The sequence below is a fragment of the Raoultella sp. T31 genome (assembly GCF_002806725.1).
Lineage (GTDB): Bacteria > Pseudomonadota > Gammaproteobacteria > Enterobacterales > Enterobacteriaceae > Klebsiella > Klebsiella electrica.
This window is the reverse complement of the sequence record NZ_PIBO01000036.1, coordinates 1-57,044: the sequence shown is the minus strand read 5'-3', so window position 1 is coordinate 57,044 and position 57,044 is coordinate 1. Positions and strand designations below refer to the sequence as shown.

Here is a 57,044-nt window from a genome sequence, read left to right as displayed (position 1 = left end):
CTGCGGATCGTCGCAGCGGCGGGCCATCTCAGCGGCGAGGGTGGCGTAACGTAAAATGTGGCGCTGTGAGGCCGCCAGTAAAATCACCACCGCCCGATAAAAATCGTTCTCCGGATGCTGCCGGGCCAGGTTTTCCATTTCCGCCGCCAGCGCCGCCAGTCCTTTATTCAGCAGACGCGGATAGTCAATAATGATGTGCCCCTGGCCTTTGTCGGTCTGGTTGACGCTGAAAATCTGCGTGCGCACCGCCGCTTTTACCTCATCGGTCATCTGAGCGTTAATGACATCTTTCATCGAGCGTTTTTCCCAGTACGGGAACAGGGCTTCGCGGTAGATGCGCTTGTCTTCGTCGCTGATGGCGAAGCGATCCTGTGGCCGAGTGGGGAACCGATCCAGCTCGTTAAGCAACCAGTAGGGGTCCATCTCGGGCGAGACGATGCCGGCACGCGGTTTGGTTGTCCGGTTGCCGGCGATCAGTTCGTCATCGCGAATCGAAATCTGTACATGGTCAAGGATCCAGGCGGTGGCCTTCGCCCGACGAATCATCGTCGGCTCACCCTCGGTGCGTTGGTGGCTTTCGGTATAGAGCAGGGCGCGTTCGAGCGATATTTCCCGAGGGTGAGCGAACAGGCTCGCGATTAAGCGTTGGGTACGATTGGTCATGACAAACTCCATATGAACGCCTTTCTCCACGTGCGGCTTGAGGCAATTCGCGACGCGCTTTGCACACGGACTGCCGGTCACCATGACGCTCGTGGAGCGAGGCGTTGAGTCGCGCGCCGCATCGCCGCGCGCGATGGTATTCAGGCTTTCTGCGAAAGATGACTGTCGATTTTGTTCATAATGGCGTCAGCCCGCTTCACGGCATCGCTGATATTGACGCGAACGATGGTTTTACCGGCAAAACGCTCTTCACACTTGATGCCGATATCTTTGGTCAGAATCACGATATCGGCGCTGGCGACATCGTCTGCCGACAGCTCATTCTCAATGCCGATGGAGCCCTGGGTCTCCACCTTGACCTGCCAGCCTTTGGCTCTGGCGGCACTCTCCAGCGACTCCGCTGCCATGTAAGTGTGTGCGACTCCGGACGGGCAGGCGGTAACGGCGATAATGCTGGTCATAAACGACTCCTTCTGACGTTTCAGTTAATTTCGAAATCAAGATCCAGTTCGTCATTGGCTTTGGCTTCTGGCGCTTTCTTCTTCGTGAGAGCTTTAAGCACGATGACGCAGGCGGCGCAGACAAATGCCCCGACCAGCAGGCCGATGATGAACCCGCCTTTACCCTGAACCACCGGCAGGACAATCAGTCCACCCCAGCCGGCGTAGCATTGAACGCCGAGCAGAGCGGTCGTCACGCAACCGCTGGCGGCGCCAATCATGATCGACGGGATAACGCGCAGCGGGTCGGCGGCCGCGAAGGGGATGGCGCCTTCCGATATGCCAACGCAACCCATGACCAGGGCGGCTTTGCCCGTTTCTCGCTCCTCCGGGGTGAAATATTTGCGACCGATCAGCGTCGCCAGACCCATGCCCAGCGGCGGCACCGCGATCCCGACGGCGGCGATAGCCACCACGGTATACACGCCCTGGGAGACGCAGATCAGCATGAAGGCGTAGGCCACTTTATTGACCGGGCCACCCATGTCGAAGGCCAGCATCAGTCCCATAATGATGGCGAGGAGCACGATGCTGCCCTCGCGCATGCTTTGCAGCCAGGTCGTCAGACTGGCGGTGAGCGCGCCGACAGGCTCTCCCAGCCCCCACATCATGATCCCGGCCGTAATAAAGGTGCCGATAATGGGGATCACAAAAATGGGCATCACGGAGCGCAGCACTTTGTGGACGGGGATTTTCTTCAGGTAGTAAACCACCAGACCGCCGATCATCCCGGCGATCAGGGCACCGAAAAAACCGGCGCCAAAACTGTTGCCGACCCACGCGCCAATGGCGCAGGGCGCCAGCGCCGCGCGGTCAGAAATGGAGTAGCCGATATAGGCCGCCAGAAAAGGCACCATCAGGGTCAGTCCGGCGACGCCAATATCAAACAGTTTTTTCAGGTTGGGATCCGTCGCGCCATCGGGCACGGCGCCCTTGCCGTACAGCATGACCGAGACGGCGAGCAGGATCCCCCCGGAGACCACAAAGGGGATCATATGTGAGACGCCGGTCATGAGATGCTGGCGTGTATTTTTTAGTATTTGCACCAGTTCGTTCATTGCTTGCTCCTGAGCGCGGTATCGCTCGTGACAGTATTGTTGCTTCAACAGTAGGAAAATGGCGGGGGAGAAAACAGTAGAGAAAAAGTGCATTTACTGGATATTTGTAAGATGCGCGCGAAATTGCGATCCATCTCAAATCTTAAGTGATATAGGGTCAGATCACGACAAAAAGAGAGATTTGTGATGCGGAGCAGAAAAAAGATCTCTGTGTACAATTTTCCAGTAATTCACTCTTTTCTCGCGTAGTCCCGGCCGCGTGCTTTCTTTACCGTTGAGGCCATGATGTCTTGCTCAGGAGAAAGCCAATGGCCCAGGTCATTAAATTTCGTTGCGATTTGCCAAATGGCGTCCACGCTCGTCCGGCCAGTGTGGTGGAAACGCTATGCAATACCTTTGTGTCTGCTATTGACTGGTGGAATACGCGCAGTGACCTGCGCGGCAATGCGAAAAGCGCGCTGGCCATTATTGCAACCAACACCATACAGGGCGATGAGTGCCAGTTAATGATCAGCGGTGAGGATGAGCAGCGGGCGTTTGCTGCGCTGTCGGCATTTATTGACGATCAATTTCCGCACTGCGATACGCCGTTGCCGACGGCGGAAAGCATGGAGGTTCAGCCGGTTCCGGAATCGCTGTCGCGGCTGAATCCCCTCCTGTTCCACGGACTGCCGGTGTGTGCCGGGAGCGCAGGGGGCATGCTTATCCATCTGAAATCCTTCGATCTGCGCGACCCGGGCCCGTTGCCTGCTGCCGGGAGTATTGAGCACGAGCAGGCGCAGCTGGATCAAGGATTGCTGCTGCTGGTCAAAAATATCGAGCTGCGGCTGCTGGATAACGACGGAACCGCCGGCGCCATTCTGGAGGCGCATCGTTCGCTGGCGACGGATGCTTCTTTACGCCAGCATCTGCTTGGCGGGCTGCTGACCGGCCAGAGCTGCGCGCAGGCGATTGTCGCCAGCGGCGAGCACTTCTGCGCTCAGTTCAGCGGCTCCGGCAACCGCTATTTACAGGAGCGAGTGCTGGACGTACGCGATGTCTGCTTCCAGCTCCTGCAGCATATCTACGGCGAATCCCGTTTCCCGGCCCCGGGTAAGCTGACCGTCCCCGCGATTTGTCTTGCCGATGAGTTAACGCCCAGCCAGTTTCTGGAACTGGATAAAACGCGGCTGAAAGGCCTGCTGCTGAGCAGCGGCGGGACCACCTCGCATACCGTGATTCTGGCGCGTTCTTTTAATATTCCGACTCTGGTTGGCGTGGAGATGGCGGCGCTGCAGCCGTGGGTGGGGCAACCGGTATACATCGACGGCAATGCCGGGCTGGTGGCGGTGAACCCGGATGAAGCGGTGACGCGTTACTACCAGCAGGAGGCCTGGGCTGCGGCGCAGTTACGTCATCAGCAGCAGGCGTGGCTTGATAAAGACGGAGTGACAAAAGATGGGCTGCGTCTGGAGGTGGCGGCCAATATTGCCCACTCCGTTGAAGCCGCCGCAGCGTTTGGCAACGGCGCGCAGGCGGTGGGCCTGTTTCGTACCGAAATGCTGTATATGGACCGGCCCGGCGCGCCGTCTGAAGATGAACTTTATAATATTTTTTGCCAGGCGCTGGAACCGGCGAACGGTCGCAGCATGATTATTCGCACGATGGATATCGGGGGCGATAAGCCGGTGGCCTATCTTAATATCCCGGAGGAAAACAACCCCTTCCTCGGCTATCGCGCGGTGCGAATTTACGAAGAGTACCAGACGCTGTTTCGCACGCAGCTCAGGGCCATTCTGCGTGCCTCGGCGCACGGCCAGCTGAAAATTATGATTCCGATGATCTCCTCGATGGAGGAGGTTTTGTGGGTGAAAGAAAGACTGGCCGAAGCCAGGCAATCCCTGCGCGATGAACATATTCCGTTCGATGAGAAAATCCCGTTGGGTATCATGCTGGAAGTGCCGTCGGTGATGTTTATCATCGACCAGTGTTGCGAAGAGATCGATTTTTTCAGTATCGGCAGCAACGACCTGACGCAGTATCTGCTGGCGGTGGATCGCGATAACAGCAAGGTCAAGCGCCACTACAACAGCCTCAATCCGGCTTTTTTGCGCGCGCTGGACTACGCCGTGCAGGCGGTACATCGACAGGGGAAATGGATCGGCCTGTGCGGTGAACTGGGGGCGAAAGGCTCGGTGCTGCCGCTGCTGGTGGGGCTTGGGCTGGATGAACTGAGCATGAGCGCGCCGGCGATCCCGGCGACGAAAGCGCGTCTGGCGCGGCTGGACAGTCGGGCCTGCCGTCAGCTTTTGAACCAGGCCATGCAGTGTCGCACCTCGCTGGAGGTGGAACACGTATTAGCCCAGTTCCGCATGACCCAGCAGGACGCGCCGCTGATTACCACGCAGTGCATTACTTTAAACAGCGACTGGCGCAGCAAAGAAGAGGTGCTGAAAGGCATGACCGACAATCTGCTGCTGGCGGGGCGTTGCCGCTACCCGCGTAAGCTGGAGGCCGACCTCTGGGCGCGTGAAGCGGTATTTTCGACCGGGCTGGGCTTCAGCTTTGCCATTCCGCACAGCAAGTCGGAGCATATTGAGCAGTCCACCATCAGCGTGGCTCGTCTGGCCCGGCCGGTGGCGTGGGGAGATGACGAAGCGCAATTTGTGATTATGCTGACCCTCAATAAGCATGCCGCCGGAGATCAGCATATGCGTATCTTCTCTCGTCTGGCGCGGCGCATTATGCATGAGACGTTTCGTCACGCGCTGGTCACCGCCGACAGCAGCGAGGCCATCGCCGGGTTATTGCAGCGCGAGCTGGAGCTGTAGTTCGCAGCGGAGAATCCCCCGGTTGCGCGGTGCTTACCGGGGCTACGGATCGGCGTCGCCTGCGGTTTTATTGGTTTTGTTGCCCGGGTGAGGCGCTGATGTATCTGGCGTGGCTGACCCGTTGCTTTCGCCGCAGTGCGATGCTTACAAAGCGGAGCAGGTCGGGGAGTCGTCCGTTCAGGCCGGGCAGGAAGAAAAGAATAAAAGCAGGCATAATGCCTGCTTTTATTCTTTTGTGATGCGTCGTGACACAATGTGGCGGCGCAACGTGGCGTATCGAGAGGGGCTATTTTTTCTTCTTATGGGTCGGGAGCTGGCTGGCGCGGCGTTCTTTGACGTATGACACCAGACTGTAAATCGCCACTCCCAGCAAAATGACCGCGACAACAATGAGAATAATACCAGACATAAGCGATCCTGGGCTTGAGTTGAAAACCATGAACTCTATTAAGTTACGTGTAAGATAGCATCAGGATGTGTCCGAAATATGACTCGCTTTTTTGTTAAAATCGAAAAAAATCAGAATGATAAAATCATACTGACCGGCGCAGCAGCACCGTTTTGTCGGGCGGGTAACACTCCGTTAAGTGATTTTACAGACGTAGGATCCGCAGGCTGATACCCTGCATTTGAGTAAGAATTGTCTGAGAGTAATGCATGCGTAATCAACATATCGTCGGCCTGGTTGGGCTGACTCTTATCCTGGCTTCATTTGCCGTCGCGGCGGAGCCCGATCGCCAACAAACCCGCGAACGCATCGTCGATCAGGTGCTAAAACCTTGTGAAGGTAAAAAAGCGGGAGACAAAGTGGTGATGGTCGATCGCCGCGGCGGTGAACATGAGGCCATCTGCACGCTGGCGGCGGTACCGCTACCGGAGTAACGCCCGCCGCCGTCGGGTCAGAGATTTCCCGTACCGCCATCCACCCGCAGTTCGTTGCCGAGTACGTAGCTGGACTCATCCGATGCCAGATACAGGGCGGCGTTGGCCAGCTCCTGCGGTGTGCCCATCCGTCCTGGCGGCACCAGGTTTTTGATCTCCTTCTGCAGGTCGCTCAGGGCCTGGGCGCTGAGGCCCAGCTTATCCAGCGCCAGAGTGTGCACGGGACGCGGACTCAGGCCATTCACCCGGATACCGCGCGGCAGCAGCGCCTGCAGCAGGAAGAACGGGCCTTTGAGGTTGATATTCATCAATCGATCCCACTCCGCTTCGCCCCAGTCGCCGAAGGGGGCGTGGATGACCCAGCACGGCCACCAGCCCAAACGTTAACTCCGGCGATAGCGCGGCGCCGGCTGGCCGTTGCGCGCGCTGCCAAACAGCGCGAGTCGCGCCTGGTCGAAATGACTCCAGAGCGCCAGATCGTGGACCGGCGGCAGGGTGATATTTTCGCCCTGATCAAGCCCGCTGAGCGCCGCGTCTACCAGATCTTCCGTGGTCATCACCGAGCCAGCGGGCAGCGCGTCAAGTGCGACGCCGGAGGTCGGCCACAGGTCCGTCGCGGTTGCCGCCGGGAGTACCGCCTGAATACGCAAACCGCTGTCGGCAAACTCCTCCTGAAGCGCACGGGTAAAGCTCAGCACCCACGCCTTGCTGGCGCTGTAGACGGCGCTGCCCGGTAGCGCATGCAGCGCAAGGATTGAGGCGATATTGATAAGCGTCCCCTGACCGCGAGGGCTGAAGGCGGCCAGCGCGGCATAGCTCAGGCGCAGCAGAGCGGTGGTATTCAGGGTATGAATCATTTGATGCTCGTGCACATCCGTGGTCAGCAATCCTCCCATTTTCGCCGTGCCGGCGTTGTTAATCACCAGCGCGATCGTCGGATCTGCCTGCAGACGCGCTTCAACGGCGCGGATACCGCTCTCTTCGCTCAGGTCTGCCTTTAGCACGTCGGACCGGATGCCATACTGGCTTTGCAACTCTTTGGCGAGGGCCTGCAAACGTTCTTCGCGGCGCGCGACCAGAATCAGGTGATAGCCGCGAGCGGCGAGACGTTCGGCATAGAGGGCGCCGATACCGGATGATGCGCCGGTAATTAAAGCGGTATGAGAAGGGGTCGTCATGGCGTTACCTCAAGTAATAAGGTTTCATTATTAAACCAACTTCAGCATGAGTTAAATAGTTTAATAATGCAACCAATTGACGGGGGATTATTTTATTATGAGAAATGATTAAAAGTTAATAATAATTAAAATCAATCTATTACTGGAAGTCGGGCGGTAATGTCGTCGGGCTGGAGCGTCCGGCCATCGGCGGCCTGCAGCACCAGTTTGCGCAGCGGCTGGCGCGTGAGATTATCAATTAACACGGTGGCGGGTTCGTCGGGCGTCAACAGATATTCGTCAGCCCATTGCGCCAGCGCCACCAGCACAGTTTGCAGGCCGCGTCCCTTTTCGGTAAGCACATACTCCTGCCACGCGCTGCCGTCCGAAGCGGGCTGCATCGTCAGAATACCTTCTTCCACCAGCATTTTTAGCCGTCCGGCGAGCATGTTTTTAGCAATGCCGAGGTGCTTTTGAAATTCGCTGAAGCGCCGGGTGCCCCCCAGGGCATCGCGGACAATGAGTAGCGACCACCAGTCGCCAATGACGTCAAGTGAGCGGGCAATAGGGCAGCTGCTGTTTTCCAGACGGGTACGTTTCACGAGAGCTCCTGTGGCTTCAGTCGTTTTATTATAAAACTATTTCCCTGGACGGAGAAAAGTTTCTCCCGTTGCGCGAGTTTGCGAGCCGTCGTGCGGAAAAATGTCATCAATTTGTCACAATGTAAGCGATGATAATCACTGACTGAGGATTAAGGGATGCAAAAGAGTCTACTCGCCAGCGTCGTGGCCGGCGCCATATTGTTATCGACGGCAGCCCAGGCAGAGGAACAGACGGCACCGCAGGGCTATCAGCTACAGCAGGTGTTGATCATGAGTCGCCACAACCTGCGCGCGCCGCTGGCCAACAACGGCAGCGTGCTGGAACAGTCGACGCCGAAATCATGGCCGGAGTGGGATGTGCCCGGCGGTCAACTGACGACCAAGGGCGGCGTGCTTGAGGTCTACATGGGGCACTATATGCGTGAATGGCTGGCGCAGCAGGGGCTGGTCACCCGCGGTGAGTGTCCGCCGGAAAATACGGTTTACGCCTATGCCAACAGTCTGCAACGTACGGTGGCGACCGCGCAGTTCTTTATTACTGGCGCCTTCCCCGGCTGCGGCGTCACGGTGCATCACCAGCCGCAAATGGGTACTATGGACCCGACGTTTAATCCGGTGATAACCGACGATTCCGCCGCTTTCAGCGAAAAAGCCGTACAGGCGATGGAAAAAGAGCGGCAGACCATGCAACTGACCGACAGCTACAAGCTGCTTGAAGCGATGACGGACTATCAGAATTCTCCCTCCTGCAAAGAGAAGCAGCCGTGTTCTCTGAGCGATGGCAAAGACACCTTCAGCGCAAAATATCAGCAGGAACCGGGCGTTTCCGGGCCGTTAAAGGTGGGCAATTCGCTGGTTGATGCCTTTACGTTGCAGTATTACGAAGGCTATCCGCTGGATCAGGTGGCGTGGGGCGAGATAAAAACCGACAAACAGTGGCAGGTGCTGTCGAAGCTGAAAAACGGCTATCAGGATAGCCTGTTCACCTCGGCGGAGGTGGCGCGCAACGTGGCTAAACCGCTGGTGCAATATATCGATAAAGCGCTGGTCAGCGATCCCGCTCAGGCGGCGAAAGTGACGCTGCTGGTCGGGCACGATTCGAATATAGCCTCGCTGTTGACCGCGTTGAACTTCAAGCCTTATCAGCTGCATGACCAGTATGAGCGTACCCCGATCGGCGGAAAAATCGTTTTCCAGCGCTGGCATGATAGCGGCGCCAACCGCGATCTGATGAAAATTGAGTATGTGTATCAAAGCACGGCGCAGCTGCGCAATGCCGAAACCTTAACCCTGCAATCCCCGCCGCAGCGGGTGACCCTGGCGCTGAACGGCTGCCCGGTGGATGCCAACGGCTTCTGCCCGATGGCAACGTTTAAACAGGTGATGAACGACGCGGCGAAATAGAAAAAACGGACCGGCCATGGCTGGCCGGTCCGGGGATGATTTTACTGGCCCGGCCATGCGCCGGGCACACCGGGTTACACGTTTTTGCGCTCGATGGTCTGTTCGCCCCAGAAAAGGGCGTCTTTATCCGTTTTCGCGAAGGCCAAAGACAGCACTTCATCGCTGCCTTCTTCCCAAATTTTTTCTGCTAACTTTTCATCGTAATTGGCTAATTCAAAAATCGCTTCGGCGATCTCTAAAGAGGTATTTCGTAAACTTGCCCATTCGCCCACATGGTGGGCTTTCGCTTCTTGAGTTAGCATGCAAATCCTCCTGTTGAAGGTTAGCCGTGTAGTTTAACTGCCAGTCCTGCGACATGTTCACCCTGATAGCGGGCGATCGCCAGCTCTTCCTGACTTGGCTGACGGGAACCGTCTCCGCCGGCGATAGTGGTTGCGCCATACGGCGTGCCGCCGCGCACCGTTGACACATCAAAAAGCTCCTGGGCGCCGTAGCCGATAGGCACAATCACCATCCCGTGATGGGCAAGCGTTGTCCAGGTAGAGGTAATGGTCTGCTCTTGTCCACCGCCGGTACCGGTAGAGCTAAAGACGCTGGCCAGTTTGCCGTACAGTGCGCCCGATGCCCACAGACCGCCGGTCTGATCGAGGAAGGTGCGCATTTGTCCGGACATATTGCCGAAACGGGTGGGGGTACCAAAGATGATAGCATCATACTCTGCCAGTTCCTGCGGCGTGGCGACGGGCGCATTCTGCGTTTTCCCGCCTGCTTTGGCAAATGCCTCAGCTTGCATAGTTTCCGGCACGCGCTTCACGACCACCTCAACGCCGTCTACTTTGTTCGCCCCTTCGGCGACGGCATGAGCCATGGTTTCGATGTGTCCATACATTGAATAATAAAGCACCAGAATTTTAGCCATTTGCATCACTCCTCGATTGCGTTAAAGACCAGTCAAGCGACTGGCTACTTTTAAAGATAAGGGTTCTGGCTAAGAGTGCAAATCTAACAATCATTTATTTGATTTATAACAAAATTGCAAAGAATGCGTTTGTCGCAAAAAGAAACATCTTTATCTGCCCGCTTTTCATCAGGCATAAGAGCCGCTTAGCGCGGCGCGGGCGACGCTAAATCTGTCGTTGGCGTCAAAATATTACAGAATGTTACTATTTACCTGGTAAATGAGTTTCATTCACTACGCTTAACAGTACGCAATACGAAAAATGGTCATGCCAGATGCCGCCGGGTTGCGGCCTCGTATTGTACGCAGCGCAAGATGATGTCTAACCAAGTGGAGGTCAGTGATGGCAAACCATCGTGGCGGTTCCGGCAACTTTGCTGAGGATCGTGAAAGAGCATCAGAAGCAGGTCGTAAGGGGGGCCAGCATAGCGGGGGCAACTTCAAAAACGATCCCGAGCGCGCCTCGGAAGCAGGTAAAAAAGGGGGAAAAAACAGTCACGGCAATCGTCATAGCTGATCCATGCGGCTGACTGTCTTCAATGTGGCTTTACGCTTCCTGGCGCCAGCCACATCCTCCTCGCCGCCGGCATCCGCCGGCGGTTTTTATTGCCCGCTGAGGTTTAAACGGGGGTGACGTCGGGCTGTTGCGCTTCACGCGCGCGGCGGTTAAGCAGCGCGTGAAGTAAAATGGCGCCGAAGGTGGCCGTACCGATCCCGCCAAGGGTAAAACCGCCCAGCGACAGAGCAAAATCTCCGGCCCCGAGTACCAGCGTGACCGCCACCATGATCAGATTGCTGTTCTGACTCAGGTCAACCCGATTCTGGACCCAGATACGGGCACCGGCGACCGCAATCAAGCCAAAGACCACGATCGACGCGCCGCCGATAACCGGCCCGGGAATGGTGTGGATCAACGCGCCAAACTTCGGCGAAAAACCGAGCAGAATCGCCATCGCCGCGGCGGCAACGAACACCAGGGTGGAGTAGACCTTGGTCACCGCCATCACGCCGATATTTTCCGCATAGGTCGTTACGCCGCTGCCGCCAACCGCGCCGGAGAGCATCGTCGCCAGCCCGTCGCCAACGAATGCCCGTCCCATATAAGGGTCCATATTGCGTCCGGTCATGCCGGCGACCGCCTTCAGATGACCGAGGTTTTCCGCCACCAGAATCACCGCCACCGGAGCTATCAACATCATCGCCTGACCGTCAAAGGTCGGGGCGGTAAAGTGCGGCAGCCCGAACCACGCCGCCTGGTGCAGTAAGCTAAAATCGAGCGCTTTCCCCAGTCCGAAAACATTCGCCAGCAGCGCATACAGCCCACAGGCGACGATCAGGCCGACGAGAATCAGCAGCCTCTGGATCATCCCGCGGGTAAAGACCGCCACCAGTCCGATACAGAGTACGGTCAGCACCGCCATCCAGCCATCGAAGGCGGAGGCGGAGACGCTGTGTACGGCGATGGGCGCGAGATTGAGGCCAATGGCCATCACCACCGCACCGGTCACCACCGGCGGCATCAGTCGTTCAATCCAGCGGGTGCCGATTTTCATCACCACCACGCCAATCAGGGTATACACCAGACCGCAGGCGATAATGCCGCCGAGAGCGACGCTAAGGTGCGGGTTGAGCCCCTGGCCATTAAAGCCGGTGACGGCAATCACTACGCCGATAAAGGCGGCGCTGGAACCCAGATAGCTGGGTACCCGGCCGCCGGTCACCACGAAAAACAGCAGCGTACCGATCCCGGACAGCAAAATCGCCAGGTTAGGATCCAGCCCCATCAGAATCGGCATCAGTACGGTGGCGCCAAACATGGCGACCGCGTGCTGAACGCCCATGACCATCGTTTGCCCTATGGAGAGCCGTTCATCAGGGGCCACCACGCCGGACGCGGCGGAAGGGGAGGTCAACTGCCAGCGAGGAAAATCGAAAAGTGCCATGATGATATCCCGGGTTTGAGGTTAACAGGCTGGACGCATAAGCGTGTGGTAACCGCGGTCGAACCACATCAGCCCGCGCGGCTCTGGATGTCTGACGATGGCGGCCACTTCGCAGAACAAAATGTCGTGGGTGCCGACGCTGACTATCTGGTTGATACGACAATCGAAACTCACCAGCGCATCCACCAGGCGCGGGCAGCCAGTAAGGCCGGTTTGCCATTCGGCGGCGGCGAAACGCTCCGCCATCGGCGTTTTACCGCCAAAAACGATGGAGAGCGACTCCTGGCCTGCCGCCAGAGTGTTGACGCACAGCGCCTGATGCTGGTTGAAAGTCGGCCATACCGAGGCGGAACGGTTGAGACAGACCAGCAGCGTGGGGGGCGTATCGGTTACGCTGCAGACCGCGCTGGCGGTAAATCCGGCGCGACCCGCCGGGCCATCGGTGGTAATAATATTGACCGCCGCGCCGACCTGGGCCATGGCGTCACGAAAACTCTGTTTATCCGCTACGGACATAGTGGCTCCTTACGCCAGCTGGCAGGCATCATCAAAGGGCAGGCGCGGCAGGCGGCCATACAGCCGGGTCTCGTCGCCGTAACCGATATTGATCAACAGGTTGCTCTTCCAGCCGCTGTCGGCAAAGAACGCCGCATCGACCTTGTCGCGATCAAATCCCGACATCGGGCCGGTATCCAGCCCAAGCGCGCGGCAGGCGAAAATCAGGTACGCCGCCTGCAAGGAACTGTTGCGAAACGCGGTCTCTTCCGCCAGCTGCGGACTGGAGGTGAACCAGCTGCGGGCATCGCCGTGGGGAAACAGCGTCGGCAGACGATCGTAGAAGGCGCGATCCCAGGCCACGATGGCGGTCACCGGCGCACGCAGGGTTTTTTCGCGGTTGCCGCTGGAGAGCGTCGGGCGCAGCTTCTCCTTGCCTTCCGGCGTGCGGACAAAAACGATTCGCGCCGGGGAGCAGTTGGCGGAGGTCGGGCCCATTTTCATCAGATCGTATATTTCGTGCAGCAGGCTATCGCTGACCGGTTTATCCAGCCAGCCGTTGTGGGTACGGGCGTGAGTAAACAGACTGTCGCGCGCGCTTTGGCTAATGCTTTCGCTCATAGATTCTCCTGATATCAGGCCAGCATGGCGGCCAGCCCGTTGCATAAAATAGGGTTGAAGGTGTCGGCATCGGTCACGTTGCAGGCGTGGCCGCCCCAGGCCATCTCGAAGCGCTGGCTACCCGGTATCGCCGCGTGTAGCGTGCGCGAGCAGGAGGCGGGAACCAGCAGATCGTCATGGGCGCTGACGACCAGGGCCGGGCACGCCACGGCGGACGCCCGGCGAGAAAAGTCGGCCTGCTTCAACGCCTGCAGCCGCTTGAGCAGATTCTCCTTGCCCTGGAAATGGCTGAGCGCAAGCGCATCTTCCGCTTCCAGCCGCGGCATCCGTGCGGCCATCCACTCCGCGGGGTAGAGGAACAAAGGCTGCGCCTCAACCCACGCCTGGGCGCCGCCCGCGTGCAGCAGACGCTCGCGTACCTGAAAACAGCGGCGGGTGTGGGGAGACAGGGTCAGCCAGCCGTTGACCAGCACCAGGCCGCTGACCGCGTCAGGAAAGTCCAGCGCCAGCTGCAGGGCAATCAGCGCCCCAAGGGCGTGCCCCACCAGGGCAAAGCGGGAGACTCCCGCCGCCTGCAGCGCCTGCTTCAGTTCCTGCGCCATGGTTGCCATGCTGTAGTCAGCCGGCAGCGGTCCGGCGTTTTCGCCGGTGCCGTTGTGATCATAGCTCACCAGTTGATACCGTTGCTCCAGCGCCGCGCGCTGCGGCAGCCAGTAGCTGCCCGCGCCGCCGAGGCCGGCGCTCAGCACGACCGTCGGTGCGCCCTCAAAGGGCGCCGGAGAGATATTCAGTTTCATAATGCTGCTTTTCCGATATGGGCGACGGTCGCAATCTCGACCAACGCCTCCGGCTTGACCAGTCCGCACTGGATGCAGAAGCGCGCCGGTTTATCGCCAGGAAAAAACTCGGCATAGACTTCGTTAATCGCGGCGTAGTTTTTCCAGTCGGTGATAAAGATGCTGTTGAACGTCACATCCTCCATGCGGCCACCCGCCGTTTCGATCACCGTTTTGATCGTGTCGAGAACGTGGCGGGTTTGCGCCTTTGGGTCGCCGATGTGCACCACGTTATTTTGCTTATCAAACGGCAGCGTGCCGGAAACATACACCACGCCATCGGCCAGCGTTCCGGGGACAAAAGGGGCGATCGGCGTTGTGGTGTCGGGCGGAATAATGACCTGTTTAGGCATAACGTTTCTCCTCCGGGAAAGTGAGCGGCGCGGCCGGGGACAGCGCATCGCAGAAGCTGGCGACATCGCTGACCCAGCCAAAGAAAGTCTCAATATTGAACAGCGCGGCCTGCTGGGCGAAGGCCGGGCCCGCCTGGTGGGTGGCGTCTTCCAGCACGACGCCGAAGTATTCGAGGAAGAAGCCGTCGCGCAGGGTCGATTCCACGCAAACGTTGGTGGCGATGCCGGTAAAGATCAGATGACGGATGCCGCGGCTGCGCAAAATGCTGTCCAGTTGCGTGTTGAAAAAGCCGCTGTAGCGCGGTTTCGGCAGCACCACATCGCCGGGCTGGGGCTGCAGCTCATCGACCAACTGATAATCCCAGCCGCCTTTAGCCAGCAGTTTGCCCTGTAGCTCAGGACGGCGGCGCATGGTCTTCAGGGCATTGGATTTGTGGTAGTTCGGCGAACCCGGGCCGCCGGCTTCCATATACTCCTCGTCCCAGCCGTTCTGGAACCAGACGATCAGCATGCCGGCGGCACGGGCCGCGGCGACGGCGGTGTTAATGTTGTCGATAACTGGTCGGGTGGCGGAGACGTCAAATCCGGCGAGGTCGAGATACCCTCCCTGGCTGGCATAGGCGTTTTGCATATCGACGACGATCAGCGCGCTGTTTTGCGCCGGAAAGGTCAGGGATTCCGGTCGGGCGGAAAGCGTAATCATCAGGCAACCTCGCGGGTAACGGTGGCAATATGGTCGCGGCAGCGCATCAGCGGCTGAATGCGTTCGCCAAAGGCGTCGATGCCGGAAAGAAAATCATCAAACGTGAGCAGGACGCCGTCGGTGCCGGGTACGGAGGCGACGTCGTCGAGCATACGGGCGACGCTGGCGTAGGAGCCCACCAGCGTGCCCATATTGATATTGACCGCCGAGGTCGGATCGGCCATCTGCCGCACGTTGGTATCGCTGCCGGAGCGGGTGTCTTTTTGGCTTTGTTCGGTGAGCCAGGCCAGCGCTTCGTCATCGGCGCCCGCCTTGTAGTGCTCCCATCTGGCGCGGGCCGCTTCGTCGGTTTCATCGGCGATGATCATAAACAGCACATAGGATCCAACGTCGCGGCCGGTCTTTTCCGCCGCCTGCATCATGCGCGCGGCGGTCGGGGCAAAGGCGGTCGGCGTATTGACCCCCTTGCCGAAGCAGAAGTTGTAGTCGGCATACTGCGCGGAGAAGGCCATCCCCGCATCGCTCTGTCCGGCGCAGATAACTTTCATCGGCTGCGACGGCTGCGGGCTGACGCGGCAGTCGTTCATGGTGAAGTAGTCGCCTTTAAAGTCGCTGCGCCCGGTCCCCGACAGATCGCGCAGCACCTGCACATATTCGGTGAGATAGTCATAGCGGCGGGCGAAGTAATCGTCGCCGGGCCAGATACCCATCTGCTCATATTCCGGTTTTTGCCAGCCGGTCACCAGATTGACGCCGAAGCGGCCGCCGGAGATAGAGTCGATGGTGGAGGCCATGCGGGCGACAATGGCCGGCGGCAGCGTAAGCGTCGCGGCGGTGGCGTAGATCTGGATCCGCGAGGTCACCGCCGCCAGACCGGCCATCAAGGTGAAGGATTCGAGGTTATGATCCCAGAACTCGGTTTTGCCGCCGAAGCCGCGCAGTTTGATCATCGACAGGGCGAAGTCAAAATGGTAGTGCTCCGCTTTCTGGACGATCGCTTTATTCAGTTCGAACGTCGGCATGTACTGCGGAGCATGGGTGGATATCAACCAGCCGTTATTACCAATCGGAACGAAGACACCAATTTTCATACGAACCTCTCTGCAATCGTTGAAGAAGAAGGCGCGCGGCGCTGCATCCTGCATCTCCTGGGTCACCTCGCCAGCAAGATAAAGCAAAGGTGATGCCAGTTTTGCAAACCGCAATGTTATTAATGTGTTGCGCGTTAGTTGCCAAAAATGAAGGCGGAAAAAGTGGACTGAATGGTCAAAATGAGTGCACGAAAAAACGGCAGTCATGCGCAATTGGGGTGCATAAGGTCGTGTCGAGGTTGGGCTTTTGCTATGCTGATGGCGTTGAAAGAAGGAGATGACGATGGCAGAGGGCGCTGTAAAAAAAACCGGGAAGCGTTCGCAGGCGGTGAGCGCAAAGAAAGAGGCTATCCTGGCCGCTGCGCTGGACGCATTTTCGCAATTTGGTATCCACGGTACGCGGCTGGAGCAGGTGGCTGAGCTGTCCGGGGTATCGAAAACGAATTTACTCTATTACTACCCGTCGAAAGAGGCGCTGTATGTCGCCGTATTGCAGCAGATTCTCACCATCTGGCTGGCGCCGCTGCGGGCCTTTCGCGAAGATATCAGCCCGCTGGTGGCTATCCGCGAATATATTCGTCTCAAGCTGGAGGTGTCGCGCGATTATCCGCAGGCATCGAGGCTGTTTTGTCTGGAGATGCTGCAGGGGGCGCCGCTGCTGATGGGCGAGCTGACCGGCGATCTGAAAGCGCTGGTTGATGAGAAATCGGCGATTGTTTCTGGCTGGGTCGATAGCGGGAAGCTGGCGCCGGTCGACCCTCAGCATCTGATCTTTATGATCTGGGCCACCACGCAACATTACGCCGATTTTGCCACCCAGATTGAGGCGGTCACCGGCGCAACGCTGCGTGACGAGGCGTTTTTTCAACAAACCGTGGAGAATGTCCAGCGGCTGATCATTGAAGGTATCCGGGTGCGTTAACTGGCGGGGGGAAGCGGACAGCTCTGGTCACCTTCTTCACACTGCAGCAGCGAAGCAAGGAACGATTCGCGCTCAACGGTTTTGTCTGCCATACACTGATTGATGAGCATCGGCTGGACGCTGCCGCCCTCGGCGCCGGAAGCGATGAAGGCGCAGTCGGCGTCGCGCAGCGCTATCCACGCCAACTGCGCTTTTTTCAACAGTGCCTGCTGTTTACCCGAGGCGCGCTTCAGCGCTTCCTGATAGGTCTGATTCAGCTTGCTATCGGCCGCCTGATATTGTGCTGCCGTACACTGATTCAGCTCAGCCTGATTACCGGCGCTGGCGCATTCGTCCGCCAGGGCATGCCCGCTTGCCAGCAGGGCGATAAGGGCAAGTACAGTTCGTTTCATTGGACCACTCCCATAAAAAAGCTTCCGTCGGGGAGCTTTAATTAACCACAGCCGGCGTCCGGTGTCATTAGCTGCCGTAGGTGCCGTCTGCTTTTCCCGGCGGATTTTCCTGGTGGGTTTTCCCGGGTGCGGCGCGGGGCGCCTTACCCGGGCTACGGGCGGGTTTTCCCGGGGGCGGCGCGGGGCGCCTTACCCGGGCGACGGTGGGTTTTCCCGGGTGCGGCACAGAGCGCCTTACCCGGGCGACGGTGGGTTTTCCCGGGTGCGGCACAGAGCGCCTTGCCCGAGCTACGGTGGGTTTTCCCGGGTGGCGGCGCGGGGCGCCTTACCCGGGCTACGGTGGGTTTTCCCGGGTGCGGCGCGGGGCGCCTTACCCGGGCTACAGAACGGCAGACGGCTGAAGACAGGTAGCCCGGACAGGTGCGTAGCACCGCCTCCGGGGAACAGCGTTAGCCGATGGTCATCAGGCTGGCGTTGCCGCCTGCCGCCGCGGTATTGACGCTCAGCGAGCGTTCAATGTACAGACGTTCCAGCAGCAGGTTGCTTTCACCGCGGGCGAAACCCTGAACTGAGATAATCGCACCATCGCGTGCCGCCACCTGCTCGCACAGTTCGCGCAGCTGGTCGGAGTCGCCGTGGTAGATAACCGCATCGAACGCCTGAGCGCTCAACATCTCCGGTTTGGCAAAGTGGAGACGTTCGCTGACCTCGCGCGGCAGCTTCTTCGCCAGTTCGCGATGCAGAGCGCTCTCCGGCCACAGGATTTCACAGCCGACCGCGGTGACTGCCGCCAGCTGAATCAGCGCATCCTGCTCGTTATCCGCCACGCACAATACGCGGTCGCGAGGGATAAAGGTCAGGGTATTGCGCTCGCCGGTTGGCCCCGGCAGCAGACGCTGGGTACCGGCTTGCGCCAGGTCACGATACTGCTGGCACAGCGCCTGCAGTTCAGGACGACCGGCGGCCCACTGCTGCAGCGCGTTCAGCGGTTTTTCCAGCAGGGTTTTCAACTGCGCATCCAGCGGGCGTTGCGCATCCTGGCGGGCAAGGGTGGTCCCGACGGCATTTTGCGGACGGCTGGAGAGCAGGCGATACAGATACAGCGGGCCGCCGGCTTTCGGTCCGGTCCCCGACAGACCCTCGCCGCCAAACGGCTGCACGCCGACCACGGCGCCAACCATATTGCGGTTAACGTACAGGTTGCCGACCTTCGCGCTGCCGGTAACCTGCGCGATGGTCTCATCGATGCGGGTATGGACGCCGAGGGTCAGACCGTAGCCGGAGGCGTTAATCTGCTCGACCAGCTGATCCAGAGCATTACGGTGGTAGCGAACCACATGCAGAACCGGGCCAAAGACCTCTTTTTTCAGCTCATCAAAACTCTCCAGCTCGATCAGGGTCGGCGGAATGAAGGTCCCGCTGTGCCACTCACGTGCATCCTCGCTGTTTTCCCGTACTGCCTGGAATACCGTGCGTCCTTTGGCGCGCAGGCTCTGAATATGGCGTTCAATATTCTCTTTCGCTTCGGCATCGATGACCGGACCGATATCGGTCGTCAGGCGGCCAGGGTTGCCCATCCGGCATTCGCCCATCGCACCGCGCAGCATGGTCAGCGTATGGTCTGCTATCTCTTCCTGCAGGCAGAGAATACGCAGGGCGGAACAGCGCTGCCCGGCGCTATCGAACGCGGAAGCCAGCACATCGACCACCACTTGCTCGGTGAGGGCGGAGGAGTCGACGATCATCGCGTTCATCCCGCCGGTTTCGGCGATAAGCGGCGTCGGACGCCCCTGTGCATCCAGGCGGCTGGCGATATTGCGTTGCAGCAGGGTGGCGACTTCGGTGGAGCCGGTAAACATTACGCCACGAACGCGATCGTCGGTGGTCAGCGCGGCGCCGACGGTTTCCCCGCGGCCCGGCAGCAACTGAATCACCCCCGGCGGGACCCCGGCTTCCAGCAGAATCGCCACGCCCTGGGCGGCAATCAGCGGCGTCTGTTCGGCGGGTTTCGCCAGTACGCTGTTACCGGCGGCCAGCGCGGCGGCAATCTGACCGGTGAAAATCGCCAGCGGGAAGTTCCACGGGCTAATACAGACCACTGGGCCCAGCGGACGGTGGGTTTCATTATCGAAATCGTCGCGCACCTGACCGGCGTAGTAGTGGAGGAAATCGACGGCTTCGCGGACTTCGGAGATGGCGTTGCTGAAGGTTTTACCGGCTTCGCGGACCAGAATGCCGATCAGCGTCTGCATCTGGCCTTCCATCAGTATCGCCGCGCGTTCAAGGATCGCCGCACGCTCCTGTGGCGGGGTGGCAAACCAGATAGGCGCGTTATTGACCGCGCTGGTCAGCGCCAGCTCAATCTCTTCCGGGCGGGCTTCACGCACGTGGCCGACGATATCTTTCGGCTCGGCCGGGTTAATCACCGCCTGCAGTTCGCCGGCAATCACCGGATGCTCCAGCGTCGGCAGCGCCTGCCATTTGTGCAACGCGCTGTTCAGCAAAGCGGAGGAGAGGGAGGCCAGACGGTGTTCGTTGGCCAAATCCAGGCCCGCGGAGTTGCTGCGGCCTTTGCCGTACAGATCGCGCGGCAGCGGGATCTTCGGATGCGGCAGACCGGCCTGACCCTCCTGCTGAGCCAGTTTTTCCACGGCGCTGACCGGGTCGGCCACCAGCTCATCCAGCGGCAGCGTACTATCCGCGATACGATTAACAAAGGAGGTGTTGGCGCCGTTTTCCAGCAGGCGACGCACCAGGTATGCCAGCAGCGTTTCGTGAGTCCCGACCGGCGCATAAATCCGGCACGGACGATTCAGTTTACCGTCGGCAACCTTGCCGACCACCTGCTCGTAGAGCGGTTCGCCCATGCCGTGCAGGCACTGGAACTCATACTGGCCGGGATAGTAGTTCTGCCCGGCCAACTGATAAATGGCGGCCAGGGTGTGGGCGTTGTGGGTGGCGAACTGCGGGTAGATCAGGCTCGGCACCGCCAGCAGCTTTTTCGCGCAGGCGAGGTAGGAGACGTCGGTATACACTTTGCGGGTGTAAACCGGGTAGCCTTCGAGGCCGTCCATCTGCGCGCGTTTGATTTCGCTGTCCCAGTAGGCGCCTTTTACCAGGCGGATCATCAGGCGACGGCGGCTGCGGGTGGCAAGATCGATCAGGGAATCAATGACGAACGGGCAGCGTTTCTGATAGGCCTGAATGACGAAGCCGATCCCGTTCCAGCCGGCCAGCTCTGGTTCAAAACACAGCTTTTCCAGCAGATCGAGGGAGATCTCCAGACGATCGGCTTCTTCGGCATCGATGTTAATCCCGATGTCGTACTGCCGTGCCAGCAGAGTCAATGATTTCAGGCGCGGATACAGTTCATCCATCACCCGATCGTATTGCGCGCGGCTATAGCGCGGGTGCAGCGCGGAGAGCTTGATCGAAATCCCCGGCCCTTCATAAATACCGCGGCCGTTAGAGGCTTTGCCAATCGCGTGGATCGCCTGCTGGTAGGAGACCATATAGGCCTGAGCATCGGCGGCGGTGAGGGCGGCTTCGCCCAGCATATCGTAGGAGTAACGGAACCCTTTCTCTTCCAGCTTGCGGGCGTTGGCCAGCGCTTCGGCAATGGTTTCGCCGGTCACGAACTGCTCGCCCATTAAACGCATCGCCATGTCGACGCCTTTGCGAATCAGCGGTTCGCCGCTTTTGCCGATAATCCGGTTCAGCGAGCGCGACAGGCTGGTTTCGTTATGGGTAGAGACCAGTTTGCCGGTAAACAGCAGGCCCCAGGTGGCGGCGTTGACGAACAGCGACGGGCTGCGGCCGATATGCGATTGCCAGTTACCGTTGCTGATTTTGTCGCGGATGAGGGCATCGCGGGTGGCTTTGTCCGGAATACGCAGCAGCGCCTCCGCCAGACACATCAGCGCCACCCCTTCCTGCGAGGAGAGGGAAAACTCTTGCAGCAGGCTCTGCACCATGCCGGCGCGGCCGCTGGCGGTTTTTTGATTACGCAGTTTCTCCGCTAGCTGATAAGCCAGCCTGTGCGCCTGTTCTGCCAGCGGCTGCGGCAGACGCGCCTGCTCCAGCAGCATAGGGACGGCGTCGGTCTCCGCCCGGCGGTAAGCGGCAGTAATCGAGGCCCGGGTGACGGACTGCGGCAGGATCTGCTCGGCAAATTCGAGGAATGGCTGCCACGGCTCATCGACCTGGCTGCTGGCGTCATCGCTTTCATTGGCGGTGCCGGTAAGCAGGGTCGGCAGCTCGGGCAGCGTCTGGTCGTTTTCCAGCTTTTCCAGATAGTTGAAAATGGCCTGTTTAATCAGCCAGTGCGGCGTGCGGTCAATACGGCTCGCGGCGAACTTAATGCGTTCACGCGTCGCGTCGTCAAGCTTAACACCCATGGTGGTGGTGCCCATGCTTATCACTCCTGTTATCAATCGTTGTTCTTTTTTTCGGTTACGCGGAAATATCCACTATGTTGCAACTTTGTGCAACCTTGTTAATCGTGACCTGTGTAGCAAGCTGAGAAAGGCGTAAATTGTTAATTGCGGTGATGGATATAACGGAAAATTAACCTTTCTCCACCGCGGTTTTTTATGCGTCAGTTAACAGTTTTACAAGGTGCAACCAATAAAAATGTGAGAGAGTGCAACCTGTAACGAAATGAAGTTTGGTACGGACAAGAATTAGTGTAAATGCTGTGTTAAATCGTTTGTGAAATGCCGACGCATCCGTCAGGATACGGTCGCCCAATACAACCATTGCGCCATTACCCCGTTCCGGTAGTGGAATAAAATGACAAAGCAGGATGTTGTTGACAAAATAATCTGGAGATTTTACATGGCTATTAGCACCCCCATGTTGGTGACTTTTACTATTTATATATTTGGCATGATATTGATCGGTTTTATTGCCTGGCGATCGACAAAGAACTTTGATGATTATATTCTCGGCGGCCGCAGCCTCGGGCCATTTGTGACGGCGCTCTCCGCGGGGGCCTCTGATATGAGCGGCTGGCTGCTGATGGGATTACCCGGCGCGATATTTCTCTCCGGTATTTCCGAGAGCTGGATTGCCATCGGCCTGACGCTCGGCGCATGGATTAACTGGAAACTGGTCGCCGGCCGCCTGCGCGTTCATACCGAGGTGAATAATAACGCGCTGACCTTGCCGGATTATTTTACCGGCCGCTTTGAAGATAAAAGCCGCGTGCTGCGTATTATTTCGGCGCTGGTTATTTTGCTGTTCTTCACCATTTATTGCGCCTCCGGGATTGTTGCCGGCGCTCGTCTGTTTGAAAGCACCTTTGGCATGAGCTATGAAACGGCGCTGTGGGCCGGTGCGGCGGCGACGATTATTTATACCTTCGTCGGCGGATTCCTCGCGGTCAGCTGGACCGATACCGTGCAGGCCAGCCTGATGATTTTCGCGCTGATTCTGACGCCGGTGATGGTCATTATTTCCGTTGGCGGCTTTGGCGAATCGCTGGAAGTGATCAAGCAGAAGAGCATTGAAAACGTCGATATGCTCAAGGGGCTGAATTTTGTAGCGATTATTTCGCTGATGGGCTGGGGCCTTGGCTACTTTGGCCAGCCGCATATTCTGGCACGTTTTATGGCCGCGGACTCGCACCACAGTATTGTTCACGCTCGCCGTATCAGCATGACGTGGATGATTCTCTGCCTGGCGGGCGCGGTGGCGGTCGGTTTCTTCGGTATTGCATGGTTCAATAATAACCCGGCGCTGGCCGGGGCGGTAAATCAGAACTCCGAGCGCGTGTTTATCGAACTGGCGCAAATCCTGTTTAACCCTTGGATTGCCGGTATCCTGCTGTCGGCGATTCTGGCGGCGGTGATGTCCACTCTGAGCTGCCAGCTGCTGGTGTGCTCCAGCGCGATTACCGAAGACTTGTATAAAGCGTTTCTGCGTAAAAACGCCGGGCAAAAAGAGCTGGTGTGGATCGGACGGGTGATGGTCCTGGTGGTGGCGCTGGTCGCCATTGCGCTGGCGGCCAACCCGAACAACCGTGTGCTGGGTCTGGTGAGCTATGCCTGGGCCGGTTTCGGTGCGGCGTTTGGTCCGGTCGTTCTGTTCTCGGTAATGTGGTCGCGTATGACGCGTAACGGGGCGCTGGCCGGGATGGTGATCGGCGCGCTGACGGTGATTTTCTGGAAACAGTTCGGTTGGCAGGAGCTGTATGAAATCATCCCTGGCTTTATCTTCGGCAGCCTCGGTATCGTGGTCTTCAGCCTGCTGAGCAAAGCTCCGTCGGCCTCGATGCAGCAACGCTTTGCCGAAGCGGACGCCCATTACCATTCGGCTCCGCCGACGCCGGCTATCGCCGAGTAAACTCAGGACAGGTCAATCCAGCCCGCGTTTCAGCGGGCTTTTTGGTTGCTGATAGCCGGTCAAACGCCCGGCGGCGCTGCTCCCCCTCTTGCTAATTCCATGAAAATACGCTGATATCGGGGGCACAAAAAACAATGAGGATAGCAAAATGACGTTCAGACAGGGTGCGCTGGTGCTGGTGATGGCCGGGTTGCTTGGCGGTTGCGTGGCGCCGGCGAAGAAGAGTGCGCCGGTTCCCACCGCGGCGGTATGCCCGGCAGAGAATGCGATGGTGCAGACCACGCTCTATTTCGGTTTGAGCCGCCCGGCGGGCAAAGATATCACCGCCCAGGAGTGGCAGCAGTTTGTTGACCGCGACGTCACGCCGCGCTTTCGTGAGGGGTTAACGGTGTTTGACGCCCGGGGCCAGTGGTTGGGCAATGATGGCAACGTGGCCCGCGAGCAGAGTAAAGCGCTGATGCTGATTCATGGTAAAGACGGCGACAGTGAAGAGGGGATTGAGGCGTTACGTCACCTCTATAAATCGCGCTTTGCCCAGGAGTCGGTGATGCGCGTTGACCAACCGGTCTGCGTACATTTTTAATGTAAACTGCCTCTGCTGAAAGTGCCGGGCGGCGGCTGACGCCTTACCCGGCACAAACGCAGCGGCGTCTCCCCGGTTACAGCACCAGCCCCGCGAAGCTGGCAGAGAGCAGGCTCACCAGCGTGGCGCCGAACACCAGACGCAGACCGAAGCGGGAGACGATATTCCCCTGCTGTTCGTTCAGCCCTTTAATGGCCCCGGCAATAATGCCGATCGAAGCAAAGTTGGCAAAAGAGACCAGGAAGACCGACAGGATGCCCAGTCCGCGCGGGGTCATGCCGGCGGCAATTTTCTGCAGCTCAATCATCGCCACGAACTCATTGGCCACCAGCTTGGTGGCCATAATACTTCCGGCGTTCAACGCATCGCTGAGCGGAATACCAATCAGCCAGGCCAGCGGATAAAAAACGTAGCCGAGAATTTGCTGGAAGCTCAGACCAAATAGCGTGGCGAACAGGGCATTAATGGCGCTGATCAGGGCAATAAAACCGATCAGCATCGCCAGAATAATCATCGCCACTTTAAAGCCGGCGAGAATATATTCCCCGAGCATCTCGAAGAAGCTTTGTGATTCGTGGAGCTTCTCCAGCTTAATCTCTTCCTCGCTACCCGGGCGCGTTGGGTTAATAATCGACAGCACAATAAAGGTGCTGAACATATTAAGGATCAGCGCCGCGACCACATATTTTGCATCGAGCATGCTCATATAGGCGCCGACGATGGAGAGCGACACCGTTGACATCGCGGTCGCCGCCATGGTGAACAGCCGGCGGGAGGAGAGGTCGCCCAGCACGCCTTTGTAGGCGATAAAGTTCTCCGACTGGCCGAGAATCAGCGAGCTGACGGCGTTAAAGGACTCCAGTTTCCCCATGCCGTTGACTTTGGAGAGCAGGGTACCTATCACGCGGATGAACACGGGCAGGATGCGCCAGTGCTGGAGAATACCGATCAGCGCCGAAATAAAGACAATCGGGCACAGCACGCCAAGGAAAATAAACGCCATCCCTTTTTCGCTCATGCCGCCAAATACAAAGTTGGTGCCTTCGGCGGCGAAGCCGAGCAGCGAAGTGAAAAATCCTGAGATATTTTTAACTATCCACAGCCCGCTTTCGGCATGCAGAAAAAAGAAAGCCAGCGCAATTTCAATGATAATTAACTGGATAATATAGCGAACGCGGATTTTTTGTCGGTCATAGCTGGCAAGCCAGGCAAGGCCGAGGATAACCGCCAGCGCCAGCAGGAAGTGCAAGAATTGTGTCATGTTGTTCTTTTCGCAGGTCAATAAGGCCGCTATTTAGCCACAGCCGCACTGGCGGGTAAATATCTGTAGTGAAAAAACCGCTTGAGCGTGGTGAAGACAGATAATCCCCTAAGTAATTATTTTATAGCGATTAATTTACAACTCGTCACTAATCTCTCTACATTTCACTTGTGTTTCTGATTATTGTAATGATAATCACTATCAGAAATATTTACCTATCTTTGCATCCACTGACTGCGATTCACATTTAAGGGTGTTGGCATGTTTGTTCCATTTCTCATTATGTTACGCGAAGGGCTGGAAGCGGCGCTGATTGTCAGCCTGATTGCCAGCTATCTCAAACGCACCCAGCGCGGCAGCTGGATTGGCGTCATGTGGATTGGCGTTATCCTGGCGGCGGCGCTGTGCCTGGGCCTTGGGATCTTTATCAACGAAACCACCGGCGAGTTTCCCCAACGTGAACAGGAGCTGTTCGAAGGCATCGTGGCGCTGGTGGCGGTATGCATCCTGACCTGGATGGTCTTCTGGATGCGTAAAGTCTCGCGCAACGTGAAACAGCAGCTGGAACAGGCGGTGGATAATGCGCTACAGCGCGGTAATCATCACGGCTGGGCGCTGGTGATGATGGTCTTTTTCGCCGTCGCGCGGGAAGGGCTGGAGTCGGTGTTCTTCCTGCTGGCGGCCTTCCAGCAGGATGTGGGGATCTGGCCGCCGCTCGGCGCGATGCTGGGGCTGGCGACCGCGATTGTCCTCGGCTTCCTGCTTTACTGGGGCGGGATCCGCCTTAACCTCGGGGTATTTTTCAAATGGACCAGCCTGTTCATTCTGCTGGTGGCGGCCGGGTTGGCTGCCGGGGCAATTCGCGCCTTCCATGAAGCCGGGCTGTGGAACCACTTCCAGGACGTGGCGTTTGATCTGAGCGGCGTGCTGTCGACCCACACGCTTTTCGGCACGCTGCTGGAAGGGATCTTCGGTTACCAGGAGACGCCTACCGTCAGTGAAGTGGCGGTCTACTTTATCTATTTGATTCCGGCGCTGGTGCTGTTTGCGCTGCCGCCGCGTAGCAATACAGCAACCTCGCGTACCGCTCCGCTTAAGTAGGGCGTCGCAGGACTATGGTTACCACATACTTACCGAAAGGGATGATCATGATGATTCATTTTCGCCGTAATGCGCTGCAGCTTGCCGTCGCAGCGTTGTTCAGCTCTGCTTTCTACGCCCAGGCTGCGGATATCCCGCAGGTAAAAGTGACCGTTAACGACAAGCAGTGTGAGCCGATGAACGTCACCGTGAAAGCGGGGAAAACGCAGTTCATTATTCAGAACCACAGTCAGAAAGCGCTGGAGTGGGAGATTCTTAAAGGCGTGATGGTGGTGGAAGAGCGCGAGAATATTGCGCCAGGCTTTACGCAAAAGCTGACGGCGAATTTGCAGCCGGGCGAATATGACATGACCTGCGGTCTGCTGACCAACCCGAAAGGCAAACTGATTGTCACCGGCGAGGCCACCAAAGATGCGGCGAAAGCCAATGCGGTGTTGAGCCTTGGCGAGGCGATTACCGCTTATAAAGCCTACGTTACGGCGGAAACCGCCCAGCTGGTTAGCGGCACGAAAGCCTTCACCGACGCGGTGAAAGCGGGCGATATTGAAAAAGCGAAAGCGCTGTATGCGCCGACGCGCCAGCACTACGAGCGCATTGAACCGATTGCCGAGCTGTTCTCCGATCTGGACGGCAGCATTGATGCCCGTGAAGACGATTATGAGAAAAAAGCCGAAGACCCGAAATTCACCGGCTTCCACCGTCTGGAAAAAGCCCTGTTTGGCGATAACAGCGTCAAGGGGATGGAAAAGTATGCCGACCAGTTGAACAGCGATGTGCTGGAACTGCAAAAACGCATCAGCGAACTGGCGTTCCCACCGTCGAAAGTGGTGGGCGGCGCGGCGGGCCTGATTGAAGAAGTCGCGGCCAGCAAAATCAGCGGTGAGGAAGATCGCTACAGTCATACCGATCTGTGGGACTTCCAGGCTAATATCGACGGCGCACAGAAAATCGTCGACCTGCTGCGTCCGCAGCTGCAAAAAGAGAACAGCGCGCTGCTGGCGAAAGTGGATGCTAACTTCAAGAAAGTTGACGCGATCCTCAGTAAATACCGCACTAAAGACGGCTTCGAAACCTATGACAAGCTGACGGATGCGGATCGTAATGCGTTGAAAGGGCCAATCACCACGCTGGCGGAAGATCTGGCTCAGCTGCGCGGGATCCTTGGACTGGACTAAGTCGATGGCAGAACACAAACAATTTGACGTGAATGAACCTTCACGTCGTCGGTTATTAAAAGGGATCGGCGCGCTTGGCGGCGCGCTGGCTATCACCGGCGGCTGTCCGGTGGCGCACGCGGCGTCCGGCAACAGCTCTCCGGGGGCGCTGTCGCCGGACGCGCGTGCTGAGGCGCAGCCTTTTTACGGCCAGCACCAGGCCGGCGTGCTGACGCCGCAGCAGGCATCGATGATGCTGGTGGCCTTTGATGTGCTGGCCAGCGATAAAGCTGACCTGGAGCGGCTGTTTCGCCTGCTGACTCAGCGCATTGCCTTTCTGACCAAAGGCGGGCCGGCGCCGGACACGCCAAATCCGCGTCTGCCGCCGATGGACTCGGGGATCCTCGGGCCGTGGATCTCCCCGGATAACCTGACCGTCACCGTTTCGCTGGGCCATTCGCTGTTTGATGAGCGCTATGGATTAGCGGACAAGGCGCCGAAAAAGCTGCAAAAGATGACCCGCTTCCCCAACGATGCGCTGGATGCGGCGCTTTGTCATGGCGATCTGCTGTTGCAAATCTGTGCCAATACTCAGGATACGGTTATCCATGCGCTGCGCGATGTGATTAAACACACGCCGGATTTGCTCAGCGTGCGCTGGAAGCGCGAAGGGTTTATTTCCGATAGCGCCGCGCGCAGTAAAGGCAAAGAGACGCCGGTTAACCTGCTGGGCTTTAAAGACGGCACCGCGAATCCGGTCAGCACCGATAAGGCGCTGATGGATGACGTGGTGTGGGTGACCCCCGACCAGGGCGAGCCGGCATGGGCAACCGGCGGCAGCTATCAGGCGGCGCGTATCATCCAGTTCCACGTGGAGTTCTGGGATCGCACCCCGCTGAAAGAGCAGCAGACCATTTTTGGTCGGGATAAGCACAGCGGCGCGCCGCTGGGCATGCAGCATGAACATGACGTGCCGGATTACAGCCGCGATCCTGACGGCGATATGATCGCCCTGGACAGCCACATTCGGCTGGCGAATCCGCGTACGCCGCAGACGCAGTCCAGTCTGATGATGCGCCGTGGCTACAGTTATTCGCTGGGGGTGACCAACTCCGGGCAGCTGGATATGGGCCTGCTGTTTGTCTGCTACCAGCATGACCTGGAGAAGGGATTCCTGACGGTGCAAAAACGCCTTAACGGCGAAGCGCTGGAGGAGTACGTCAAACCTATCGGCGGCGGCTACTTCTTTGTGTTACCGGGCGTTATCGATAGCCAGCACTACCTGGCGCAATCTCTGCTCGAAGCCTGACGTGCCTGCCCGAAAGGGCAGGGCGTTTCTGCTGTTTTTCCATTCTTTTTTTGTATTTCCTGCCTTGTTTCATTTTTCTGTAATCTTATAGTCGGAAACTCTCTGCAGCTGCAATGAGAACTATTTGTTGTCTATATGTAAGAAATAAGTTGCATTAAGAATTATTTTTGATGTACTTATTACAGACGCGGTAGTTCCCGGCAGTGATGTCGTTTCACTATGGAGATCGCGAATGCCCGATTGCTGTAACGGAAAACGTCAAACCTCATACCGTACTCCTCAGCACGGGGGCCGCACTCCCGGCCGTGATTTCTGCTCCCCAGACTTATCCCTATCCACAAGTAAAAATTCGAACCCAGGCAAGGTTACCGGTGCGCGTAGCCGTGACCCTCTGCCAATTCGTCAGGCAAGCAATGGCTTACAAGGAAGCCAAACCTCAATCGTTAGTGCGCATAATCGCGTCGATCGTGGCGCGTGTGATGTAAACCAACAACGCAAGGTGCTATCCATGGGAAGACAAAAAGCAGTGACCAGAGCTCGTCGTGAGGCCAAACGTGTGCTGAGACAGGATTCGCGAAGCCATAAGCAGCGCGAAGAAGAATCGGTCACATCGCTTGTGCAAATGAGTGGCGTAGAAGCAATTGGCATGGCGCGGGATAGCCGCGACGCATCGCCGATTGAAGCGCGCAATGACGCTCAGGCGCATTATTTGAATGCCATCGATAATAAACAGCTGATTTTTGCAACGGGCGAAGCCGGGTGCGGAAAAACCTGGATTAGCGCAGCGAAGGCAGCCGAAGCCCTGATTCATAAAGATGTGGACAGGATTATTGTTACCCGTCCCGTTCTGCAGGCCGACGAAGACCTCGGCTTCTTACCGGGAGATATCGCCGAGAAGTTTGCCCCCTATTTCCGACCGGTGTACGACGTGCTGGTGAAGAGACTGGGCTCTTCCTTTATGCAGTACTGCCTGCGACCGGAAATCGGCAAGGTGGAAATCGCGCCGTTCGCCTATATGCGCGGACGTACATTTGAAAATGCCGTGGTGATTCTGGACGAGGCCCAGAACGTGACGGCTGCGCAAATGAAAATGTTTTTAACCCGCCTCGGGGAAAACGTGACGGTCATCGTTAACGGCGACATTACCCAGTGTGATTTACCCTCTGGCGTGAAGTCCGGACTGGTCGATGCGCTGGCGCGTTTTGAGGAAGACGAAATGATCGGTATTGTGCGTTTTACCGCCGATGATTGCGTCCGTTCGATGCTCTGCCAACGAACGCTGAAAGCCTACTACTGATCGCTATCTGGTGTGCAAAGCCCGGGGAGACCCGGGCTTTGCTTATCTGGAGCGCAGGGATCAGCCGATCGCGCCCAGCGCGTCTTCGCTGCCCTGTGTTTTCGGCAGTAAGAATAAGGTGGCGAAAATGTCCAGCAGGTAGAGAAGGGCCAGCAGAGTAATGGCGGCGGTAAACGACCAGTGGCTGACGAACAGCCCAATCACCAGCGGTCCAAAACCACCGACGCCGCGCCCAAGGTTAAACAGCACGTTCTGCGCCGTAGCTCGGACCCGTAGCGGGTAAGTATCAGAGATAAGCGCGCCGTAGCCGCCAATCATCCCGTTAACAAACATACCCATTACCGCTCCGGTAAACAGCATCAGGGTCGGGTCCCGCAGCTGGGCGTAGACAATGACCATCACCACCGCGCCAGCCTGGTAAAGCAGAAAGATCTTCCAGCGTGCGAAACGGTCTGCCAGCACGCCGAACAACCAGATACCGAAAGTCATGCCCACGACGGTGACCGCCGTCCAGAGTCCTGATTTGGTGAGTGAAAAGCCAAAGCTGGAGGAGAGATAGCTGGGCATCCAGATCATCAGGCCGTAGTAGCCAAAATTCTGTACCGAGCACAGGATGAGGATCCCGATACTGGCCTTCGAGGTGGCGCGATCGGCAAACAGCATCCTGAGCCGGGCCGTAAAGGAGACCTCCTGAGTGACCGCGATATCTTTGGTAAATGCGTCAGGCTCCCCCATGCCGCGGCGGATGGCAAATGAGACCAGCGCGGGCAGCAGGCCCACCAGGAACATCCCGCGCCAGCCGATGATATCCAGCAGGAGAGGGGTGATAAAGGCGGCAAGCAGAACGCCAAGCTGCCAGCCGATGCCAACCCATGCCGAGGCGCGGTTGCGCTTATGGGCGGGCCAGACTTCGGCAATCAGCGCCATGCCGATACCGAATTCGCCGCCGAGCCCCATACCGGCAAGGGTGCGATAGGCCAGCAGATCCCAATAGCCCTGGGCAACCGCACAGAGGCCGGTAAAGACCGAGAACATCAGGATCGTGAAGGTCAGGACGCGAATACGGCCCAGACGGTCGCTGAGATGGCCGAAAAAGATCCCGCCCAGTACCGCGCCAATCAGCGTCCAGGTGACGAGGGAGCCGGCCTGAGAGGTGCTGAGCGCCAGCGAAGCGCTGATAGCGGGGAGCATAAATCCCAGAATCAGCAGATCAAAGCCATCCATTGCGTAACCGCTGATCGCCGCGAGCATCGCTTTCGCCGGCGTTACGCCGCGTTTGTTAAGTGGAGAAGAGAACGTCATGTCCAGACCTTAGAGTGAAAATTGTGCGCCAAGTATAAGTTTGTCGGCGGCCGCAATCTACAGGCAAAGCGGGGCAAAGGGGCAGGGTAGCCCGGACGGGGCAAGAATATCGCCCCCGGGAAAAGGCATTTGCGCTGCCGCCGGGGGGAGGGAGCAACAGGCGAAAATACGCGGCGGCGACGAGCTTTCGCAGAAGATGAGACGGTACGCGCTTTTGTCTCATCTTTGTTATTGCCTGGGCAGGGCGCCCCCCTTGACGGGGGGCTAACCCAGGCGACAGGGAAAGCGCCGGTTAACGCCAGCAAAAGACAACCCGCTATCCGGTGATAATTACTGCATCACATAATCCAATGGCCAGGACTAGATGGTGAGATATTTTCTGGTCCCAAACGGGCACAGGATAAAAGCACATTTTTTTACTTGTATACATTTCTCTGTACTTTTATTCATGCCGCTACAGCCATGTGGCTTTAAATACTGATGCCATTGCTCCGGCATAAAGGGGGTAATTTTGAAAATATCCAGCTCCTGCTGCCTGCCATTGACAATATATTCGTTATTGTCTATCTCTAGTATACTTCCAGTGTTTAAAAAATAATCTCCATGATACCACAGGACGAGCTTTAATGATTTTAGCGACACACAAACGGCCAGACACGTTTTGCTGCGGGGGAAAACTAATACATCGGTAACTTTCCATTCCATATAATATCCTTATATGAATGTGAACAAATGTATTTTTTGAACTGAATATGATTATTGCAGGTTTTGAATGGCTGGCAATGAAAAATAATGATGTTTGCCAAACATTACATAATCATACACTGGCTTTCAAAGCTGATAGATATCAGTTAGTTACCCTGTTCGTAGACTTATTTAACAGGCAATGAAATTTTAACTAATGGCCGCTTAATTTTGTCGGAATGGCTTGCTTCCTTTTTATCACTCATATTACGTAGGTTTCTTTTTTGCATGGTGAGGTTTTTTTTCAGGATATGTATAGATATATATTTTTTCTGCCTGGCACAATAAATATAAAGTAAAGACGCGGCTGTGGTTGATAATTATTGATCTACAACAACTTTATGCCGGTAAATGTCATTACTATCACCGATGTGAGTACCTTAACTAAAGGAGTAGGCCATGAAAAAGACCCTGGCTGGATTGATTGCTGTTGTAGGTTTAGTTTCTATGAACGCATCGGCGGCGATGCTGATTTCTAAAGATGAAGCCCATCACTTTAAATATGAATATATCGATAATATTACGGTAGCAGCCTCTGGCGGACAGATTTCATCACCGATGGATCTTCATGAAAAGCTGTCGCAGCTCGCCGATGAGAAAGGTGGTAAATATTATGTCATTATCGCCGCCCGGGAACATGGACCGAATTTTGATGCGATTGCTGAAGTTTTCAAATAATGTTTATTAACTAGTCGCAGATAAATGCTGTTTCTGTAAACGGAGACAGCATTTTCTTATGCTTAATTAAATACAGGCTGATTCCCTCTATATGGACTATAATGATAACGGGAAAGGGTAGGGCGTTTACTCATTGACAGAAAATACGTGATCCTTTGGTGTGAAAATGAATATAAAAAATGATGTTAGCATTAAATATATGATAGTGGCAATGTTGACTTTGTTTTATGTTTCTTTTTGCGTAATTTTCTTTCATATGCAGTATGATAATGTCCAGGAGGTAATGAAAGAATATCTTTATGATGCCAGGCTGGAAATACTTAATGAAACCTACACCGATGATAATTTATCACTGGCTTTGAGCTATTTGAATCAACAGCGGAATCCTCGGTCTGCGAAGAGTGATTGTTATTTTCCTTTAGAATATAATCCTGCGTTAAATGTCTGGGGGATTAACGTAGACAAGCGGCAGGGTTTAGCGAACTTATATGGGACATTACAGTCTAAAAATAAGCAGATAAGCTGCGAAACGCTTAATTTTCTACATTTATTTGATGAGATTTATCAGTTTCGTAGAGATGAGCGAGAATCGCATAATCAACTGGTCTATTTCATTCCGAAAGACCGGGCGTATATTTATTTCTCAACTCCAGTATTTAATAAAAACTATACTGAATCGAACATTTTTAAAAATATTGATTACTTCCATACAAAAGATTTTTTATCTTTGATGAAAAATAAGACGTTATCCTGGACTTATAATGTCAGAACGGATATTTATGATGATTTTAATACCGGGGAGAAAGTGATCTCAGTCGGTAGTATCGTTTACAATTTTAACGATGCACAAGGGGTGGATATAATCGGCTATGTGTTTAAAGATTTTGTTCAGGATGATTTAAAAAGAATCATCTATGACCGAATAAAGCCAGAGTGGCGTAGCCATGTGAAGATGATTGTCAGGGACAGACTCAAAAATTCAGAGATGACTTATGGGGTGAGTCGTCTGTTTAGTACAAACGTCAGGCTTAACTTTTCACATAAATATGAGGTGAGTTACGCATATCCCGTTTCTATTATCCTGATTGATAACATTACGACGTTTCTAATTTCATTTGTGGTTTATATCCTTGTACTGCTGTTGATGTTATATATACCGGATGATGGTGGTATTCAAGGGCGATAGCTATGCAGATCCGTTGACCGGATGTTATAACCGACGTTACTTAGAACTATACACTACGAATAGCCGTCTCTCAGATAAACGTGTTGGTGTACTGGTACTGGATTGCAATAACTTTAAAACCATTAACGATCAACTTGGCCATGATTCCGGAGATCGCGCATTAGTCTTTCTGGCTCAAACTCTGGTTAAGGTTTTTCGCAAGAATAAGGATAAATTGGTCCGTCTGGGAGGCGATGAGTTTTGTGTGCTTATTTTAGATCCTGATAATATCGAGATAGAAAAAGTCATTGCCCGCATTAATAATAAATTACGGGAATTTGATTCAGATATTATATTCTCTGTTTCATGGGGATATCATGTTTCTGCAGGAGCCAATATTATTGAGGCACTACGCAGTGCTGATATGAAGCAGTACGAGAATAAGGAATCGATGAAGAAGCAGGCATAGCGCTAGCGGTCTTCATTTATGAACCTTCAATTTATGAATCTGAATGGTCATGCTTGTTATTCTGCGGGGATAACCGTTTGCTAAGGCTACGTTGAGATGCCAGGGGGCATAATCGTGTCTTCGGACAGGGGATGCGCCTGTCTGAGCCTCACCGTGTTTACTGGTGCAGTAACGATGATTGCATACTCCTCACTCCCTCACTCGCACATCATTGGTCTGATTTTTTATCATTACCGGACTCCTGCTATTTTGTGGCGCTTCAGCGTCAGCGTCAGTGTCAACGTCAGCGCCCCGGCATCAGCTTCTTTTTCCCTGCGTCATTGATACCGCTCTCTGCATTTGTAGACCTTTTGCTGAGTCTCCTCAGGTACTGCACAGACAGCAGACCTTATCTCTGCGGTGATGAAACAGTCCTTGCCTGAACGCCTTCACTCATACTGTCGGGTATGCCGTTTCTTGCGATCCGGCCTCGTTCAGACGGCAATCTGACCTGATTTATAACTTAAACGGAATTAAAACGGAGATAAATTAGTTTGTTTAATAAATATTACAAACATTATAATTTACAATGTAAATCATTGTGGTGATACCCTATTCCTGAAGAGAAGTTCATTGAATTATATAGCTATTAAATTTTCTGATGTTGCATGGCTGCTAATAAAAAGATCGGTGAAGTATAATTCAATAGATTTAGCCTATTGAATTGTTTGTTTTGATAGTTTTGTTGATTTTGAGATTTTTCCTGCATCGTTTAGTTTCTGTCTGTATGAGATGCATATGATTGTCATCTGACTTTATTTATAAATATGGTGGATAATTTGACGATGATTTATTTAACTTTACATTGATTAATCCAGCAGAAATTGGGGAATATTCCTATGCTGGCGTTGGAAATTTACTGTAGTGACGAGATTTTTTTCTAAGATTCAGCGCGAATCATATCTAAGAAGATCTGCAGGAAAGTGGTTTATTACTTATTCTGAACAACAGGGGAGGTCATTATTTTATTTAAAGCTGCTAATGATTGTTTATTGATTCAAATCAAGTAATTTATATAATGAATTGCATAAACAAAGAGTTATCTTATCTCTGCCTTGTGCCTTTTTAAGAATTTTCCTCAAAAAAATAACGGGGAAAACTTAATATTTAATCATTGTTCGAAAATGCAACAGTGTTTATAAGCTGTGAAGTGATTTGTTTTATCTATCAAAATCCATGTTGATTTGAGTTAAAAACTGTTAGGAAAAATGTTGGTGCTATGATTTAAATAAAGGTGTAAGAAAACAATACTAAACAATTTTGAATGTGTCTGGTCTGTCTGACACGTTGACTTCGTATGCGTTAAATATACAGAGAGAAGATGAGATATCATATTGTGTCAGATAATTTATATTTTCTCCTGGGAGTTAGAGGACTATTTAACCGGAAGGGGTTGTTTGCATTTATATATTACAGCTGTGAGCAGTCTACGCTGGAGCTGATGCGTGATATCAATGGTCATCTGAAACCCGGTGATGTGCTGGTTTGTGCCCTGCATGATATTATTCTGCGGCAGAATGTATTGAAGTTGTCATGTGTATTATTTGGCCGGATATTATTTATGCCGTTTTTTACGGTGACTGAAAAAACTACGGGTTCATTACCCTGGGTCCTGAATAGTACTGTAACAGAAGATGCTTTCTTTATTCTCCTGAAGAGAATGGAAACCGCCGCATATCCTAAAAGAAATATTACCGATAAGCATATAGAAACAATCGGATTTCTTACGTCGGGTAAAACAATTAATGAACTGGTCACGACGACAGGATGGACGGCTAAAAAGCTCTACTACCAGCGAACGGCATTACTGAAGAAGTGCGGTCTTACCGGAACGACGGATCATGAAGTCCTTCTCTGCAGAGACATATTGACATTATTAAGGAGGCATAACGTAACAAAAGCTAAAGCACCACCATCTCAACATCATCTGTCACCGGGTGAATATTATTCATAATGATGTAGTAAAGGGACCTGTATGCAAAAAAATACTTTATATAAAGCGATAATTTCCGCATTCGTGATTGTGGGGGGATTGTCAGCCAATGCAAACGCTGCCGACGGTACCATCAACTTTAACGGGACTGTGACCGCAAGCGCCTGTTCCACCCTTGTAGGGGCGGCCCCGGCTGGAGGGAGTGCTAGTACTACCGCAACCGTTAACCTTCCTCCGGTATCAGCCGACACGCTGAATGCCGCGGCCGGTACGCTTGCCGGACATACCGCATTCACCATCCAGCTGACCGGATGTCAGGCTGCCGGTTCGCTGAACAGCGTGCGCGCAACATTTTCTACCGCCTCTCCGGCTGCCGGAGACAATACGGTAATGGGCAATACCGTCACTTCCGGTGGTGCAGCTGACGTGGCCGTGGCGATTCTGACGGCACAAAGTACGCCTATTCATCTGAACGGTGGCACATTACTTGACCCCGGTGCCACGCTCCCTGCGGCGGCTGGCGCTCCGGGGCCGATCACGCTTAATTATCTGGCGGCATACAAATCCCTCAGCACAGCGGTCACCCCCGGTCCTGTTACAGGCGTTGCCGACTACGTGATTTCCTATTTCTGATAATACGGAATAACTGTTTTATTTGCGATTAAAGCCGGGATGACCGGCTTTTTCCGGATAACGACAGTATCTGGTTTTTTTCGCGCTATACCAGGGAATATCATTATATGTATCGTTTTTTACTGCGCTGTATTCATACGAAAGAACCACAGAGTCGGCTATCTCTGATGTCGATGGTTTTCCCGGTGCTTCTCAGTAGTTTCAGCGTCAGTGTTTTTGCCGGAAACGATTTTGAGGAAGCGTTTTTGCGGCGCGATAAAAACGGTGTATCTCAGGATGTTTTTATGTACCAGGATCCTGTTATACCCGGGAGGAAACTGACAGATATCGTCATAAACGATCGCGCACGCGCGAAGACAGAAATTGACTTCGTCAGTCATGGTAAAAACAAAGTTATCCCCTGTCTTTCATACCGTCAGTTGAAATCCTTTGGCGTCAGGGTCAGCCAGTATTCTGGCTGGATAACCCGCGAAGGGGATACGGCGGGGTCGTCTGAAGCGGAAACCTCCGCACCTTCTCGCTGCGAAGATATTGCGCTGCGAATACCTGCTGCCTTTGTTCAGTATGACCACACACATCAGGTGCTGAACATTACCGTACCGCAGGAAGCCATGGACAACGAGCGTTTTACCATGATCTCGCCGGATGAATGGGATCACGGTACGCCCAGCCTGCGCTCATCCTACAGCGGCTATTTTTATTCGTCACGGCTGAAGGGGGCATCCGGCCAGGGCTGGACGCTAAATGATACGACCACCGAGAGTGCCTGGCTGAGCCTGAATACAACAGGCAATGCCGGGCCATGGCGTCTCTACAGCATTGATTCGTTTTACCGTAACGACAGGAGCCAGTGGAAATCGAATCACGACAGAGCCTATCTTGCACGCGATATTGCGTTCCTGCGCAGCAGCCTGCAGGCGGGGGAAATCTACACCCGTACCTCCGGCACGATGGCGGGGGCGATCCCTCTGCGGGGTATCTCGCTGGCGACCAGTGAGCGCATGTCACTCGATAACCAGTACAGCTATGCGCCGGTTATCCGGGGAGTGGCGCGCACGAATGCCAGATTGCTGGTACGCCAGCGTGATACGGTGATTTACAGCACGTTGCTGACGCCTGGCGCATTCGCAATTGATGATCTGTATACCGCTCAGGTGGGGGCCGATCTCGACGTCGTGGTGGAGGAGTCTGACGGGCAGATTCAGTCTTTCCGGGTTCCCTACACGGCCCTGCCGGGCATGATCCGCCCCGGCGCCATCCGCTACAGTCTGGCCGCGGGCACCTGGCGCGGTCCGGACGGCGGGACATCCGAACCCGCGCTGTTATCCGGTACTCTGGAATACGGTTTTGAACATTTCACTCTGAATAGCGCCTCTGTGCTGGCTGAAAATTACCAGATGCTCTCTTCGGGGGCGGCATGGAATATTGGCGCGATTGGGGCTTTTTCTGCCGATCTGGCGTATGCCCGCCACATCGAAACCTGGAGAGATAACCGCCAGCGCGAAGGTACGGCCGCCAGGCTGCTGTATGCCCGCCAGTTTGATGTTACCGGGACATCGCTGCAACTGCTGGGTTACCAGTATCAGTCAGAATCTTTCCTGGATGCCGGCGAATTTCTTGCGCGTCAGGGTCAGAACTGGATTGACGGCTATGCTCCGGACACGGCCTCCTGGCAGAAACGCCGACGTAACCGGGTAGAGATGACCGTCAACCAGAATATGAACTCCGTCGGCAATCTGTATATGACCATCAGCCAGGAAAGTTTTTACGGCACGGGCAATAAAAACACCTCGCTGAGTGCCGGAGTGGGTACTACCGTCGGTTCGGCCAGCGTCTCTCTGTCACTGATGCACAATCGTTACGAACGTCTCAGCGATAACCAGCTGACTCTTTCCCTCAGTCTGCCGTTATCAGTATTGCTCCCCGGAAGGCACGATGCCGGCTTTCTGAGTTACGGCCTCAGCCGCAACAAAAACAACCAGTACGGCCAGTCGCTGGGGTATGCGGGCAACAGCGCGGGCAATGACTTCAGCTATGCGGCCAGTCTCCTGCGGGACACTCAGGGCGAATACAGCCAGTCAGGATCTCTGGGCTGGAACGGCAGCAGGGCAAATATCAGCGGAAGCATTAGCCATGGAAGGGATTACCGCCAGTACTCCGCCGGGATGTCCGGAGGGGTGACGCTTTATCGCGGAGGGGTGATTATGTCGCCGCCATTGGGTAACACCGTGGCTATTGTTGAAACCCCCGGAGCGGAAAACATCCGGGTTTCCGGTATCAACAATGCGCGGACCGATTCATCCGGCCGGGCAGTGGTGACCTGGTTGACGCCTTATCGCTACAACCAGATTAACCTCGACACCGGGGAATCTGATGGCGCTGAGTTGCAAGAGTCCTCCCGCAAAGTTGTCCCTTCGGAAGGCGCTGCCGTGCTGCTTCGGTTTGCCACCCGCTCGGGCAGAAGAGCGCTCGTGGAAATACACAGCCGAAAAAGTATTCCGCTGGGCGCTCTGGTGTACAGCGAAAGCGCTCCCGGAGTCAATGAGGCAGAGGAGGCCGGTATCGTGGGCCAGAAAGGACTGGCCTGGCTGACCGGGCTGGATACCCGCGAGGCGCAGGTACTGAACGTTATCTGGGGCCAGCGACCCGCAGAGCAGTGCCAGATTGCGCTTTCCGCACCGACAGAAGCGCAGCTTAAACCAGAAAACTGGCATAAAAAAATCAGAGCGGAGTGTCTCTGATTCTTCACCACCAAACTGCACAAAAAAAGAGTAACGCAATGAAATTGTTAAAACTATATTTTACCGGCCTTCTGGCGGTAGTCTTCCTCGTCGGTTCGGCGACAGCCGGCGTCAGGCCGCAACTGACCCGTATTGTTGCGTATGCGCAGGACAGAGAAACCGCGGTAGACGTTATCAATGACAGCCAGGAGACCTATATGGTGCAGGCCTGGCTGGAGGATCTTCGGGGGAATGACCACGATCTTCCGCTGGTGCTGACACCGCCGGTGATGAAGCTTGAGGGTAAAAAACAGGGGAAATTCCGGCTCGTGGTTCTGAGGGGGGCGATTGCGCAAGACAGAGAGTCCGCATACTGGCTATCGCTGCAGGAAATCCCCCCTAAAGCCGGGAGCGCCAATAAGCTGGTTATTGCCGTACGCAGCAGGCTCAAAGTTTTCGTTCGCCCTGACGGGCTGAGCTCTGCCGGCGCCCGCGATGCGATCAAGCAAATTCGCTGGAGTCTTGAGAAAGACGGTAACGATGTCTGGCTGAAAGCAACCAATCCCACGCCGTATTATGTCAGCTTTGCCCGCTTGAGCGTGGGGGCTGGCAAGGGGATTACGCTGGAGGATCGTCATCGTATGCCTCCGCCGTTCGGTAGCGAACGTTACCATCTGCCTGCCTCCGTGAATCCTGACCGCGTGAGCGTGACCTGGAGCGGGATCCATGACTGGGGCGGTGCGGGCGAAGAATATCGGGCGGAGTTGATACCATGAATATGGCTGCTGGCATCTCTGTTGCGCTCGTCAGCAAAAGAAGGCTGTCCCTGTTTCTGATGGCTGTCGTGTTTTTGTTTACTCCAACGGTAACGAGAGCGACGACCTATATCATAAGTTATGTCTGGTCATCCGCCAGTGACCCCAATGTGAATAAACTGGCAGGACAATGTTCTTACACTTATCCGGATAATCAGCCTTTTTCTGTTCCCCGTTCGGTTGTTGCGGATAACTCGGTGCCGACAGGAACTATTCTTGCGTCGTGGAGTTACGCTGACTTTAATGTACCTCTGACGGTGAGTTGCAGCGGGAGTGGTATCGAAGGTACGACTTCGATTATGACTGCTCCGTATGGCGGAATTTTGGCCAATGCAAGTAGTCACGCCGTTTTGGGATACAATATTGCGGGGACGTTAGAGGGGTCAGGGATCCTGAACACCAGCGTTCCCGGAGTCGGTGTGCGGTTTTATGTACAGTCAGATACACCGGACCTCGGAAACGCAGTGAATGCCCCTGCATTTATTGCTCTGACCGGGTTTGGAAGTTCTGTTATATTTGCCGCCAGTGGTGTGGAGTATCCGTATGTTGGCCCTGGCGCAGGGCAGGCGGGTCTGTCCATTAGTATGCTGCAGTCGCGTACGGAAAATGATACGACTCTCTGGTATATTCCGACACGTAGAGTATCGCTTTCTCTGCGTGCTGAACTGATTAAAACCGGTTATGTAGCGAATTACGGCGCAGTTTCCTTCAGTCATCTGTTTAGCTCGTGGATGGAGCTAATCCCGTTGGGGTTGTCGAATTTTTTCCCGCCTCCTTCCAGTCATTTTCTGATGGGGACGGGAGTGACGCTTGTCAGACCAACCTGCAAACTCAGTTCGCAGCGTTCCACCGATTATCAGGTCGCTATGGGACGATGGGACGCAGATACTCTTTCTCATCCTGGGGCTCCGGCATACGGACCGGATGTGCCGGTGATACTTGAACTGGAGTGCAACGGGATGGCGGAGAATGTCCGGATGCGATTTGAAGATGCGGGCGCGTCGCCACTTCCGGTGGGTAACCTCAGTCTTTACGACGCCGCCGGCGGAAATAAAATTGATGGGCTGGAAATTGAGCTGCAGAACAACGGTAACCATATTGATATCAACGGGTCAGCCGTCGATATTGGGAGTTATGGTTCGGGGGCTACTTCTGTCGCGGGGGATAAAATTTTTGCGGCGTCATCCACAAGTTTTATGCCGATAACCTTCCAGGCACGCTATATCCAGCGAGCGACGATCACACGAGCTGGCGTCAATTATACCGGGCCAGTAAGCGGCACCGTAAATCTGTTTATGGTTTATGACTGATGATGTCATCAAGACGATTTTCTGCGCCTTTTCCCGATAAAGCTGGCCGGGCTGGGTGTCAGAAAACCAGAACCGATATCATGGAGTTCTAATCAGGGACGCACTCAGGAACAGTGCGTTCCGGCTTTAATCTCAACCGGGGAAGAGGGGGGACTCGCTTCGCTCACTGCGTTTGCGGTCTGTCCAACTGGCTGCGCCCGTTGTCGCCCCCGGTCGGGGGTTCTCATCCCCCCTGGCGGGATGCAATATGTGAAAAAAAAGCTCGTACTTTCGTACGAGCTCTTCTTTAAATATGGCGGTGAGGGGGGGGATTGACTCGCTTCGCTCGCCCCTGCGGGGCAGCCCGCTCACTGCGTTTGCGGTCTGTCCAACTGGCTACGCCAGTTGTCGACCCCCGGTCGGGGATTCTCATCCCCCCCCGATGGAGAATATAAAAGAAAAGAGCCCGTACTTGCGTACAGGCTCTCATCTCGAATATGGCGGTGAGGGGGGGATTCGAACCCCCGATACGTTGCCGTATACACACTTTCCAGGCGTGCTCCTTCAGCCACTCGGACACCTCACCATATTGTTTCGCTGCTCACCTTGGGTGGGCAACGGGGCGCTACTATAGGGAGTTGCGCTAAAACGGTCAAGCAGTATTTATTCTTTCTTTACCGTTCGGTCAAGCAATGAACACTACTTTGGCCGGATGCCGTCGGGGCGGTGATTTTCACGCGGATAATCAAGCTGTTCGCTACTCTTCAGGACATCCTGAGCTTCAGCGGGCGGCAACTGAAGAGCGGGAGGGCTTTGGTATACACCTTCGCCCACCTCGCGGTATCCGGACGATCCCGACCGCGCGACATCCGGATGCCAGCACCGCGCTATGCAACGAGACGAGACCCGCTTGCGCCACGCATGGCAGAGTTATCTTCGGCATTGTCTATCGGTCAGTCACATCGTTCCCCCACCACGCAAAAATGCCAGCGTCGTCCATCGCTGTGCAACCCGGTAATACTGAGCGGGTGGATATCAATGCGCTCAAATGACTGGAGCGGTGCGCCGAGAACGTCGACGATCATGGCGCGGATCGCCGCGGCAGAAACTATCGCGCAGTGGCGGCCTTGCATATCGACGCGCTGAGTCAGCCAGTGGCCGCAGCGCGTCAACAGCTGAGCGCGCGACTCACCGCCCGGCGGCGGCGCGCCCTCCAGCCAGGCGTGGAACGCCTCGGCGTCTTGCATCATCACTTCCCGCAGCGGTTGCCCGGCCCAGATTCCATAGTCGGGTTCCGCCAGTTCCGTCGCCAGGGTGAACGGTAAAGAGAGCGCCCTGGCGGTCTGCCGGGCAGCAGCTTGCGGGGCGCACCAGACGGTATGGTAACGGGCGACCACGCTCTGTAGCTGACGCGCCCGTTGCCATGCCCGTACCTCCAGAGGTTCATCGTCAGGGAAACGCGACCCTCTGCCCGCCGCTGTTTCTCCCTGACAAATCAGCGTTAGCGATGCGCCCATAACCTCAACCGTGCCAGAAGGCAGGGCGCTGTCCGTGCGCCGCCGGGTCACGTTCGGCTAATGCGCCGAACGCCACTCCGATAATGCCCCATAGCACCAGATGCGTACCGAAGGCGCTCATTCGAAAACGCCAGAGCAGATCGGCCGGGAAGTGGTCGGGCACTTCGTTCACCGTTGGCATCAGGGCGCAGACCGCCAGCAGAAGCATTACGCCGAACAGCGTCGCCCACATCATCGCATTTCCATTGCCAAGGCGCGGGCTAAGTCGGTGCGCAACCCACGCGGCCGAAGCGACGATGCCGACGGAAAGCAGCATCATGATGAAGTACAGCCCGGTGCGGTAGCCGATGGTCTCCGGATTGCCGACGGCCGGCGGATTGGGCGGGTATTTCAGCCCCGGTATCAGGCTCAACGCCAGAAAACCGCCCAACGCCAGACATAGCGCCAGCGCGCGCGGACTGGACGGTCCGACGCGCTGATAGCTGAAGGCCCACGTCAGCGCCAGACCGCCGCCCAGCGCGGCGCCAAACAGCGCCATGCCAGCCAGCAGACCAACCCCGGACTGAGTTTGACGGCTAAAGACCTCTTCTTCTTCCCCGCCGTCCGCCGACCCGCTGTGTTGGTGCGCATGAGCAGCCAGACTTTCTTCAATCCCGATAGCGCGATCGACCTGCGGCTCGCCGAAATGGTGCGCAAAGGCAAACGCCACCAGGCCTGCCAGAATGCCGGCTATCATCCCCTTGAATAATAGTTTCCCAATCATTTCCGCCTCCTCAGTGGCAGGGAAAACCCAGCAGATGGCGCGCGTCGTGGAAGAATTCATGCACCTGCGTGCCGGAAAACATCGACGTCGCGCCTTGTTCCGCACCGACGAAATAGATTGCCAGCAGCGCCAGCAGGGTGGTGAACAGCGCCCAGGGCAACAGTGCTGCGACCGGTATCGGAGCGGCCAGGGTGTTGGTGGTCAGGGTGATATCGCTCATGATGTGACTCCGTTGTTGATTGTGCTGATGGAAGATTGTGCCGGGCTAACCGTCACCGGCACACCCAGTGGCAGTGGGTGGTGGTTATGCGCAGGCGGGCAGCTGGCGTTGGTCAGCAGGATCGGCTGGCCATGAGGCGTGTTGATATATGCCTGCCGCCATTCCTGAGTCCGCCGGGCAATGTCATCCGATGCGGTCAGGTTGAGGGCGGTGATCATGCTCTCCATCGCCGTCGCCCACTGGCGATAATAGGCGTCGTTCACGCTTTCGCCGGGCTGCGCCGGGGCGGCCTTGATAGCTTCGCTGAATGTCCGCACCCATTCCGCCCACGGGAACAGCCCCGCCCGGTGCAGATGGACGATCAGGGAGAAAGCTTTCGCTTGCCAGGGCTTATCGAACACCGGCCCTTCCTCGTCGCGGGGTAGCCCGACGGCGGCGTAATCATGCAGTGTCGCAGTGCTCATGCTTCCTCCAGATAGTCGTCCCACAGATCGATGTAAACGTTGTCCGGGCGCGGTTCCCCCCACAGTTCCAGCGCGGTAAAGCTCACGCTGTAGACGTGCTGGGGATGTTCGCCCAGACCGTGCGCCGCGGTGTCCGGCGTGATGAACACGCCGTGATCGGTCGCAATACGGCCGATTTTGCCGCGCACGTAGCGCGGCAGGCGGGTGTGAGTGGTGGGGTTGACATTTTTCGCCCGCACCAGGTCTCCTGCCTTAAAGCGGGGGGCGACATCGTGACTGACGCGCGCGGATCCACCGGTACTGACAACCATCGCTACCTTGTCCTGCGTCAGCACGGGCGTGCCCGCTGCGCAGGGAGTCGCTGTTGCGCCGCCCCAGAGTTCGTCGACGGTGATCACCCCTTTTTCCAGCAGCAGCGTTTCGAATGCATGCAGCCAGTGTTCGTAGTAGCTCGCCTCCAGGTAGTGGGCCGGATCCATACGTTCAATGGCGTGGCGGAATTCATCCACGTTGAAATGACCGCCGACGAACAGCGAGGCGAACAGCGGAAATACCCGGCGCTCCCACTCATGATGAAAATACGGCTCGTTTTCCTCGTTGAGGATCGGGCCGAGGCCATGCATACCGCCCAGATCATGTATCCCGTTCATGGTTTTCTCCCCTTGTTATGGCGCGGCGACCACGCCGGTGCCGATCATAGAATCGCGGGTGACCAGCTCGACCAGCTGCGCTTCGCTCCAGCCGTCTGTGCCCGCCGGGCGTTCTGGCAGGACCAGATAGCGCAGTTCGGCGCTGCTGTCCCAGACGCGCACCTCTTTACTTTCGGGAATGTTTAATCCGAATTCGGCCAGAACGCCGCGCGGGTCGATAACGATGCGCGAGCGATAGGGCGCCGACTTGTACCACACCGGCGGCAGGCCCAGCACCGGCCAGGGGTAGCAGGAACATAATGTACAGACGGTCACGTTGTGTACGTCCGGTGTGTTCTCCACCACCAGCATGTCTTCACCCTGCACCCCGGAAAAACCCAGCTCGGCGATAGCGGCCGTGGCATCTTCCAGCAGACGGCGTTTATATTCCGGGTCATGCCACGCTTTGGCGACCACCTGCGCGCCGTTACGGGGGCCGACTTTATGCTCGTAAGTGTCGATCAGCTCATCCAGTGCCGCCGGGTCGATTAGTCCTTTCTCCAGTAGCAGGGATTCCAGCGCCCGGACACGTAATTCGATGTCCGCCGGTGGTTCGGTATGGTCGTGGTCGTGTTTATGGCTCATTTTATGGTTCCCGATAGTTAAGGGTTAAAACATCCGCCAGTCGCCTGAGGCTTCTAAAGCGGCGGCAGCCTGATAGATGGTGCTTTCGGCGTAGTGGCGGCCCACCAGCATCATGCCCACCGGTAGTCCATCAACCAGTCCACAGGGGATGGACATCGCCGGGTGGCCGGTGATGTCCTGCGGCGCGGTATTGCCGATCATCTCGAAGGCGCGGGAGATATACTCGGTGATGGAGCAACCCGGCTCCGGCAATGGCTGAGCGACGATGGGCACCGTAGGCATCACCAGCAGGTCGAAATCCGCCAGCGCCCGGTCATAGCCCGCACGCGCGCGACGCGCGATATTCTGCGCCCTGGCGTAGTAGCGGCCGTGGTAGCGTTCCAGTCCGTACTGGCCGACGAACATACATATCTTGAGCGATGGGGAAAGCGCGTCGGCGTCGTCGCGCCACCGGGCGTGTTTGTCCAGCAGCGCCACGTCATACTGGCCTTCCCAGTTAAAACCCATGCCGTTGCCGTGCATCATCTGGGCGGTGAGCCCTTCGCAGCCGATGGGGGACCAGAGGGCGCCCGCCAGATTGTGCTCCGGCACGGAAATCTCGCCGACGAGAGCCCCCAGCTCCTGCAAACGAGCGACGGCGCCGCGCACCTTCTCCGCCACCTGCGTATCCATGTTCGGCAGCTGGAAGCCTTCGGTCAGAATGCCGATCTTCAGGTTGCGCACGCCCTTGTCCAGCGCAGCGGTGTAAGCCTCTACGGTGGGGGCATACTGGCGTGGGTCGAGCCCGTCGCCGCCGGCGATAGCTTCCAGCATCAGAGCGTTGTCGCGCACGTTGGCGGTAATCGGGCCCGCATGGTCGAGGGTCGCTTCGATCGGCATGATGCCTGTGTAGGGCACCAGGCCGTGGGTCGGCTTCATGCCATAGGTGCCGCAAAAGGCCGAAGGAATACGGATAGACCCCCCCTGATCGCAGCCTATAGCCATGTCCACCGCGCGCGCCGCCACCAGCGCGGCGCTACCGGAGGAAGAACCACCGGCAGAGTAGCCGTGACGCAGCGGGTTGTGCACGGGGGCGGGGTCGGAGGTGTGGCTGCCGCCGGACAGGCAGAAGTGTTCGCAGGTGGCCTTGCCGAGAATGGTCGCTCCGGCATCCAGCAGCCGGGTGGCGACGGTGGCGTCGTAGGCGGGCACGAAGCCTTCCAGCGTCGAGGCTCCGTTCATCATCGGCACTCCGGCCAGCGCGATGTTGTCCTTAAGCGCCACGGTGCGGCCAGCCAGCTTGCCGGTCGCGGCACCTTGCACTTCGCTCTTGTAATACCAGGCATTGAGCGGATTTTCTTCGCCGTCAGGGCGATAAGCGGCGGCGCGTGGGTAGCGCTCCGCGGGGATCTCGTCGGGCAGGGCGTCGATGAGATCGTAGGCGTCGAAGTTGGCCTGCATCAGCGCCAGATATTCTTCGGCCTGTGCGGGCGTCAGTCGCATATGCAGCCGACTGGCGAGTTCTTGCAGTTGTTCGATGGTCGGACGTTCAATAGCCATGGGTTTCCCTTTATATGGTGTGTGTCAATGCAACCTGTCTTCAACATAAGCCCGAAACGTCATCACTACATGGCTGTGCGGGTCAGTCACCTGGCTGAAATGGACACCCGCCGGTTGCGCAGGTGTCCCTCCTGGATTAAGACGGTTTATCTGCTTTCGGCCAGTGGATACCGACGCTTTCCATCCCCCTGGTCACGTCCATGTCAGGGTGCGCGAGCACCACATCCCGGTACGAGGGGCTGCCGATGACGGCGGGTTTGAATTGGGTCAGGAAGGCGGTGACCTCTTCCCGAATATCCTGCGCCACGTTGAAGTTCTCGTAGCATTCGTCGATAGACTCGAATACCGCTTTCCAGTGCACTTCGGTCAGCCCCATGCCGCGGTGCGCGGTGACCATATCTCGTCCCCGGTAGACGGTGTTGCCGCCCCAGTGTTTGCAGAGAAAGTCGACGAAATTGATGTGTTCTTTCTGGAATGACGATTCGGACACGTGCGCCCAGATATGGCCGATATCGGGATGTTTCATGCAGGTCTTCAACACTTCGCCAGCGAAGGCGTAAACGGCGTCATAACCACCGAGACGTTCATAGAGGGTGGGTTTTTGCTGCTGATCGGTCATGATGGATTTCTCCGTTGCGGGTGAGTTGTGGGTCTAGGGATGTCTCTGTGTCGATTCGCATCAGAACAGTTTCATCACGCGCAGAGTGGTGTGCAGATCTTCTTTAAAGCCACCGTCGACGTTGAGGTCGCGCTGGAGCAGGCCCTGCACCTGCACCGTGGGGGTGACGAATTTCGATAATTCCAGCCGCGCCTGATCGACGCGCGTCGCCTGTCCGTTCCCGACGTCGTCGAGCCGCTGCTTGCCGCCCCAGTATTGGGAATAACCGACAGCGAGGGTCCAGCTCTTGTCAGCGGGTGGCGTCCAGCTTAGCCAGCCCTGAAATTGATAAGTGTTGTCTTGTTTGAGGCGGCCGGTGCCGATACCCGTGGCATCGTCGTTGACGCCATACCACATCACGTCGGTGGACAGCTGGGTGGCGAAACCGTTACCGAGTTGCTGTACGCCGCCAAGCTGCAGGTCGAACTTCCAGCGGTTTTCACCGACGTTAAGCGTGCGTCCGGCGTCGTAGGCGCCGGCGGGGAGGTACAGGTAAGGCACAATGGCGAAGGTGGTGTCGGGGTTGTTCACCAGCCAGACCGGAGCGGCAAGAATAGGGTCGCCCAGGCCGCTGGCTGAATCAAGCCGGACGCCGTTCAGTGAGCCGTTGTAGAGACGTCCGTAGGGCAGCAGCACCTGCGGCGCGACCATAAAGCCGCCGATGTCCATGTAGTGGACGTAACGAAAGATGCTGACGAAGGAGTCGAGCCCGGTATCTCGCTTAAGTTCGCCGCCCCCGGTGGGGGTGAAGCTGTCTCGGGTGGCGTAGCTGAAATACCCCAGAACGGCATCGGTGCCGGCGGGAGCAGGAATGAGGTCCTGCGAGTTGAGATCGACCGCATGAGCCGGGCCGGTAACCAGCCAGAGTGCGCAGGCGCTCAGGCTGATGCGAAACGTAGCGTTGCTGAAAGTCATAACGTTCCCCCCTCTTATCTGATGTCATGTTATGTCCGGAGCACGGTGCGGCCGGAAGACCTTACGCTTACTGATACTAGGGAGAAATTTGCCGCGTACTTGCTTGAGAAGGTCAGTCGTTTGGCTGGCAGGGACAACCGCTCGCGGGCTGAAAACGCCCGGCGCATGATGGTCCGCCATAGTGCAGGCGTCGCACGCTGAGGGGGCGGTATCTCACCTCGTCGCGCCCCCATTCGTCACCCGACGCGACGGCGAAGAAGGGGGGGGCACAGGTTTAAGTGATATTTTTCAGTAATTTAGATATTGTCTGTGTGAGGGGGAGGAGGGGCGTATTCGCCCGTTGGCACGATAGTTGCTGCCTGCGAAAACGTTTCTGTCGTTGATACGGGATCCCCGGCGCGAGGTAAGTCACTATGAAGAGCATGCAGTCTGCGGGCAGCCTCCACTATTCGACCGTTGGTGTTGCCGAGTCGCGCCGCTTCGAGTACTGGAACGACGTGGTGTTACGTCACTGTATTCCGGCCGCCAGCGCGCCTCTGGCAGGGGGCGATTTCGATGCCCGGCTTGCGGTACGCGGAGTCGGTATGGTGGATATCTGTTCGCTGTCCGCGCCGCTGCACTGCTGGGATCGCACGGCCCGTTATCTGCGGCAGGGCCCCGACGACGATCTGTGGTTGGGCTACATGCAGGGTGGCTACGGTCAGCTTGAGCAGGGTGGACGCAAAGCGACGCTGGCAGCAGACAGTCTGGTGCTTTACGACGCGGCGCAGACTTTCCGTTTTAGTCTTGGCGGGCACGATAACCATCTGGTACGGATCCCCCGGCACCTGCTGAGCGGTCGTTTGCCTGGGCTGGAAAGTCTCACCGCGGTGGCGCTCGACGATCGCCGCCCCGGCGTGATTCCGCTGCGCGAAATGCTGCGTCAGGCGGCGGCAATGCCCGGCTGTCTGGACAACCCGGATATTTCCGGCCGCTTCTCCCAGACGCTGCTGGATCTGCTGGTGCTGAGTCTGGAGTTGCAGGATCTGGATAACGTGAGCGCTGAGAGCGATCTGTACGCCCGCATGATGAATTACATTCGCCGGCAACTTGTCGATCCTGATTTGAATATCGAGAGTCTGGCACGGGCGCACTACGTCTCCGTCCGCACCGTGACGCGCGCTTTCGCCCGGCACAAAAAAACGCCGATGGCCGTGATCTGGCAGGAAAGGCTGCGGGCGAGTCGCGAGGCCATCGAGCGCGGGAGGGTGAATAGCGTCTCCCAGGCGGCGCTGGATTTCGGCTTCTCCGACTTCTCCCATTTTAGCCATGCCTTCCGTAAAGCCTTCGGCGTCTCGCCCAGCACCCTGTTGCACCGGGATCGGCACGGTTTGTGAGGCTGGACGGTCTCGCGGCGGGCAAGCCGCTACGCATGCATTTATTGCATGCTTTAGTCGGGCTTATCAAACCAGGAATTTCATCACCGACTGCGCGGTTTCACGTTTGGTCTGAGATATTCCCCGTGAGGTATGTGCCGACACGCGTAAATAACAAAACCACCGGTTAAGGTGGCTTTTGCAATAAGGCTCGGGGAGATTGAGCGGCGCAGTTTAACATTTTCCCGCTACGCGGTTTTTACCGCCGACTTGCGTTTCGCCGACATGATATATCCCGCGCAAGCGCAGCAGGCAATAAACCAGGGAATAAAGCGTATCAGCGGCGAGTCGCTGCCGCTTATCAGCTGCAGGTTATTAATCACCAGAATAATCGCCATCAGCATGCAGGCGATGGACATCAGCGGTGACCACAGCACCCGCCAGCGGCTGTTGTTATGCCCGGGCAGACGGCGGAAGAACATCACCACCGCCGCAGAGACCCCGACCTGAAGCATCAGGATTGACAGCGTGGCAATGGCCGAGCCAAAGGCGAAGATATGCACCATGGGATCCATATTGCTGCCGCCCATTCCCGCCAGTAGTAGCAACAGTAACACGCTGTGCAGATGGCTGGCCTTGTGCGGCGTACCGTTGGTGGGGTGCGTGGCCGACAGCTCCTTCCAGATCAACCCGTCGCGGCTGATGCTGTAGATATAGCGCGAGATATTATTGTGAAACGCCAGCGTGGCGGCAAACAGGCTGGTGATCAGCAGCACCGACATGGTATCTACCGCCCATTGACCTACGTACTCACGTGTGATGGTGAAGACAAAGTTGCCGGGATCTTTACTGGCGATTTCCGCTATCTGATCAAAGCCGTAGACCTGCACGAACGACCAGCTGGTAAAGCAGAAGAATGCGGTGATGATTATCAGTGCACAGAGGGTAGCGCGGGGGATTGTTTTTTGCGGATCGCGACACTCTTCGGCGTAGATGGCGGTGGATTCAAAACCGATAAAGGCGGCCACGGAGAACACCAGCGCAATACCCAGATTGCCGTGCATAAACACCGACGGTTCAAATGAGCTGAAGGTGAGCGGACCGCTCTTTTTCAGCAGGATCATCACGTCGGTCAGCAGGACGATGCCGACCTCTGCCAGCATCAGCACGCCCAGCAGCTTGCCGCCGATCTCTACGCGTTTGATGCCCAACATCCAGGCGGTCAGGGTAAACAGCATGCTCAGCACCCACCACGGAATATTGAGTGCCAGGTGCTGTTGTAGAAACTGTTCGCTGAAGAAACCCAGCATGGCCATTATTGCCGTCTGTATTGAGACGTAGGCGACCAGCGCCAGTACCGATGCGGCCGCGCCCGCGTTGTTACCCAGCCCTTTTGATATATACGTATAGAAGGCTCCGGCATCGGTGACATAGCGGCTCATGGTGAGGTAGCCCACCGAGAAGAGCATCAGGATCAGACAGGCGACAATATAGATAACCGGAATGCCGCCGCCATTGCCGGTAAAAATGGCCACCGGTAGCCCGCCCACCACCCCAGTAAGGGGGGACGCTGCGGCGACCACAAAGAAGACCAGGGAGGTGAGTCCCAACGTATTTTTTCGTAAACCGGTAGAGTTGCTCATCGCCAGCGCCCTTATTGGATAGTGAAGCCAGACTCAGCAAATCTTTTTCCTGCTGAGTGGTCAGGTAACTATCGGGCATCATTGACCAACGCTGGCGGCAGAGATAGAAAAAATCGGACAACCCCAAAGTGCAACAGATGCACTATTTTAGTGCTACTTGCATTCAACATGGTGCTTACCTAATTTTAACATCCATGCTGATACTCAATGGTAGCGTAGCCGTTCATCCCACGCCTCGCCGAGGGCCCGGCGCTGAAATTCCAGCGGGGTGGCGCTGACCAGTTTCTTAAATTCCCGCAGGAAGTGCGACTGATCGCTGAAGCCCAGATCCAGCGCCAGAGTGGTAAATGAATGCCTGCCCGGTTTATACAGGGTATTCAGCGCTGTCTGGCAGCGCATAATACGGCCGAATATCTTTGGCGACATGCCGGTATCCTGGCGGAACTGGCGTTGAATGGTGCGGCATGTATAGCCGGTCAGCGTCTCCAGCTGTTCAATGCGGATATTGCCTTTCAGCTGTTGAATGGTGTGAATAATGCAGGTGGTCACACTCGACGTGCGGCGCGCCAGACGCGGGGTAAAGTAACGATCGAACAGCGTGACCTGCTGGGAGAACTGCGCGCTGCGCAGGATTTGCTCACAGGCGCGCCGCGCCCCCGGCACTACTTCAGTGAAGTCGTATTCGCGGTTGGTCAGCTCCTCCGCCATCAGGTCCAGAAAGTCGGGCATGATGCCCGGCGCAAAGCGTACGCCGAAGTAACGATGGCCGTTGATCAGCTCTACGCTGTGCGCCTCCAGCGGCGTGCCGCACACTCGCGCCGTTGGCCGCGCGGTATCACAGTCGAAAACAATATCCACGCAGCCGTCCGGGATAGCCATGGTGACATCCGCCGCCGACGACACATCAAAAGTGTAGAAATGCGATATCGCCGGATTGGCGGAAGCCATGATCGAGTAGTGCTGCGCTGCGCTCAGGACAAACCAGGGTTGTTCAGGATAGATAGCATCGGCATAGCCAGAAATAAGAGCGTGTGACACAGGCTGTCCTCGTAGTCATGAAGATAACGCCTGGCTAATGCAATCCGGATGCCATGCTGAATTTCCCATGTCGCAAATATTCAATACAGCCTCCACGGGGAAAGGTATTGATAGAGTCATTCACTCAACCGCAAAGGCTGACCGCAATGACTAACCAGACAAAGATTGACTTCATCTACCTCTCCGAGCAGGACATGATCAGGGCCGGGGTGACCGATATGCCCGCTTGCGTGGACACGATGGAAGAGATGTTCGGCCTGCTGTATCGGGGGGATTACCGAATGGCGGGCGCCAATAATGACTCCCATGGCGCGATGGTGACCTTCCCGGAACATTCGCCGTTCCCGACCATGCCAAAACCGACTGCCGACCGTCGCATGATGGCGATGCCCGCCTACCTGGGCGGCAGTTTCGGCACCGCCGGGGTGAAGTGGTATGGCTCGAATATCGCCAACCGCCAGAAGGGCCTGCCGCGTTCGATCCTGATGTTTACCCTCAATGACGTCGACACTGGCGCGCCGCTGGCGCACATGTCCGCCAACCTGCTTTCGGCCTACCGCACCGGCGCGATTCCGGGGGTGGGCGCACGCCATCTGGCGCGTAAAGACTCGCGGGTGATTGGCCTGATGGGGCCGGGGGTGATGGGTAAAACCGTGGTGGCGGCGTTTATTGCCGTCTGTCCGCTGATTGACACTATCAAGATCAAGGGACGCGGGCAGGCAAGCCTCGATGGCTTTATTACCTGGCTGACCGCGACCTACCCGCAGGTCACCACGATTGAGATTGTCGACACCCTCGAAGAGGTGGTGCGCGGTGCCGATATCGTTACCTACTGCAGTTCCGGCGAGGTGGGCGATCCGGCGACTTACCCGCTGGTTAAGCGTGAGTGGGTCAAGCCCGGCGCCTTCCTCGCCATGCCGACGCTGTGCGCTATCGATGAAGGGATGGAGCGGCCTGATGTGCGCAAGGTGCTCGATAATACCGGCCTGTATGAGGCCTGGTACACCGAAGTGCCCAAGCCTGCCCACAACCACATACCGCTGATCGGCGTGCGCTTTATGGACATGCTGGCCGCCGGGCAACTGAGCGCGGACCAGCTGGAAGATATTGGCAAAATCGTCGCTGGCGATGCGCCGGGCCGCCAGAACGAGGAAGAGATCATCATTATGTCGGTCGGCGGCATGCCGGTTGAGGATGTGGCGTGGGGCACGGTGGTTTACCGCAATGCGCTGGCGCAGGGGATCGGCGTGAAGCTGAACCTCTGGGACACCCCGGAACTCAGCTGATGCCAGGCTGAACGCGAAGATACGTTAACGATTTCATCAAAACAGAGAGCGCTATGAGCAACATTACTAAAGTTAAAACCGGTTCGATTTATGAAGAGAAGGGCAGCTACTCGCGCATTGTGGCGGTAGATAACTGGATTTTCGTTTCCAACACCGCCGGGCGTCATCCGCAGACCAAAGTGATCCCGACCGATATTGCCGAACAGACCCTCCAGGTGTTTGCCAATATCGAACAAGCGCTGGCGGCGGTAGATGCCACGCTGGCCGATGTAGTGAGTTCTCGGGTGTTTATTCAGGATCCGGCCGATGTGCCGGCGGTGATGACCATTGTGGGCGAGAAGTTTCGCGGTATTGACCCGGCCGCTACCGTGACCTGCCCGCCGCTCGGTTCCACGGTATATAAAGTTGAGCTGGAGGTCACCGCCTATCGCGGGGCGTCAACAGCCAGCGTACAGACCATTAACCTCGCGCTTTGATTTTGTTATTCACTCTATAAAGGTACAGACTATGGCCCCGACAATCACTCCGGTTACGACATCCGGTGCATTTCCCTCCGCCACCACGGTGGTGATTATTGGCGGGGGCATTGTTGGTCTGACGGCGGCGCTAACGCTCTCTGAACGGCAGATCCCCGTGGTGGTGCTGGAAAAGGGGCGCATCGCCGGGGAGCAGTCATCGCGTAATCTGGGCTGGGTGCGTAAAACCAGCCGCCTGGCGGAAGATATCCCGCTGGCGCTGGCATCGGACCGGCTGTGGGCGGGAATGGCCGCGCGCACCGGCAGGGATGTCGGCTACCGCCAGACGGGGATCATGTTTAACGCTCGCAGCGAGGCGCAGATGGCGATGTACGAGGGTTGGCTGCAATCCGTTCGTCATCTGCAACTTGATTCGCGTCTGTTAAGTCGCGAGGAAATAGCCCGCCACGTGCCAGGCGGCAGCGAGAAGTGGGCCGGGGGGATTTTTACCCCTTCGGACGGCCGGGCGGAACCGACGCTGGCCTCAAGCGCAATAGCCCACGCGGCGATGGAACGGGGGGCCGTTATCGTGGAGAACTGCGCGGTGCGCACGTTGAGTACCGCGGCGGGCCGGGTCAGCGGCGTGATCACCGAACGCGGCGAGATCCGCTGTGAACAGGTGCTGCTGGCCGGGGGGATATGGTCGCGGCGCTTTCTCGGTAATCTCGGGATAGCGCTGCCAACTCTGCCGCTGATCTGTTCGGTGTTGCGCACGAAACCGTTGGCCGGGCCGACGGAGATTGCGGTGGGGGCGCCGGACTTCTCGTTCCGGCGACATATCGACGGCGGCTATATCGTGACTCAGCGTGGGGCGCTAGATGCCTCGCTGACGCTGGACCACCTGCTACTGGGGATGCGCTATCTGCCCCAGCTACGTACACAGCGCGATTTTTTACGTATCAAGCTGGGGCGGCCGTTTTTCAGCGATCTGGCGTTGGCCCGTCGCTGGGGGGCTGGCGACAAATCGCCGTTTGAGCGGGTGCGCACCCTTGATCCATCGGCCAATCCGGCGCTGAATCAGGAGGCGCTAAACAACCTGAAAGCGGCCTGGCCGGTATTTGCCGGTGCAGAAATCGCTGAGGCCTGGGCGGGCACCATCGACGTCACGCCGGACTCTAACCCGGTGATTGGTCCGCTGGCAAAAATGCCCGGTCTGACTTTGGCGACGGGCTTTTCCGGCCACGGTTTTGGCACTTCACCGGCTGCCGGACAGCTGGCGGCGGATCTGGTGTGCGGCGGTGAGCCGATTATTGACCCGCATCCCTATCGCTTTGAGCGTTTTTGAGGCGGGGCAGCCCGCTCACTGCGTTTGCGGTCTGTCCAACTGGCTACGCCAGTTGTCGACCCCCGGTCGGGGGTTCTCATCCCCCCCCGATGGAGAATATAAAAGAAAAGAGCCCGTACTTGCGTACAGGCTCTCATCTCGAATATGGCGGTGAGGGGGGGATTGACTCGCTTCGCTCGCCCCTGCGGGGCAGCCCGCTCACTGCGTTTGCGGTCTGTCCAACTGGCTGCGCCAGTTGTCGACCCCCGGTCGGGGATTCTCATCCCCCCGATGGAGAATATAAAAGAAAAGAGCCCGTACTTGCGTACAGGCTCTCATCTCGAATATGGCGGTGAGGGGGGGATT

54 protein-coding genes, 1 tRNA gene and 1 pseudogene (1 of these 56 running past the window's edge) are annotated in these 57,044 nt (G+C 56.5%); 23 read left to right on the top strand and 33 right to left on the bottom strand.

Features of this window, described 5'->3' with window-relative positions:
• From CWM52_RS20305 to CWM52_RS20295, 3 genes are all read right to left on the bottom strand, one after another.
• A protein-coding gene (locus CWM52_RS20305) for a formate C-acetyltransferase (RefSeq protein ID WP_100685742.1) crosses the window boundary here: on the bottom strand, positions 1 to 663 show its 5' end (the start). Its footprint begins 1,635 nt before the window's first position; the window shows 663 of its 2,298 coding nt (coding positions 1-663); it begins with the start codon at positions 661 to 663; its stop codon lies off the left edge, out of view.
• A gap of 140 nt (positions 664 to 803) precedes the next feature.
• Positions 804 to 1,124: a PTS fructose-like transporter subunit IIB gene (locus CWM52_RS20300; protein ID WP_100685738.1), complete on the bottom strand. Its 321-nt coding sequence runs from the start codon at positions 1,122 to 1,124 to the stop codon at positions 804 to 806.
• A 20-nt stretch (positions 1,125 to 1,144) separates the two neighbouring features.
• Entirely contained in the window at positions 1,145 to 2,221 is a 1,077-nt protein-coding gene (locus CWM52_RS20295) for a PTS fructose transporter subunit EIIC (RefSeq protein ID WP_100685737.1), read from the bottom strand.
• A 308-nt stretch (positions 2,222 to 2,529) separates the two neighbouring features.
• On the opposite strand from CWM52_RS20295, the gene ptsP reads away from it, so the two are divergent.
• On the top strand, positions 2,530 to 5,031 hold the full coding sequence (gene ptsP, locus CWM52_RS20290) for a phosphoenolpyruvate--protein phosphotransferase (RefSeq protein WP_100685736.1): 2,502 nt from the start codon (positions 2,530 to 2,532) through the stop codon (positions 5,029 to 5,031).
• 286 nt (positions 5,032 to 5,317) lie between these two features.
• Here the strand turns inward: ptsP and CWM52_RS20285 are convergent, their stop codons facing one another.
• Complete coding sequence (locus CWM52_RS20285; RefSeq protein ID WP_004860391.1) at positions 5,318 to 5,440, bottom strand: small membrane protein; 123 nt, start codon at positions 5,438 to 5,440, stop codon at positions 5,318 to 5,320.
• A gap of 248 nt (positions 5,441 to 5,688) precedes the next feature.
• On the opposite strand from CWM52_RS20285, the gene CWM52_RS20280 reads away from it, so the two are divergent.
• Complete coding sequence (locus tag CWM52_RS20280) at positions 5,689 to 5,913, top strand: hypothetical protein (RefSeq protein ID WP_100685735.1); 225 nt, start codon at positions 5,689 to 5,691, stop codon at positions 5,911 to 5,913.
• Positions 5,914 to 5,930: 17 nt separating this feature from the next.
• Here CWM52_RS20280 and CWM52_RS20275 read toward each other — a convergent pair.
• From CWM52_RS20275 to CWM52_RS20265, 3 genes and pseudogenes are all read right to left on the bottom strand, one after another.
• Positions 5,931 to 6,272 (bottom strand): annotated as a pseudogene (locus CWM52_RS20275) (SDR family oxidoreductase); the annotation flags it as partial.
• Between the two features lie 24 nt (positions 6,273 to 6,296).
• A complete protein-coding gene (locus CWM52_RS20270) occupies positions 6,297 to 7,091 on the bottom strand; it encodes an SDR family NAD(P)-dependent oxidoreductase (protein ID WP_100685734.1) in 795 nt (264 codons plus the stop codon).
• Between the two features lie 131 nt (positions 7,092 to 7,222).
• Entirely contained in the window at positions 7,223 to 7,672 is a 450-nt protein-coding gene (locus CWM52_RS20265) for a winged helix-turn-helix transcriptional regulator (RefSeq protein ID WP_100685733.1), read from the bottom strand.
• Between the two features lie 156 nt (positions 7,673 to 7,828).
• On the opposite strand from CWM52_RS20265, the gene agp reads away from it, so the two are divergent.
• Entirely contained in the window at positions 7,829 to 9,076 is a 1,248-nt protein-coding gene (agp, locus tag CWM52_RS20260) for a bifunctional glucose-1-phosphatase/inositol phosphatase (RefSeq protein ID WP_100685732.1), read from the top strand.
• Between the two features lie 74 nt (positions 9,077 to 9,150).
• On the opposite strand, the gene CWM52_RS20255 is transcribed toward agp, so the two are convergent.
• Together CWM52_RS20255 and wrbA are read right to left on the bottom strand one after the other, a co-directional pair.
• Complete coding sequence (locus CWM52_RS20255; RefSeq protein ID WP_100685731.1) at positions 9,151 to 9,378, bottom strand: YccJ family protein; 228 nt, start codon at positions 9,376 to 9,378, stop codon at positions 9,151 to 9,153.
• 20 nt (positions 9,379 to 9,398) lie between these two features.
• Entirely contained in the window at positions 9,399 to 9,995 is a 597-nt protein-coding gene (gene wrbA, locus CWM52_RS20250) for an NAD(P)H:quinone oxidoreductase (RefSeq protein WP_100685730.1), read from the bottom strand.
• Positions 9,996 to 10,377: 382 nt separating this feature from the next.
• Here wrbA and CWM52_RS20245 point away from each other — a divergent pair, with 382 nt between their 5' ends.
• Positions 10,378 to 10,551 (top strand): general stress protein, encoded by a 174-nt coding sequence (locus tag CWM52_RS20245; RefSeq protein WP_100685729.1) that lies wholly within the window; start codon positions 10,378 to 10,380, stop codon positions 10,549 to 10,551.
• Between the two features lie 103 nt (positions 10,552 to 10,654).
• On the opposite strand, the gene rutG is transcribed toward CWM52_RS20245, so the two are convergent.
• From rutG to rutA, 7 genes are read right to left on the bottom strand one after another with little or no spacing between them, the layout of a single operon-like run.
• Positions 10,655 to 11,977: a pyrimidine utilization transport protein G gene (gene rutG, locus CWM52_RS20240; protein WP_100685728.1), complete on the bottom strand. Its 1,323-nt coding sequence runs from the start codon at positions 11,975 to 11,977 to the stop codon at positions 10,655 to 10,657.
• Between the two features lie 21 nt (positions 11,978 to 11,998).
• Positions 11,999 to 12,493 (bottom strand): NADH-dependent FMN reductase RutF, encoded by a 495-nt coding sequence (gene rutF / locus CWM52_RS20235; protein WP_100685727.1) that lies wholly within the window; start codon positions 12,491 to 12,493, stop codon positions 11,999 to 12,001.
• Between the two features lie 9 nt (positions 12,494 to 12,502).
• Positions 12,503 to 13,093, bottom strand: coding sequence for a malonic semialdehyde reductase (locus CWM52_RS20230; protein WP_100685726.1), 591 nt, complete (start codon positions 13,091 to 13,093; stop codon positions 12,503 to 12,505).
• Positions 13,094 to 13,107: 14 nt separating this feature from the next.
• Positions 13,108 to 13,893, bottom strand: a complete 786-nt coding sequence (rutD, locus tag CWM52_RS20225) for a pyrimidine utilization protein D (protein WP_100685741.1) — start codon at positions 13,891 to 13,893, stop codon at positions 13,108 to 13,110.
• Positions 13,887 to 14,282 (bottom strand): pyrimidine utilization protein C, encoded by a 396-nt coding sequence (gene rutC / locus CWM52_RS20220; protein ID WP_100685725.1) that lies wholly within the window; start codon positions 14,280 to 14,282, stop codon positions 13,887 to 13,889. The genes rutD and rutC overlap by 7 nt, the downstream gene beginning before the upstream one ends.
• Entirely contained in the window at positions 14,275 to 14,985 is a 711-nt protein-coding gene (gene rutB / locus CWM52_RS20215; protein WP_100685724.1) for a pyrimidine utilization protein B, read from the bottom strand. The genes rutC and rutB overlap by 8 nt, the downstream gene beginning before the upstream one ends.
• Entirely contained in the window at positions 14,985 to 16,076 is a 1,092-nt protein-coding gene (rutA, locus tag CWM52_RS20210) for a pyrimidine utilization protein A (protein ID WP_133121757.1), read from the bottom strand. Before rutA ends, rutB begins: the two co-directional genes overlap by 1 nt.
• A 283-nt stretch (positions 16,077 to 16,359) precedes the next feature.
• On the opposite strand from rutA, the gene rutR reads away from it, so the two are divergent.
• Entirely contained in the window at positions 16,360 to 16,998 is a 639-nt protein-coding gene (gene rutR / locus CWM52_RS20205; protein WP_100685722.1) for an HTH-type transcriptional regulator RutR, read from the top strand.
• Here the strand turns inward: rutR and CWM52_RS20200 are convergent.
• Together CWM52_RS20200 and putA are read right to left on the bottom strand one after the other, a co-directional pair.
• Entirely contained in the window at positions 16,995 to 17,390 is a 396-nt protein-coding gene (locus tag CWM52_RS20200) for a lysozyme inhibitor LprI family protein (protein WP_100685721.1), read from the bottom strand. The genes rutR and CWM52_RS20200 overlap by 4 nt on opposite strands.
• Before the next feature lie 449 nt (positions 17,391 to 17,839).
• Entirely contained in the window at positions 17,840 to 21,802 is a 3,963-nt protein-coding gene (putA, locus tag CWM52_RS20195; protein ID WP_100685720.1) for a trifunctional transcriptional regulator/proline dehydrogenase/L-glutamate gamma-semialdehyde dehydrogenase, read from the bottom strand.
• Between the two features lie 424 nt (positions 21,803 to 22,226).
• On the opposite strand from putA, the gene putP reads away from it, so the two are divergent.
• Together putP and CWM52_RS20185 are read left to right on the top strand one after the other, a co-directional pair.
• A complete protein-coding gene (gene putP / locus CWM52_RS20190) occupies positions 22,227 to 23,735 on the top strand; it encodes a sodium/proline symporter PutP (protein ID WP_100685719.1) in 1,509 nt (502 codons plus the stop codon).
• Between the two features lie 148 nt (positions 23,736 to 23,883).
• Entirely contained in the window at positions 23,884 to 24,318 is a 435-nt protein-coding gene (locus tag CWM52_RS20185) for a DUF3574 domain-containing protein (protein WP_100685718.1), read from the top strand.
• Between the two features lie 76 nt (positions 24,319 to 24,394).
• On the opposite strand, the gene CWM52_RS20180 is transcribed toward CWM52_RS20185, so the two are convergent.
• Complete coding sequence (locus CWM52_RS20180; protein ID WP_100685717.1) at positions 24,395 to 25,579, bottom strand: NupC/NupG family nucleoside CNT transporter; 1,185 nt, start codon at positions 25,577 to 25,579, stop codon at positions 24,395 to 24,397.
• 261 nt (positions 25,580 to 25,840) lie between these two features.
• Here CWM52_RS20180 and efeU point away from each other — a divergent pair, with 261 nt between their 5' ends.
• The 4 genes from efeU to phoH all read left to right on the top strand — a co-directional run bounded on the left by efeU (position 25,841) and on the right by phoH (position 30,440).
• The gene (efeU, locus tag CWM52_RS20175; protein WP_100685716.1) at positions 25,841 to 26,680 is read left to right on the top strand and encodes an iron uptake transporter permease EfeU; all 840 of its coding nucleotides are present in this window, start codon (positions 25,841 to 25,843) and stop codon (positions 26,678 to 26,680) included.
• A 47-nt stretch (positions 26,681 to 26,727) separates the two neighbouring features.
• Complete coding sequence (efeO, locus tag CWM52_RS20170) at positions 26,728 to 27,855, top strand: iron uptake system protein EfeO (RefSeq protein WP_100685715.1); 1,128 nt, start codon at positions 26,728 to 26,730, stop codon at positions 27,853 to 27,855.
• A 4-nt stretch (positions 27,856 to 27,859) separates the two neighbouring features.
• Complete coding sequence (gene efeB, locus CWM52_RS20165) at positions 27,860 to 29,143, top strand: iron uptake transporter deferrochelatase/peroxidase subunit (RefSeq protein WP_100685714.1); 1,284 nt, start codon at positions 27,860 to 27,862, stop codon at positions 29,141 to 29,143.
• Between the two features lie 508 nt (positions 29,144 to 29,651).
• The gene (gene phoH, locus CWM52_RS20160) at positions 29,652 to 30,440 is read left to right on the top strand and encodes a phosphate starvation-inducible protein PhoH (protein ID WP_191119242.1); all 789 of its coding nucleotides are present in this window, start codon (positions 29,652 to 29,654) and stop codon (positions 30,438 to 30,440) included.
• 60 nt (positions 30,441 to 30,500) lie between these two features.
• Here the strand turns inward: phoH and CWM52_RS20155 are convergent, their stop codons facing one another.
• A complete protein-coding gene (locus tag CWM52_RS20155) occupies positions 30,501 to 31,742 on the bottom strand; it encodes an MFS transporter (protein ID WP_100685712.1) in 1,242 nt (413 codons plus the stop codon).
• 360 nt (positions 31,743 to 32,102) lie between these two features.
• Positions 32,103 to 32,447: a hypothetical protein gene (locus tag CWM52_RS20150; RefSeq protein WP_100685711.1), complete on the bottom strand. Its 345-nt coding sequence runs from the start codon at positions 32,445 to 32,447 to the stop codon at positions 32,103 to 32,105.
• A gap of 438 nt (positions 32,448 to 32,885) precedes the next feature.
• Here CWM52_RS20150 and CWM52_RS20145 point away from each other — a divergent pair, with 438 nt between their 5' ends.
• From CWM52_RS20145 to CWM52_RS20110, 8 genes are all read left to right on the top strand, one after another.
• Entirely contained in the window at positions 32,886 to 33,164 is a 279-nt protein-coding gene (locus tag CWM52_RS20145) for a DUF1471 domain-containing protein (protein ID WP_100685710.1), read from the top strand.
• 283 nt (positions 33,165 to 33,447) lie between these two features.
• On the top strand, positions 33,448 to 34,350 hold the full coding sequence (locus CWM52_RS20140) for a hypothetical protein (RefSeq protein ID WP_133121756.1): 903 nt from the start codon (positions 33,448 to 33,450) through the stop codon (positions 34,348 to 34,350).
• Positions 34,325 to 34,798, top strand: a complete 474-nt coding sequence (locus CWM52_RS20135) for a GGDEF domain-containing protein (RefSeq protein WP_100685708.1) — start codon at positions 34,325 to 34,327, stop codon at positions 34,796 to 34,798. Before CWM52_RS20140 ends, CWM52_RS20135 begins: the two co-directional genes overlap by 26 nt.
• Before the next feature lie 1,480 nt (positions 34,799 to 36,278).
• Positions 36,279 to 36,791, top strand: a complete 513-nt coding sequence (locus CWM52_RS20130) for a hypothetical protein (protein WP_133121755.1) — start codon at positions 36,279 to 36,281, stop codon at positions 36,789 to 36,791.
• Positions 36,792 to 36,812: 21 nt separating this feature from the next.
• Complete coding sequence (locus CWM52_RS20125; protein ID WP_100685706.1) at positions 36,813 to 37,403, top strand: fimbrial protein; 591 nt, start codon at positions 36,813 to 36,815, stop codon at positions 37,401 to 37,403.
• Between the two features lie 107 nt (positions 37,404 to 37,510).
• Positions 37,511 to 40,144 carry a fimbria/pilus outer membrane usher protein gene (locus tag CWM52_RS20120; RefSeq protein WP_100685705.1) on the top strand — a complete coding sequence of 878 codons (2,634 nt, stop codon included), beginning with the start codon at positions 37,511 to 37,513 and terminating at the stop codon, positions 40,142 to 40,144.
• Between the two features lie 38 nt (positions 40,145 to 40,182).
• Positions 40,183 to 40,899 carry a molecular chaperone gene (locus CWM52_RS20115; RefSeq protein ID WP_100685704.1) on the top strand — a complete coding sequence of 239 codons (717 nt, stop codon included), beginning with the start codon at positions 40,183 to 40,185 and terminating at the stop codon, positions 40,897 to 40,899.
• The gene (locus CWM52_RS20110) at positions 40,896 to 42,248 is read left to right on the top strand and encodes a fimbrial protein (RefSeq protein WP_100685703.1); all 1,353 of its coding nucleotides are present in this window, start codon (positions 40,896 to 40,898) and stop codon (positions 42,246 to 42,248) included. Before CWM52_RS20115 ends, CWM52_RS20110 begins: the two co-directional genes overlap by 4 nt.
• A 477-nt stretch (positions 42,249 to 42,725) precedes the next feature.
• Here CWM52_RS20110 and CWM52_RS20105 read toward each other — a convergent pair.
• From CWM52_RS20105 to CWM52_RS20060, 10 genes are all read right to left on the bottom strand, one after another.
• Positions 42,726 to 42,813, bottom strand: a tRNA-Ser gene (locus tag CWM52_RS20105).
• A 367-nt stretch (positions 42,814 to 43,180) separates the two neighbouring features.
• A complete protein-coding gene (locus tag CWM52_RS20100) occupies positions 43,181 to 43,744 on the bottom strand; it encodes a histidine phosphatase family protein (RefSeq protein WP_100685702.1) in 564 nt (187 codons plus the stop codon).
• Between the two features lie 4 nt (positions 43,745 to 43,748).
• Positions 43,749 to 44,507 carry a CbtA family protein gene (locus CWM52_RS20095; RefSeq protein WP_100685701.1) on the bottom strand — a complete coding sequence of 253 codons (759 nt, stop codon included), beginning with the start codon at positions 44,505 to 44,507 and terminating at the stop codon, positions 43,749 to 43,751.
• A 10-nt stretch (positions 44,508 to 44,517) separates the two neighbouring features.
• Entirely contained in the window at positions 44,518 to 44,727 is a 210-nt protein-coding gene (locus tag CWM52_RS20090; RefSeq protein ID WP_100685700.1) for a CbtB domain-containing protein, read from the bottom strand.
• Positions 44,724 to 45,191, bottom strand: coding sequence for a nitrile hydratase accessory protein (locus tag CWM52_RS20085; RefSeq protein ID WP_100685699.1), 468 nt, complete (start codon positions 45,189 to 45,191; stop codon positions 44,724 to 44,726). The genes CWM52_RS20090 and CWM52_RS20085 overlap by 4 nt, the downstream gene beginning before the upstream one ends.
• Positions 45,188 to 45,841: a nitrile hydratase subunit beta gene (nthB, locus tag CWM52_RS20080; protein WP_100685698.1), complete on the bottom strand. Its 654-nt coding sequence runs from the start codon at positions 45,839 to 45,841 to the stop codon at positions 45,188 to 45,190. Before nthB ends, CWM52_RS20085 begins: the two co-directional genes overlap by 4 nt.
• A gap of 15 nt (positions 45,842 to 45,856) precedes the next feature.
• Entirely contained in the window at positions 45,857 to 46,465 is a 609-nt protein-coding gene (nthA, locus tag CWM52_RS20075) for a nitrile hydratase subunit alpha (RefSeq protein WP_100685697.1), read from the bottom strand.
• 24 nt (positions 46,466 to 46,489) lie between these two features.
• Positions 46,490 to 48,004: an amidase gene (locus tag CWM52_RS20070; protein ID WP_100685696.1), complete on the bottom strand. Its 1,515-nt coding sequence runs from the start codon at positions 48,002 to 48,004 to the stop codon at positions 46,490 to 46,492.
• Between the two features lie 136 nt (positions 48,005 to 48,140).
• Positions 48,141 to 48,623 (bottom strand): group I truncated hemoglobin, encoded by a 483-nt coding sequence (locus tag CWM52_RS20065; protein ID WP_100685695.1) that lies wholly within the window; start codon positions 48,621 to 48,623, stop codon positions 48,141 to 48,143.
• 60 nt (positions 48,624 to 48,683) lie between these two features.
• Entirely contained in the window at positions 48,684 to 49,577 is an 894-nt protein-coding gene (locus CWM52_RS20060) for a transporter (protein WP_100685694.1), read from the bottom strand.
• A 413-nt stretch (positions 49,578 to 49,990) separates the two neighbouring features.
• Here CWM52_RS20060 and CWM52_RS20055 point away from each other — a divergent pair, with 413 nt between their 5' ends.
• Positions 49,991 to 50,953 (top strand): helix-turn-helix domain-containing protein, encoded by a 963-nt coding sequence (locus tag CWM52_RS20055; protein ID WP_100685693.1) that lies wholly within the window; start codon positions 49,991 to 49,993, stop codon positions 50,951 to 50,953.
• Positions 50,954 to 51,180: 227 nt separating this feature from the next.
• Here the strand turns inward: CWM52_RS20055 and CWM52_RS20050 are convergent, their stop codons facing one another.
• Together CWM52_RS20050 and CWM52_RS20045 are read right to left on the bottom strand one after the other, a co-directional pair.
• The gene (locus tag CWM52_RS20050) at positions 51,181 to 52,575 is read right to left on the bottom strand and encodes an APC family permease (RefSeq protein WP_100685692.1); all 1,395 of its coding nucleotides are present in this window, start codon (positions 52,573 to 52,575) and stop codon (positions 51,181 to 51,183) included.
• Between the two features lie 204 nt (positions 52,576 to 52,779).
• Positions 52,780 to 53,613 carry an AraC family transcriptional regulator gene (locus tag CWM52_RS20045; RefSeq protein WP_100685691.1) on the bottom strand — a complete coding sequence of 278 codons (834 nt, stop codon included), beginning with the start codon at positions 53,611 to 53,613 and terminating at the stop codon, positions 52,780 to 52,782.
• Positions 53,614 to 53,759: 146 nt separating this feature from the next.
• On the opposite strand from CWM52_RS20045, the gene CWM52_RS20040 reads away from it, so the two are divergent.
• The 3 genes from CWM52_RS20040 to CWM52_RS20030 are packed head-to-tail and all read left to right on the top strand — an operon-like array spanning position 53,760 to position 56,699.
• A complete protein-coding gene (locus CWM52_RS20040) occupies positions 53,760 to 54,899 on the top strand; it encodes a tyramine oxidase subunit B (RefSeq protein ID WP_100685690.1) in 1,140 nt (379 codons plus the stop codon).
• 53 nt (positions 54,900 to 54,952) lie between these two features.
• Entirely contained in the window at positions 54,953 to 55,375 is a 423-nt protein-coding gene (locus tag CWM52_RS20035) for a RidA family protein (RefSeq protein WP_100685689.1), read from the top strand.
• A 31-nt stretch (positions 55,376 to 55,406) separates the two neighbouring features.
• Positions 55,407 to 56,699 (top strand): NAD(P)/FAD-dependent oxidoreductase, encoded by a 1,293-nt coding sequence (locus CWM52_RS20030; protein ID WP_100685688.1) that lies wholly within the window; start codon positions 55,407 to 55,409, stop codon positions 56,697 to 56,699.
• Positions 56,700 to 57,044 lie beyond the last annotated feature (345 nt).

Coding starts and splice junctions, on each gene's coding strand:
- CWM52_RS20300 (WP_100685738.1), bottom strand. CDS start 1,124: ATGACCAGCATTATCGCCGTTACCGCCTGCCCGTCCGGAGTCGCACAC.
- CWM52_RS20295 (WP_100685737.1), bottom strand. CDS start 2,221: ATGAACGAACTGGTGCAAATACTAAAAAATACACGCCAGCATCTCATG.
- ptsP (WP_100685736.1), top strand. CDS start 2,530: ATGGCCCAGGTCATTAAATTTCGTTGCGATTTGCCAAATGGCGTCCAC.
- CWM52_RS20285 (WP_004860391.1), bottom strand. CDS start 5,440: ATGTCTGGTATTATTCTCATTGTTGTCGCGGTCATTTTGCTGGGAGTG.
- CWM52_RS20280 (WP_100685735.1), top strand. CDS start 5,689: ATGCGTAATCAACATATCGTCGGCCTGGTTGGGCTGACTCTTATCCTG.
- CWM52_RS20270 (WP_100685734.1), bottom strand. CDS start 7,091: ATGACGACCCCTTCTCATACCGCTTTAATTACCGGCGCATCATCCGGT.
- agp (WP_100685732.1), top strand. CDS start 7,829: ATGCAAAAGAGTCTACTCGCCAGCGTCGTGGCCGGCGCCATATTGTTA.
- CWM52_RS20255 (WP_100685731.1), bottom strand. CDS start 9,378: ATGCTAACTCAAGAAGCGAAAGCCCACCATGTGGGCGAATGGGCAAGT.
- wrbA (WP_100685730.1), bottom strand. CDS start 9,995: ATGGCTAAAATTCTGGTGCTTTATTATTCAATGTATGGACACATCGAA.
- CWM52_RS20245 (WP_100685729.1), top strand. CDS start 10,378: ATGGCAAACCATCGTGGCGGTTCCGGCAACTTTGCTGAGGATCGTGAA.
- rutG (WP_100685728.1), bottom strand. CDS start 11,977: ATGGCACTTTTCGATTTTCCTCGCTGGCAGTTGACCTCCCCTTCCGCC.
- rutF (WP_100685727.1), bottom strand. CDS start 12,493: ATGTCCGTAGCGGATAAACAGAGTTTTCGTGACGCCATGGCCCAGGTC.
- CWM52_RS20230 (WP_100685726.1), bottom strand. CDS start 13,093: ATGAGCGAAAGCATTAGCCAAAGCGCGCGCGACAGTCTGTTTACTCAC.
- rutC (WP_100685725.1), bottom strand. CDS start 14,282: ATGCCTAAACAGGTCATTATTCCGCCCGACACCACAACGCCGATCGCC.
- rutB (WP_100685724.1), bottom strand. CDS start 14,985: ATGATTACGCTTTCCGCCCGACCGGAATCCCTGACCTTTCCGGCGCAA.
- rutA (WP_133121757.1), bottom strand. CDS start 16,076: ATGAAAATTGGTGTCTTCGTTCCGATTGGTAATAACGGCTGGTTGATA.
- rutR (WP_100685722.1), top strand. CDS start 16,360: ATGGCAGAGGGCGCTGTAAAAAAAACCGGGAAGCGTTCGCAGGCGGTG.
- CWM52_RS20200 (WP_100685721.1), bottom strand. CDS start 17,390: ATGAAACGAACTGTACTTGCCCTTATCGCCCTGCTGGCAAGCGGGCAT.
- putA (WP_100685720.1), bottom strand. CDS start 21,802: ATGGGCACCACCACCATGGGTGTTAAGCTTGACGACGCGACGCGTGAA.
- putP (WP_100685719.1), top strand. CDS start 22,227: ATGGCTATTAGCACCCCCATGTTGGTGACTTTTACTATTTATATATTT.
- CWM52_RS20185 (WP_100685718.1), top strand. CDS start 23,884: ATGACGTTCAGACAGGGTGCGCTGGTGCTGGTGATGGCCGGGTTGCTT.
- CWM52_RS20180 (WP_100685717.1), bottom strand. CDS start 25,579: ATGACACAATTCTTGCACTTCCTGCTGGCGCTGGCGGTTATCCTCGGC.
- efeU (WP_100685716.1), top strand. CDS start 25,841: ATGTTTGTTCCATTTCTCATTATGTTACGCGAAGGGCTGGAAGCGGCG.
- efeO (WP_100685715.1), top strand. CDS start 26,728: ATGATGATTCATTTTCGCCGTAATGCGCTGCAGCTTGCCGTCGCAGCG.
- efeB (WP_100685714.1), top strand. CDS start 27,860: ATGGCAGAACACAAACAATTTGACGTGAATGAACCTTCACGTCGTCGG.
- phoH (WP_191119242.1), top strand. CDS start 29,652: ATGGGAAGACAAAAAGCAGTGACCAGAGCTCGTCGTGAGGCCAAACGT.
- CWM52_RS20155 (WP_100685712.1), bottom strand. CDS start 31,742: ATGACGTTCTCTTCTCCACTTAACAAACGCGGCGTAACGCCGGCGAAA.
- CWM52_RS20150 (WP_100685711.1), bottom strand. CDS start 32,447: ATGGAATGGAAAGTTACCGATGTATTAGTTTTCCCCCGCAGCAAAACG.
- CWM52_RS20145 (WP_100685710.1), top strand. CDS start 32,886: ATGAAAAAGACCCTGGCTGGATTGATTGCTGTTGTAGGTTTAGTTTCT.
- CWM52_RS20140 (WP_133121756.1), top strand. CDS start 33,448: ATGAAAGAATATCTTTATGATGCCAGGCTGGAAATACTTAATGAAACC.
- CWM52_RS20135 (WP_100685708.1), top strand. CDS start 34,325: ATGATGGTGGTATTCAAGGGCGATAGCTATGCAGATCCGTTGACCGGA.
- CWM52_RS20130 (WP_133121755.1), top strand. CDS start 36,279: ATGCGTGATATCAATGGTCATCTGAAACCCGGTGATGTGCTGGTTTGT.
- CWM52_RS20125 (WP_100685706.1), top strand. CDS start 36,813: ATGCAAAAAAATACTTTATATAAAGCGATAATTTCCGCATTCGTGATT.
- CWM52_RS20120 (WP_100685705.1), top strand. CDS start 37,511: ATGTATCGTTTTTTACTGCGCTGTATTCATACGAAAGAACCACAGAGT.
- CWM52_RS20115 (WP_100685704.1), top strand. CDS start 40,183: ATGAAATTGTTAAAACTATATTTTACCGGCCTTCTGGCGGTAGTCTTC.
- CWM52_RS20110 (WP_100685703.1), top strand. CDS start 40,896: ATGAATATGGCTGCTGGCATCTCTGTTGCGCTCGTCAGCAAAAGAAGG.
- CWM52_RS20100 (WP_100685702.1), bottom strand. CDS start 43,744: ATGGGCGCATCGCTAACGCTGATTTGTCAGGGAGAAACAGCGGCGGGC.
- CWM52_RS20095 (WP_100685701.1), bottom strand. CDS start 44,507: ATGATTGGGAAACTATTATTCAAGGGGATGATAGCCGGCATTCTGGCA.
- CWM52_RS20090 (WP_100685700.1), bottom strand. CDS start 44,727: ATGAGCGATATCACCCTGACCACCAACACCCTGGCCGCTCCGATACCG.
- CWM52_RS20085 (WP_100685699.1), bottom strand. CDS start 45,191: ATGAGCACTGCGACACTGCATGATTACGCCGCCGTCGGGCTACCCCGC.
- nthB (WP_100685698.1), bottom strand. CDS start 45,841: ATGAACGGGATACATGATCTGGGCGGTATGCATGGCCTCGGCCCGATC.
- nthA (WP_100685697.1), bottom strand. CDS start 46,465: ATGAGCCATAAACACGACCACGACCATACCGAACCACCGGCGGACATC.
- CWM52_RS20070 (WP_100685696.1), bottom strand. CDS start 48,004: ATGGCTATTGAACGTCCGACCATCGAACAACTGCAAGAACTCGCCAGT.
- CWM52_RS20065 (WP_100685695.1), bottom strand. CDS start 48,623: ATGACCGATCAGCAGCAAAAACCCACCCTCTATGAACGTCTCGGTGGT.
- CWM52_RS20060 (WP_100685694.1), bottom strand. CDS start 49,577: ATGACTTTCAGCAACGCTACGTTTCGCATCAGCCTGAGCGCCTGCGCA.
- CWM52_RS20055 (WP_100685693.1), top strand. CDS start 49,991: ATGAAGAGCATGCAGTCTGCGGGCAGCCTCCACTATTCGACCGTTGGT.
- CWM52_RS20050 (WP_100685692.1), bottom strand. CDS start 52,575: ATGAGCAACTCTACCGGTTTACGAAAAAATACGTTGGGACTCACCTCC.
- CWM52_RS20040 (WP_100685690.1), top strand. CDS start 53,760: ATGACTAACCAGACAAAGATTGACTTCATCTACCTCTCCGAGCAGGAC.
- CWM52_RS20035 (WP_100685689.1), top strand. CDS start 54,953: ATGAGCAACATTACTAAAGTTAAAACCGGTTCGATTTATGAAGAGAAG.
- CWM52_RS20030 (WP_100685688.1), top strand. CDS start 55,407: ATGGCCCCGACAATCACTCCGGTTACGACATCCGGTGCATTTCCCTCC.